We start from the raw sequence: 57,108 nt of genomic DNA, 5'->3' as shown, positions 1-57,108 counted from the left end.
CAGGTCAACCGGCTCAAGGCCAGCGCCCGTTCACGCGGCGCCGACATCATCGACCTCGGCATGGGCAATCCGGACCTGCCGACGCCCAAGGCCATCGTCGACAAACTGTGCGAGGTCGTGCGCGATCCGCGCACGCATCGCTATTCCTCGTCGCGCGGCATACCGGGCCTGCGCCGCGCCCAGGCCGCCTACTATAGCAGGCGCTTTGGCGTGAAGCTCAACCCCGACACGCAAGTGGTCGCCACGCTTGGTTCGAAGGAAGGTTTCGCCAACATGGCGCAGGCGATCACCGCGCCCGGCGACGTGATCCTTTGCCCCAATCCGACCTATCCGATCCATGCCTTCGGCTTCATCATGTCGGGCGGTGTCATCCGTTCGCTGCAGGTGGAACCCGATGATGGCTTCATCCCGGCGGTCGAGCGTGGCATCCGCCACTCGATCCCGAAGCCGCTGGCGCTGATCCTCAACTACCCGTCGAACCCGACGGCGCTGGTCGCCTCGCTCGATTTCTACAAGGACGTGGTGGCGTTCGCCAAGAAGAACGACATCATCATCCTGTCCGATCTTGCCTATTCGGAGATCTATTTCGACGGCAATCCGCCGCCCTCGGTGCTGCAGGTGCCCGGCGCCATCGACGTCTGCGTCGAGTTCACCTCCATGTCGAAGACCTTCTCCATGCCCGGCTGGCGCATGGGCTTTGCCGTCGGCAACGAGCGGCTGATCTCGGCGCTGACCCGGGTGAAATCCTATCTCGACTACGGGGCCTTCACGCCGATCCAGGTGGCCGCGGCACACGCGCTCAATGGCGACGGCGCCGATATCGCCGAGGTGCGCGATATCTATCACAAGCGCCGCGACGTGATGGTCGACGCCTTCGGCCGCGCCGGCTGGGCCATTCCGGCACCCGCGGCCTCGATGTTCGCGTGGGCGCCGATCCCGGAGCCGTTCCGGCATCTCGGCTCGCTCGAATTCTCCAAGCTGCTGATCGAGCACGCCGATGTGGCGGTGGCGCCCGGCGTCGGCTTCGGCGAGCATGGCGACGACTTCGTGCGCGTCGCGCTGGTCGAGAACGAGCACCGGATCCGGCAGGCGGCGCGCAACATCAAGCGCTTCCTGTCGACCAGCGCCAAGCAGCCCAACAATGTGGTGCCGCTTTCCGCTCACCGGTAAGCCTGCCCCTATACAATTTCGATCGATTTTTGAGGGATTTCGCCGGCTATGGCTGAAGCACTGCGTGTTGGAATTGCCGGTCTCGGCACCGTCGGTGCGTCGGTGGCGCGCGTGCTGCGCGACAAGGCGGCCGAACTGACCCGGCAGTGCGGGCGCGACATCGTCGTATCCGCTGTTTCGGCGCGCGACCGGAAGCGCGATCGTGGCGTCGATCTCGCTTCCGCAAAATGGTTCGACGATCCGGTCGAGATGGCGCAGACAGCCGCTATCGACGTGTTCGTCGAACTGATCGGCGGTGACGAGGGAGCGGCGCGGTCATCGGTGAAGGCGGCGCTCGAAGCCGGCCGCCATGTCGTCACCGCCAACAAGGCGCTGCTGGCCAGGCACGGTGTGGCGCTGGCCGAGGTCGCCGAGAAGAAGGGCGTGCTGCTCAACTACGAGGCGGCGGTGGCGGGCGGCATACCCGTCATCAAGACGATGCGCGAAGCGATGGCCGGCAATTCGGTCACCAGGGTGTTCGGCATTCTCAACGGCACCTGCAACTACATCCTGACCCGCATGGAGGCCGAGGGCATCTCGTTCGATGCCTGTCTGAAGGACGCTCAGCGTTTGGGCTACGCCGAGGCCGATCCGACCTTCGACATCGAGGGCCACGACACCGCGCACAAGCTGTCGATCCTGACCAGCCTCGCCTTCGGAACGAAGATCGCGGCCAACGACATCTATATGGAAGGCATTTCCAACATCAGCCAGGCCGATATCCGTGCGGCCGGCGATCTCGGCTACCGGATCAAGCTGCTTGGCGTCGCCCAGCGCACCGACAGCGGCATCGAGCAGCGCGTCCATCCGACCATGGTGCCTACGGCCTCGGTGATCGCGCAGGTGCATGGCGTCACCAATGCGGTGGCGATCGAGACCGACATTCTTGGCGAGCTGCTGCTCTCCGGCCCCGGCGCCGGCGGCAATGCCACCGCATCGGCCGTCATTGGCGACATCGCCGACATCGCCAAGAGCCGCCCCGGCTTTCAGCACGGCCCGGTCTTCGGCCGGCCGGCGAAGGAACTGAAGCCCTACAAGAAGGCGCAGATGCGTAGCCATGCAGGCGGCTACTTCATCCGGCTGACCGTGCATGATCGCATCGGCGTGTTCGCGGCAATCGCCAAGCGGATGGCCGACAACGACATTTCGCTGGAATCGATCGTCCAGCATGCTGTCAGCGGAGAGGCGGCGGCACAGAAGACCGTGATCCTGGTGACCCACGAGACCACCGAGGCCGCCGTGCGCAAGGCGGTGGACGGCATCACCAAGGACGGTCACCTGACCGACAAGCCACAGGTCATCCGCATCGAGCGGGCAGGGTAAGGAACCGCGCCACGCGCTTGGTTGCACGAGCAATTCCGGTCGGTGTGGCAGGGGGGATCGCCGGAACCAATCCTTGCCGGCGCCGTTTTCCTGAGGTCTGAAACCGAAGGGATATCCAATGGCCGAAGCATCGAAATCCGACAACCCGCAGCTCGGCGATATCCAGGCAGCGTTGGAAAAACAGATCGCCGATTTGCGCAAGGAGATCACCAGGATCAACAAGAGCATTTCGGCGCGGAGTGCGGAAATGGCCGACGACGCCTCCGAGCAGGCTTCGGATTTCTACGAAACAGCGGCAGGCCGTGCTTCGCGAACCGCACGGCAGTTGCGCACGCAGGCGCAGTCGGTTTCGGAGGTCGCACGCGAAAATCCTGGCACGACGACCGCTGTGGTCGGCGTTGTCGGCTTGCTTGGCTTTCTGGCCGGGCTCGCCATTGGCCAATCGATGAACGACGCGCCGCGGCGGTGGTACTGATCACGCCGCGACAGAGCCGATCTTGCCGGCTCGTCCCGTCGTTTTCAGCAGATCCTTTGCCAGGGAGGGCACAGTGGCTTCATCGGTGTTGATAGGCGTCCTGATCACATTCCTCGTGGTCGTTCTCGTCCTCTATCTGGTTCAGCGCCTGCCGCTCGACGGCAGGACGCGGCAGATCGTCCAGATCGTCGTCATCATCATCGGCATCGTTTCGCTGCTTAGATATCTCGCGGTTTTCTGACGCGAAGGACGCCCATTCTCATTTTTAAACCACGCGCGGCTCTTTCCGGCCGGGTCTGCGCTGCGCTCACGAATCGGGTTTAATCGATTGATATTGCTAGCCTTTCAATAAAACCATCGGCAGGTCTTGCCGTTATCATGCTCGTTTGACAAAACAAATGCGCCTCCGGCGGGAGGCCGCGTATGAACGAGGATTTGCCGAAATGAATGTGGCCCAGAACATTGTCGCCGGCCTGGACCGGATACTCACCATGGAACTGGTGCGCGTCACCGAACGGGCCGCTGTCGCGGCCGCCAGGCTGCGTGGCCGCGGCGACGAGAAGGCGGCCGACCAGGCCGCCGTCGACGCCATGCGGCAGGAACTCAACCGGCTCGCCATCAAGGGCACGGTGGTGATCGGCGAGGGCGAGCGGGACGAGGCGCCGATGCTTTATATCGGCGAGGAAGTCGGCTCCGGCAAAGGTCCCGCCGTCGACATCGCGCTCGATCCGCTCGAGGGCACGACGATCTGCGCCAAGAACCTGCCCAATGCCCTCGCTGTCGTCGCGATCGCCGAAAAGGGCAGCCTGCTGTTCGCGCCCGACGTCTACATGGACAAGATCGCCATCGGGCCGGGCTATGCCGAAGGCGTCATCGACATCGACGCCGCGCCGGCGGAGAACATCGCCAGTCTCGCCCGGGCCAAGGGCGTTGCGGTCTCGGACATCACGGCGTGCATCCTCGACCGGCCACGCCACGCCAAGCTGATCGACGCCGTGCGCGCCACCGGCGCCGCGATCAGGCTGATCGGCGATGGCGACGTCGCCGGCGTCATCCACACCACCGATCCCGAGGAAACCGGCATCGACATCTATCTCGGCACCGGTGGCGCGCCGGAAGGCGTGCTGGCCGCGGCGGCACTGCGCTGCACCGGCGGCCAAATGCAGGGCCGGCTGATCCTGGACACGCCGGAAAAGGTCGCGCGTGCCGCCAAGATGGGCATCTCCGACCCGAGACGGATCTACCATGCGGAAGACATGGCGCGTGGCGACGTGCTGTTCGCGGCCACCGGCGTCACCGACGGCAACATGCTGGCCGGGGTGAAGTTTGGCCACACCTACATCACCACGCACACGATCGTGCTGCGCTCGTCGTCGCGGACCGTGCGCGAAATCAAGGCGCGACACCAGGATCTGGATAAGTTCTGACGTTCGCTTGCGAAGCCGCCTTACAGTTGTTAGCCATTTGGCGCGCACCCTGAGGCAGGCGCAAGGATTTGACAATGAAAGCGTTCGACTGGCACGCGCACCCGATCTCGCGCGCCACCGTCATCACGACGTCCTATCGAAACACCCAGAATGTGCGCCGATTTCTCGCCAGGGAATGCGGCGCGGCGTTCAGGTTCGACCGGCCGTTCATGGCCTGGCTTAAGGACGGCGCGGACAAGACCATGGGCGATGCGGCCGACGAATGGCTACGGCGCCAGGCCGAAAAGCGTAGTTCTCCTTGAGTTCTCCCGAGACGGCGCACCACGGCAAGCCGCTTGGCTTTGCCCGCCTTTGGCCTATCCTGCGGGAGGGGCAAGGCTTGGATCGGCAAGGCCTGGATCGGCAAGGCTTGGGTGGGCAAGGCGCATGATGGGCGAAAAACGCCTTTTCCTCGATGTCAGGCAGTCGGCCACCGGTCTCTCCTGGGAGCACCGGCTGAGCGAGCGGCAGGACATGATCGCGCTCGCCATCGCGCAGGGCCACGGCGTGCCGGATATCGTCGCGCGCGTTCTTGCCGGGCGCGGCGTCACCGCCGAGCAGACCGAACGGTTTCTTGACCCGACGATCCGCAACCTGTTGCCCGATCCGGCATCGCTGACCGACATGGACAGAGCGGCGGCTCGCATCGCGGCTGCGGTGATGGCCAGGGAGAAGGTGGCAATCTTCGGCGACTACGATGTCGACGGTGCCGCCTCGTCGGCCCTGCTGAAGCGGTTCCTCGCGCATTTCTCCATACCGTCGGAAATCTACATCCCCGACCGAATTTTCGAGGGCTATGGTCCCAATCCGGAGGCCATGCGCGAACTCGTCTCGCGCGGTGCGACGCTGATCGTTACCGTCGATTGCGGCACCAACAGCGCGGCTTCCATCGATGCCGCCAACGCGGCCGGCGCCGATGTCGTGGTGCTCGATCATCATCAGGTCGGCGGTCCCCTGCCGGCGGCAATCGCCGTCGTCAATCCGAACCGCGACGACGATCTTTCCGGACAGGGTCATCTCTGCGCGGCCGGCGTTGTCTTCCTCGCCCTGGTGCAGACGGCGAAGGTGCTGCGCGGCCTGACCGACGCCACGCCGCCCGATCTGCTTTCGCTGCTCGATCTGGTCGCGCTTGCCACCGTCTGCGACGTGGTGCCGCTCACCGGCGTCAACCGCGCATTCGTGGTCAAGGGACTGCAAGTGGCACGCCAGCAGAAGAATGAAGGGCTGGCCGCGCTGGCGCGCGTCTCGCGAATCGGCGAGCCGATAGGGACCTTCCACCTGGCCTATCTGATCGGACCGCGCATCAATGCCGGCGGGCGCATCGGCGATGCGGCACTCGGCAGCCGGCTGCTTGCCACGGACGATCCGGTCGAGGCGCTGACCGTCGCCGAGACGCTCGACCGGCTCAACCAGGAGCGGCAGCTGATGGAGCAGGAGATGCTGGCCGCGGCGCGCGCCGAGGCAGATGCCGAGCTTGCCGGCGGCAACGGTCCGGCCATCGTCGTCACCGCCAGCACCAGCTGGCATCCCGGCATCGTCGGCCTGCTCGCCTCGAGGCTCAAGGATCACGCGCGGCGGCCGGCTTTCGCCATCGCTTTCAACGCCAACGGCACGGGCACCGGTTCGGGCCGCTCGGTGTCGGGTTTCGATCTCGGCCGGCTGGTGCGCGAAGCCGCCACCGCCGGGCTGATCGTCAAGGGTGGTGGCCATGGCATGGCGGCCGGCATCACCGTGGAGCGCGCGAGGCTCGGCGAACTCAGGGCGTTTTTCGAGGAACGGGCGGCGGCCGACGTGTTTCGATTGCAAGGCGAGGAAAGCCTGGCGATCGACGGCGCACTTGCGGCGGAAGGTGCGACGCTGGCTTTGCTGGATGCGCTGGAAAGGGCCGGGCCATTCGGCGCCGGGCACGTCGCGCCGGTCTTCGCGCTGCCGCGTCACCGGCTGGCCGACGCCCGGCCGGTCGGCACCAATCACATACGCGCCGACCTGCAGTCGGAAAGCGGCGGCCGCATCCAGGCGATCGCCTTTCGCGCCGTCGATACCGCGCTTGGCGAGTTTCTGTTCAAGAACCGAGGCAAGACCGTGCATGTCGCCGGTTCGCTATCGGGCAACTACTGGAACGGCAGCCGTACGGTGCAGTTTCGCATCATCGATGCGGCGCGGGCGTAGCGGCGGCGCCTATCCATCGCCGCTGGCAGGTGCATAGCGCAGCAGCGTCACCCCTTGAGTGAGGCTTTCCGCGCCAAGCGGCTGCAATCTCAGTGACAGGCCGGACTGGAAATACGGCTTGCCACCGCCAAGCACGACCGGATGCATGTAGAGCCGGTATTCATCGATGAGACCGGCCCGCGCCAGACAGGCGGCAAGATCGGCGCCGCCGAGGATTATGAGGCCATCCGTCTCCGCCTTGAGAGATCTTGCCGTGGCTATGGCATCGTCATTCACCAGCCGGGCATTGTGCCCGACTTGCCGAAGCGTGGTCGAGAAGACCACCTTCGGCGTCTCTCGCCATGCATGGGCAAAATCCCGCTCGACCTCCGCGGCGCCGGTCTCGCGATCCGGACTGTCCCAGAAGCGCATCACCTCGTACATCCGGCGTCCGGCGAGGACCACCGAGGCCTGCCTCATCATGTCGTTGAAGTGCTGGTGCAACTCTGCCTCGGGCACCGGGAGGGCAATATCCCCGTCCGGCCCGGCGATGTAGCCGTCCAAGGACGTCAGCATGGAATAGACAATTTTGGCCATCGACGCCTCCGTTCCATCCCGTACAGTCGATCACGACCAATTGCATTTTGCAATCAGTTTATCGGAAGGCGACTGGAATTTGAGACGATACCTCGTGGGGCATGGTTGCGTATGTGACGGAACCTGGATTCCTCTCGGGGTACGGAGAAGCCTAGGCCAGGACGGTCTGCAGCCGGGTCAATTCGCCGATCTGAGCCATCGTCGCCTGATAGCCGAGACGGATCGCTTCGTCGGCGCGGTGGAACTCGGTCAGTCCGATATGGCTGAGCTTCGGCTGCAGCGACATGTCGGGTGGATCCCCGGCCAGCCTGGCGCGCGAGATGCGGTCCTGGATGATGTTGAAGGCCTCGACCATGACCCCTGTGATGCCGAGCCGCGTCTGGTACACATGGCGCTCGGCGTCGGCCTGGCCGGGTCTCGGCGCATCCTTTTCGACGAACAGTTCGCCGGCGCTATGCTTGATGACGGCGGCGCGGCCGAACAGGTCGTAATGAAGATTGACCGCCACGACCAGCGGCTGCTCGTAGGCGCGGCAGACTGAAACCGGTACCGGATTGACAAGCGCTCCGTCGACCAGCACGCGGCCGTTGCAATTCACCGGCTCGAACACGCCGGGCAGCGCATAGGAAGCGCGCATGGCCGTGATCAGGGAGCCGCTCGACAGCCAGATTTCATGGCCGGTGCGGATTTCCGAGGTGACGGCGACGAATGGCTTGGGCAGGTCCTCGAAACGGATGCCGGCTATATGCTCACGCAGACGGGCATCCAGCTTCATGCCGCCAAACAGGCCGCTGCCGCGCAGATTGAGATCGAGCAGGCCGAAGATGCGCCGCCTGGTCAGGCTGCGGGCGAACTCTTCAAGTTCATCCAGTTTGCCGGCAAGATAACAGCCGCCGACCAGCGCGCCGATCGAAGTGCCGGCGATCATCGAGACCTCGATGCCGGCTTCATCGAGCGCGCGCAGCACGCCGATATGGGCCCAGCCTCTGGCGCAACCACCGCCCAAGGCAAGCGAAATACCTGTTTTCTTCGGAGCGTTGGTTTCGGACGTGCCGCCGGGCGAGGACAGGCCGTTGGCCTCCCTGACATCTGGTCTGTTACGCAATGACGCCCACTCGAGCATCATGATCTCCCTTGTCCCACGGCAAATCTACAGGCGGGCCGTATCGAAATGGTGAATCTGTGTGGTTGGTGTCGGGCAGAAGGTTCAAGCTGGTGACTTCCGATACGTGTTTTCCGCATCGAACAGCGGCTTGCTGCCGTCGTCGGCAAGCGTCGCCTTGCCATCGACCAGCCCCACCGTCCGGTAAAAACAAGAACGCCGGCCGGTGTGACAAGTTGCGTCGTGGCCCAACACTTCGACGCGCAACCATATGGCGTCCTGGTCACAATCCGTGAGCATCTCGACGACGTTCTGAAGGTTGCCGGAGGTTTCGCCCTTCTTCCAAAGCGCGTTGCGCGAGCGCGACCAGTAGTGGGCGATGCCCGTCTCCAGCGTCAGTGCCAGCGCCTGCGCATTCATGTGCGCGACCATCAGAAGCATGCCGTCCCGGGCATCGCTAACGACGACGGTAACCAGGCCCGCGGCGTCGAAGCGCGGCGAAAACACCGCGCCTTCTTCCAGGGCCTTCTTGTCCGACGGAGCTTTGGGAAATTCCACTGCCGACATCGCCGCTCTATTTTTCTTGCTTGACCATATCTTGGCCCGGCGATTTCGGCGAGGGGGGCTTACACCCCGCCGCCGCGCACCATGGTGACGAAACGAACCTGCTCTTCAGGCGTGTCCTTGAAAACGCCGGTGAAGGTGGAGGTGAGCGTGGTGGAACCCTGCTTGCGGATGCCGCGCATGGCCATGCACATGTGCTCGGCCTCGATCATGACTGCGACGCCGCGAGGATTGAGCACATCCTGGATGACGCCGGCGATCTGCGCGGTCAAGGCCTCCTGAGTCTGCAGGCGGTGGGCAAAGATATCGACCACGCGCGCGATCTTGGACAGGCCGACGACCTTGCCGTCCGGCAGATAGCCGACATGCGCCTTGCCGATGATCGGCACCATATGATGCTCGCAATGCGAGTGGAACTGGATATCCTTGACGATGACAAGGTCGTCATAGCCGGCGACCTCCTCGAAGGTGCGGCCGAGTTCTTCGGCCGGGCACATGTCGTAGCCGCCGAACATTTCGCGGAAGGCCTTGGCCACGCGCTTTGGCGTGTCGATCAGCCCCTCACGGTCCGGATTGTCGCCTGTCCAGCGCAACAATGTGCGCACCGCTGTTTCGACTTCGGCTTCGCTGGGCCGGTCGGTGACCGGTTTTTCCATGTAGGCGGACTGGGGCATGAATTTCTTGATGACGGCATCCATAAAGGCGTCTCCCGTAGTTCCTCTCTCAGGAGGAACGAGTTGAACGGACCACGACCTTTCGGTTTCGGAAACTCACTCTGTTTCCAGTCCCGTAAGCGGCGTGAACTTTCCGGCAAGGACGCTGGCTTTCTTCGCCTTGTCGATACCGATCTGCCACCATTATATAAGGTCATGGCGAGCGAAAGGAAGACGCGGCAGCGGCAATCGCTGTTCGCTTGGCGGCGACGGATTGGAAAAATATGATCAACGACGTCTACAATGCGAAAATTCTGGGTTTTGCCGGAAACATCGCGCGCATCGGCCGGCTCGACCATCCCGACGCGACCGCGAAGGCGCATTCCAAACTATGCGGCTCGACCGTTACAGTCGACCTCAAGATGCAGGACGGCGTGGTCACCGATTTCGCCCATGACGTGAAGGCGTGCGCGCTTGGCCAGGCGTCGTCCTCGATCATGGCGCAGCATGTCGTCGGCGCGAGCGCCGAGGAATTGCGCGCGGTGCGCGACACCATGCTGAAGATGCTGAAGGAAAACGGCGCGCCGCCGGAAGGCCGCTTCGGCGACCTGAAATATCTCGAGCCGGTGCGCGACTACAAGGCGCGCCATGCCTCGACTATGTTGACCTTCGACGCCGTCGTCGACGCCGTCGGCCAGATCGAGAAAAAACGCGCCGAAAAGGCCGCCTAGGCCAGTTCTCCCAAACTCCGCGCCCGTCTTGTTTCGGCGAATTCGCTTCTCACCCAGTCGGCGAACGCCGCAGCCGGCTCCGAGAGATCGCGCAAGCTCCTCGCCACCAGCCAGTAGGCGCCGGATGCGACATCGATGTCGAACGGCTTGATCAGCGCGCCCGATGCGAGTTCTTCGCCGATCTGCAGGAGATCGCCAAGCGCCACGCCATGCCCGAGCAGGGCGGCTTGCTTCGAAAGCGATGCGTCCGCCAGCATCGGGCCGCGCGCGGGCACGGCATCGGCGGGAACGCCGGCCGCTTCGAACCAGCGCGCCCAGCCTTGACGGTTTTCCTCGTGCAGAAGCGTGTAGCGGCCGAGATCGATCGGATTCTCAAGGGCGGGGCCGAAATTTAGCAGCGCCGGCGACAGAACCGGTGAATCCACTGTCGAGGCAAGCCGCTCGGCGTCGCTGCGCGGCCATGAGGTGGTATGGGCGCTGAAGCGTAAGGCAAGTTCGGGCTGATCGCCGCGAAACTCGATCAGCCTCGGATCGACGTCGAGGGAGACGTCGATATCGGGCCGCAATTCGCGAAACCGATTGAGGCGAGGCACCAACCACACGGACGCAAGTGATGGCTCGACACTGACGCGAACCACGGATTGCGCTGGCACCGCGGCCAACTCCGAAAGCAGCCTGTCGATATCGTCGAAACTCCTGACCAATGGGGCGAGCAGTCGGCGGCCTGCATCCGTCAGTTCGACGCGGCGATGGTGACGTTCGAACAAGGGTTGGCGCAGCAACGTTTCGAGCTCGCGGATTTGCCGGCTGATCGCCGCCTGCGAGACGAAAAGCTCTTCGGCGGCCCTGCTGAAACTCAGATGCCGGCCGGCTGCTTCGAAGCTTCTCAATGCCGTCAGTGGCAATCGTCCACGCTTCATTCGCATAACCCAGGATTATCCGAAGCGGAAATTATACTCGTTTGAAGGCGAAGGCCAGCGGCGGTCTTATCGCGTCGAAGGAGACACGACCATGATCCAGATCCTGGGCATCTTTGGCGACGTCCTGCGGATAGCAACGTTCCAATGGCGTGACGAAAGACACAATGCAAAGCGGTGCGAAGAGCTGGCTTCTCCTTTCCCCGGGAACGATCCGGTTCGCTGGCTGCCGTTTCGCCGTTCTCGACCATAAGAGCGGGGATTGCGTTCTCCCGTGGAAGCTCACATCTATGCCTGGGATACGCGATACGGAGAAGGATGTGGGCCAGCAGCAGGGGCATGCGCATAGCGCCGGGCCGCCGAAGCGCGGCCGCAACTGGCCGGGCCCGTGGCGCAAGACGCCCGGGCGCCTCTTCGGCACGTCGCTTGTGCGCTTATACCAGCTGACGCTCTCCGGCTTCGTCGGCAATTCTTGCCGGCATTTGCCGACCTGTTCGGAATACGCGCATGAGGCGATCGCCCGGCATGGCCTGTGGGCAGGCGGCTGGATGGGGCTTTTCCGGGTGCTGCGCTGCGGGCCTTTCGGCACGCACGGTATCGACCTTGTGCCGGAAGTGCTGGCGGATCGTTATGTCTGGTTCATGCCCTGGCGGTACTGGCGGATCGGTGAAAAGCGCGGCGAAGCGCAAAGCTGATCGAACCATCCCAGCCGGCGTGGGCGCGCCGGTTTACGATCTGGTAGGGTTAACGCAAGCCTGCACAAAGACTGCGCATTTGAGACAAAATCGAGACAAGAGACCTCGCTAAGCCGTTCGCGACCCCCCGTTCTGGAGCGAGCAGAAAATGCGTAACGTCGACCGTCTTCCCTTCATCCTTGCCGGCATCCTGTTCCTGCTTGCCTGGCTTCTGGGATTTCCAATGCGCGCGCAATCGGCGCCGCTCGGGGATGTGCAGTGCACGCTGATTGCCGATGCGGCGAGCGGCAAGACGCTCTACCAGGAGGGGATCTGCGACCAGAGGTTCAGTCCAGCCTCGACGTTCAAGGTGCCGCTGTCGCTGATCGGCTACGACGCTGGAATCCTGAGCGACGCACATACGCCGACATGGGACTACAAGCCCGAATTCAAAGCGGTGAAACGAGATCGGAAGGCCGTCGATCCGACGATCTGGGAGAAGGATTCGATCCTCTGGTACTCGCGTGAAATCACCCGCAGGCTTGGGGCGGAGAACTTTGCCTCCTATGTCTCGAAATTCGGCTACGGCAACGCCGATGTTTCCGGCAATCCTGGCAAAGATGACGGCCTGACCCGCTCCTGGGTGAATTCTTCGCTCGAGATAACGCCTGTCGAGCAGGTCGACTTCCTGCGCAAGCTGTTGGCGCGCAAGCTGCCGGTCTCGGCCAGGGCCTATGAGATGACCAGCGCCATCATCCCGACCTTCCAGGCCGGCGACTGGACCGTGCAAGGCAAGACAGGCAGCACCAGGCTCGGCAACGAAGCCGATAAGGACAAGCGCTCGCTCGGCTGGTTCGTCGGCTGGGCGAAGAAGGATGGCCGCCAGATCGTTTTTGCGCGCCTGATTGTCGACGCCATTCCCACCGACATGCCCAAGGGTCCGAAGACCAGGGCGGCGTTCCTGAAGGATCTGCCGTTGCTCATCAAATGAATGGTTGATATCGGCGCCAGCCTTTACTGCGGCGGGATCTGCTCATAAAAGACAGCCCGCCGCCGGACGCATCCGGCATTACTCATGCATGTCATAAACCCCAAAACCGCGGGACGGTTTTTGGGTTACGATATGCAGTTAACCACCCGCGCTCGTTTGCGGGACTGGATAGGAGATACCCGTGCTGAATTCCGTTTCCCTGACATTTCCTGATGGCTCCGTCCGCGATTACGACGCGGCGATGACTGGCGCTGGCCTTGCCGAATCGATCTCGAAGTCGTTGGCCAAGAAGGCCGTTGCCTACGCCATCGACGGCACCGTGCGCGACCTCAGCGACCCGCTCGGCAAGTCCGGCAAGATCGAGATCATCACCCGCGACGATGCGCGTGCGCTGGAGCTCATCCGCCATGACGCCGCACATGTGCTGGCGGAAGCCGTCCAGGAATTGTGGCCGGGGACGCAGGTGACCATCGGACCGGTGATCGAGAACGGATTCTATTACGATTTCGCCCGCAACGAGCCGTTCACGCCGGACGATTTTCCGGTGATCGAGAAGAAGATGCGCGAGATCATCGCGCGAAACAAGCCGTTCACCAAGGACGTCTGGTCGCGCGACAAGGCGAAAAAGGTGTTTGCCGACAAGGGCGAGCGCTACAAGCTGGAGCTGATCGACGCCATTCCCGAGGATCAGGACCTCAAGATTTACGCGCAGGGCGACTGGTTCGACCTCTGTCGCGGTCCGCATATGGCCTCTACCGGCCAGATCGGCAATGCCTTCAAGCTGATGAAGGTGGCCGGCGCCTACTGGCGCGGCGACTCGAACAACCCGATGCTGACGCGCATCTATGGCACGGCCTGGGCCGACCAGGCGCAGCTCGACGCCTACCAGACGATGCTGGAAGAAGCCGAGAAGCGCGACCACAGGAAACTCGGCCGCGAGATGGACCTGTTCCATTTCCAGGAAGAAGGACCAGGCGTCGTCTTCTGGCACGCCAAGGGCTGGAAGATGTTCCAGAACCTGGTCAACTACATGCGACGCCGCCTCGACGAGCAGGGCTACCAGGAAGTCAACGCACCGCAGGTGCTCGACAAGAGCCTGTGGGAAACGTCAGGTCATTGGGGCTGGTATCGCGACGCCATGTTCAAGGTGACCGTCGCCGGCGACGAGACCGACGACGATCGCGTGTTCGCGCTGAAGCCGATGAACTGCCCGGGTCACGTGCAGATCTTCAAGCATGGGCTGAAATCCTATCGCGATCTGCCGGTAAAACTTGCGGAATTCGGCAATGTGCATCGCTACGAGCCGTCGGGCGCGCTGCACGGGCTGATGCGCGTGCGCGGCTTCACGCAGGACGACGCCCACATCTTCTGTACCGAGGAGCAACTGGCCTCGGAATGCCTGCGCATCAACGACCTGATCCTGTCGACCTATGCCGATTTCGGTTTCGACGAGATCAGCGTCAAGCTGTCGACGCGGCCCGAAAAACGCGTTGGTACCGACGAGGCGTGGGACCATGCCGAAGCGATCATGGGCAGCGTGCTGGAAACGATCAGGACGCGGTCCGGCAACCGGATCAAGACCTCGATCAACCCGGGCGAGGGCGCCTTCTACGGGCCGAAATTCGAATATGTGCTGAAGGATGCGATCGGCCGCGAATGGCAGTGCGGTACGACGCAGGTCGACTTCAACCTGCCGGAACGCTTTGGCGCCTTCTATATCGGCTCTGATTCCGAGAAGAAGCAGCCGGTCATGGTGCATCGCGCCATTTGCGGCTCGATGGAGCGTTTCCTGGGCATCCTGATCGAAAACTATTCCGGCCATTTCCCGCTGTGGTTCACGCCGCTGCAGGTCGTGGTGGCGACGATCACATCGGATGCCGACGATTATGTGACCGAGGTGGTGGCAAAGCTCAAGGCCGCCGGGCTCCTGGCGGAAGCGGATCTGCGCAACGAGAAGATCAACTACAAGGTCCGCGAACACTCGCTGGCCAAGGTTCCTGTCATTCTCGTCTGCGGCAAGCGCGAGGCTGAGGAGCAGACGGTCAACATGCGTCGCCTGGGCTCGCGCGACCAGGAATCGCTTGGTCTCGCCGAGGCCATCGCGAAATTGACCGAGGAGGCGATCACGCCTGATCGCCGGCGCAAGCGCGCTGCCTGACTGAACGGTATTTTGTACCCCCCAATGGCGGCGGAGCAATCCACCGCCATTTTCATATCCCTGTCACGCCAACCCAGTAGCGAACTGTCATGCTTAAGCTGAAGACGCGAGAAAAGCCGTTTCCCGAGCTTTCCTATGCCAATGCGCGTCAGCCCGCACTGACGCGCTGGGTCATCCATTCCATCGAAGGCCTGTCCGGCCGCGACCGTTTCGCGGAACTTTATGATTTCTGGCGTCGCCAGGTGGTGCCGACCGGCGAGCGTGTGTTCAGCCGCATGCTCGATCTGATCGACGTCCGTGTGCGGACCGCCGATCAGTGGCCGCCCGCGCAATTGCCGGACACACCGTTGGTGATCGTCGCCAACCATCCGTTCGGCATCGGCGACGGCATTGCGGTGCTGTCGCTGGCAGAGCAGCTCGGGCGCCCGTTCCGGGTGATGATCCACAAGGATCTGCTCAAGATCCGAGAGATGGAACCCTATTCGCTGCCGATCGACTTTTCCGAGACCAAGGACGCGCTGAAGAACAACATGGCCGTGCGTCACGAGGCGGTGCGGCTGCTGAAGGAAGGCGTCACCATCGTGGTGTTTCCGGCCGGCGGTGTTGCCACCGCGCCGAAAGGTTTTGGCCGGGCGCGCGACCTGCCGTGGAAGATGTTTCCAGCCCGGCTCGTCCAGGACGCCAAGGCGTCGGTCATTCCGATGCATTTCTCCGGGCAGAATGGCAGGCTGTTCCATCTGGTCAGCGGGCCGATGAACATGGCCGAACGCGACGGCCGCGTTGCCAAATTTGTCGGCAAGGCCTCGCTGACGCTCCGCATCTCGCTGCTCATCCACGAATTCGCGCGCCTGTCCGGCAAGGCGATCGACGTGCGCGTCGGCGATGTGCTGGACTGGAGCGAACTGGAACCGTTGCGCGACCGGAAGGCGCTGCTCGACCGGCTTTATCGCGGTGTTTTCGACCTGGCGCCGCCAATGCGGCGCCGCCGGATTTCGTTTTTGCCGGCACGCACGAAGCTGGCCGCCTGACGCCTGCAAATTCGACGGTCAGTCTGCGCCTTCCTCGGGGTCCATCGCCGCCGCCTCGGTGGCCAAAACCTCGATTTCCTGGTTCTGTCCGCCCACGACCGTAAAATCCTTCTGATAGATGCGGTCACGGTTCTTGGCGATGATGGTGTAATCGCCCTCGGCCAGCACCATAGAGGCGAAGGCGCCGACGGTTTCATTGATCGGATCGCCGGATTCGTTGAGCAGCGACCAGGACGTGTCGGCTATCGCCTCGCCACCGGTTTCGCGCACCAGCTTCATCGTGATTTCGGCGGCGTGATGCTCGACAGTCGCTTCGGTCAGCTTGCCGGCCTCGACCCGGATGTCGGAACGGATGACCGCATTGACCGCGCCATAGGTCGAGACGACGTGGTAGATGCCGGCGTTGAGCCGCACGACGCTGTTGGGCTCGACGTCGGGAATGATCAGTGCGCGGTCGCCGTTCGCTTCGGCATGGCTCTCATAGATCGAGAAGCGGAGTTTCTTCGGCGGAATGCGTACGCCGCCGGACAGAACCGCGTCGAGCTTGAGGCCGCCGGCGTCGAGCACGAGGCTTTCACGCTTGGCGTCCTTGCCGACGGTGATGCGCTTGGTGGCGCCGGCCCGGCCGTAGGAGGCGTGAACCAGGTAGCTGCCAGGTTCGAGTTGGAAGACGGCGCTGCCACCATGCGCGGATGCCACCATCGGCAATTTGCCGTTGACGGCTTCGGGCCTGAACACACGCCAGACAATACCGCGGGTGATGTCGGCGCCCTTGTCGGTCAACTGGGCGGACAGCGTGATGGCACCGCCGCCGCTCAGCGCCAGGGATCTCTCGCCTTTCGGGGTCGCGTAACTCGAAATCCCGGGAAGTTTCAGATCGCCAACGCCGTCCGCGTCCTGCGCCACGGCAAGCGAAACCGGTGCCATGAACAGCAGGGCGGAAAGCCAGACCAGGAAAAGACGGATAGTCCCCTCAAACATGCCTTGCGTTGAAGCCCATGGCGGTGGCAATTTCAAGGCTTAAGAGTCCGACCGATACCGACTTTTCAGTCCGGCGCTTGCGCCATTGCCCGAGCCGCCGAATTCCCGATGGTGCGCTTCAGCTCAAAACAGAGTGTTTTAGGAGACTTGCGCCCATGGCGTCGCCAATCATCGACTTACTGCTGACCCGAAACTCAGCACCGATCCCCGATTTAAAGGAGCCGGCGCCGAGCGATGCCGAGATAGCGACGATAATCGCTGCCGCCGTGCGGGTGCCCGACCACGGCCGGCTCGAACCCTGGCGCTTCATCCTGTATCGCGGCGACGCCCGCATCGCGATCGGCAGACAACTGGCAGCGCTTGCCGAGCAGCGGGAGGGACCATTGCCGGAAGGCCGCCGAAACCAGGAACTGGCGCGATTCTCGCGTGCGCCGCTGGTGATCGGCGTCGTCTCCGTGCCGAAGGACAATCCGAAAATCCCGCAATGGGAGATGTTCCTGTCGGGCGGGATGGCGGCGATGAACCTGATGCTAGCAGCCAACGCGCTGGGCTATGGCACCAACATGATCAGCAACTGGTATTCCGACGTGCCGGAGGGCAGGGCGATACTAGGTCTGGCGCCGCAGGAGCGTGTCGTCGGCTTTGTCCATATCGGCTCCTATCAAGGCCCTGCGCCGGAGCGGCCGCGGCCCGATCCGGCAAAGCTCTATGCCGACTATGCCGGGCCCTGGGCCGGCTAAGTGTTTTACGAGCCGCCAAAGGGGCACGGACTGCCGCACGATCCGTCGAAGGCAATCGTGGCACCGCGCCCGATCGGTTGGATCTCGACCCTGAACGGGGCAGGCGAGATCAACCTCGCGCCCTATTCCTTCTTCAACGCCATTTCGACACGGCCCTTCATCGTCTGGTTCTCCTCCGAGGGCGAGAAGGACAGCGCTTCCTTTGCGCAGGAAACCGGCGAATTCGTCGCCAATCTTGTTAGCCGCGATCTTGCGGAGAAGATGAACCGCACGGCTGTCAACGCACCGCGCGGCGTCAGCGAGTTCCTCTATGCCGACCTTGCGATGGCGCCGTCGCGACTTGTCGCGCCGCCACGAGTAGCGGCAGCACCGGCGGCGCTCGAATGCCGGGTGACGGAAGTCTTCCGGCCAAAAGCCCTGGACGGAGTGCCGACCGACGCCATCGTCGTGGCCGGCGAGGTGATCGGCGTGTATATCGACGATGCCTACCTGAAGGACGGCCTGTTCGACATCAGCAAGGCCGGCAATGTCGCCCGGCTTGGCTACATGGATTATGCAAGCATCAGCGAGGTGTTTTCGATGCGCCGGCCGCGCTGGGAAAGAGACTGAACACCCAGGCCCTGCCAGTCCTTGAGCAGTACCGGCACTCGTCCGCCGGGCTGGCGGTCATGACGGCGCGCAGGTAGCCAGGCTCGCCATACGGATGCTGTGGTCGAGGACCCCGATCATGCCATCGACAGCGATCGGTGGATTGCATAGGCGCGAACACGCGAAAGCGATTCCCCTGTATCCAAACACACGCTAAGAGAGCGCTTCGGCGATGCGTTGGGGTTGGCGCATCGGGCTTGGAGATATTGCGGGGGCACCGTCGGCATGAAGAAACGAGACTCGCTGGGAACCCGGCTCCGCTACGGATTCGACAAGAGCATGGCCGCCGGTCCGATCGCCCTGATCGGCTGGCTCGCTATCCTTTCCCTGTTGATCATCATCGCTGCCGCGGGTTTCCTTGCGGCGACCCGCATCGCTCCGGAAGGCGGCGAGCCGCTGAACTTTTTCGAAGCGTTCTGGGAATCGCTGATGCGCACGCTCGATTCCGGCACGATGGGCGGTGACACTGGCTGGCCCTTCCGTCTCGTCATGCTGTTTGTCACGCTTACCGGCATCTTCGTCGTGTCGGCTCTCATCGGCGTGCTCAGCGCTGGCGTCGACAGCAAGCTCGATGAATTGCGCAAGGGCCGTTCGCGAGTGCTGGAGACTGATCACACCATCATTCTCAATTGGTCACCGTCGATCTTCGACGTCATCTCCGAACTCGTCGTTGCCAATGCTAGCCGCCGCCGTCCGCGGATCGTCGTCATGGCCAATATGGATAAGGTCGAGATGGAGGATGAGATCGCAGTCAAGGTGGGTAAACTGGGCAATACGCGCATCATCTGCCGCAGCGGCGACCCGACCGATCTCTACGACCTGGCCATCGTCAACCCGCAGACCTCGCGGTCGGTCATCGTGCTGTCGCCCGATGGCGACGACCCGGATTCCCAGGTCATCAAGACGGTGCTGGCGCTGGTCAACGACCCGATCCGGCGTACCGCCCCGTACAACATCGCCGCCGAGATCCGCGATGGCAAGAACGCCGAGGTCGCCCGCGTCGTCGGCGGAGCCGAGGTGCAACTCGTGCTGGCCGACCAGCTGATCTCGCGCATTGTCGTGCATTCGAGCCGGCAGTCGGGTCTCAGCAGCGTCTATTCGGAGCTGCTCGATTTCGACGGCTGCGAAATCTACACGACCGAGCAGCCGGAGCTCGCCGGCAAGACCTTCGGCGAGGCGATGATGGCGTATGAGCACTGCGCGCTGATCGGCCTCTGCGACCACGATGGGCAGGTCGATCTGAACCCGCCATCGAACTTGGTGATCGGCAAAGGCATTCGCGCCATTATCATCGCGGAGGACGATGCCGCGATAAAACTTGGAAGCGCCAGGATCGAGATCGACACGGCGGCGATCCTCAGTCCGCGGCCCGTCGAGATGAAGCCGGAACGCATGCTGGTCCTCGGCTGGAACCGGCGCGGTCCGATCATCACCTATGAATTGTCGCGCTACGTCGCGCCTGGTTCGAGCCTGACCATCGCCGCCGATACGCCCGGCCTGGAGCAGGAAGTTGACCAGCTGCCGGTCGCCGGCGACAATCTGTCGGTTTACTGCCGCGTCATCGACACTTCGAGCAGCACCGCGCTGGCAGCCTTGGACGTGCCTTCCTACGACCACGTGCTCGTGCTCGGCTACAGCGAAACCATGGCAGCGCAGCCTGCCGATACCCGCACGCTGGTGACGCTGCTGCATCTGCGCAAGATCGCGGATGATGCTGGCCTGCATATCAACATCGTCAGCGAGATGATCGACGTGCGCAACCGAGAGCTTGCGGCAGTGACCAAGGCCGACGATTTCGTCGTCAGCAACAGGCTGGTGAGTCTGATGCTGGCACAGGCGTCCGAGAACCAGTATCTCGCCGCGATCTTCGACGACCTGCTCGACGAGAAGGGCTCCGAAATCTACATGCGTCCGGTCACCGACTATATCGCCATCGAGCGGCCGGTGACCTTCTGGACGATCGCGGAATCGGCGCGGTTACGCGGCGAGATCGCGATAGGTTACCGGCGCATCCGTGCAGCGGAGGCCGACGACCGGGGGCTGGGCGGCGTCACCGTCAACCCACTGAAATCGGAAGCGCTGGCTTATGTGCCGGAGGACCGGATCATCGTGCTGGCGCGGGACTGAGACTAGGCGGAAATGCCCGCCGCCCTTGCGCGCGCCAGAAGCCGCTCGGCCAGCCGCAAATGAGGGCGGTCTACCATCTTGCCGCCGATGCCGACGACGCCCGGATTTCCCGCCGCCTGGAACGCCGCGACGATCGCCGCCGACTGTTTCACCGCCTCGACCGATGGCGTGAAGGCGGCGTTGATGACCGGTACCTGATCGGGGTGGATCGCCATCTTGCCGGTGAAGCCGTCCCGCTCCGCCTCGGCGCATTCCGCGGCGAAGGCTTCCATGTCGCGAAAATTCGGAAACACGGTGTCGATCGCCGCGACTTCCGCGGCTCCGGCCGCAAGGATGGTCATGGCGCGGGCGAGGCGGAACACGTCGGTGTAGCGGCCGTGCTCGTCGCGGGCGGCGCGCGCACCGATCTCAGCCGACAGATCTTCCGCGCCCCAGGTGAGGCCGGCAAGCCGTGTGCTTGTCCCGGCATAAGTCGCCGCCGCCAGCACGCCCGCCGGCGTTTCGGTGATGATCGGCAGGATTTTCGTCACGCCGTCGGCCAGGCCGTTTTCGGCCTCGCGAACCCTGAGCTTTGCCGCAAGCTGCTGGACATCCTGGCCGCTGTTCGACTTGGGCAGCATGATGCCCTCGGGCCTTGCCGGGACCAAAGCCGTCAGATCGTCATCCGTCAGCCCGGTCGACAGATCATTGACCCTGACGTAGATCGCCGAACTCGTTTGCGTCCTGCGTTCCACGATGAAGCGCGCCGCGATCTCGCGGGCGCGCAATTTGTTTTGCGGCGCCACGGAATCTTCGAGATCGACGATGACCACGTCGGCCCCGGTGGCAAAACCCTTCTCTAGCTTCCTTTCGGAATCGCCAGGGACGAACAACAGCGAGCGCATCCGTCAGGCCGCCTTCTTCAGCATCATGGCTTGCCTCGTGCATTTGGCGACGAGGTCGCCATGCTGGTTGTAGGCACGGTGCTCGAACTCGACGATGCCGCGATCGGGCTTCGACTTGGATTCGCGGACTGAAATGACTGTCGTTTCGACGCGGATAGTGTCGCCATGGAAGACCGGATGCGGGAACACCGTTTCCTTCATGCCGAGATTGGCCACAGTCGTGCCGACCGTGATGTCGTTGACCGAGATGCCGATCATCAGCCCGAGCGTGAACAACGAGTTGACCAGCGGCTTGCCCCATTCGCTCTTGGCGGCGAAATCGAAATCGATATGCAGCGGCTGCGGATTTAGCGTCATCACCGAAAACAGCATGTTGTCGCTCTCGGTGACGGTCTTGCGCAGCATGTGCTGGAAGACACGGCCGGCGACGAACTCCTGGAGATAAAGCCCGGCCATTTTCGTTCTCCTTAGCTGCTTGCGGGTTGATAGGCGCTGCGAACCCGGCTCGCAAGCCAGTTAATAAACATGGTGAACCGTTCGTAAACCATTTCTGCGTACCGTCTTCAACGGGGTCAGAAAGCTTCTGGCAAGGGGCGTTAGCAGGCGGGCATGGTTGTTGTTTCGCATTTCCTGAAATGGATATACACGGCCAGGGTATCGGAGCGAGCCGCCGCGGCAAGCGCGCTGGCCCGAGCCTATGTCGATGCCGACATGCCGTTCGAGGACCGCTGCGCGGCGGAAGCGGCGCTGACGCTGCTGCTCGACGATGCCTCGTCGAAGGTGCGGTTGGCGATGGCCGAAGCGCTCTCCATGAGCCACCACGCACCGCCGCAGATCATCAGCGTGCTGGCCTCCGACCAGCCGGAAGTCGCCGGCATGGTGCTGGCGCGTTCGCCGCTGCTCACCGACGCCGACCTGATCAACCGCGTGGCGGCGAGCCAGAAGGCAACGCAGAAGCTGATCGCCGACCGGCCGCTCGTCTCGATGGCGTTGTCGGCGGCCATTGCCGAAGTCGGCGAGGCGGAAGCCTGCGCGGTGTTGCTGGCCAATAGCGGCGCCGATATCGCCTCGCTGAGCTTCCGCCGCATGGCCGAACGCCACGGGCATCTGCCGCCGGTCCGCGAGGCGCTGATATCGGACGCCCGCCTGCCGGCCGACTGCCGGCACATGCTTCTCGTCAAACTCGGCGAGACGCTCAAGACCTCACCACTGGTCATGGCCTTGATGGGGGCCGCACGCGCCGACCGCCTCATGCGGGACGCCTGCGTCAAAGCTTCGGTGACGCTGATCGAGAGCACGCGCCGGGAAGAGCATGCCGCGCTCATCGAGCATCTCAGGCTGCGCGGCGATCTCACCGCGAGCTTCCTCATCCGCACCATCGCGCATGGCAAGGTCGATTTCTTCGGCTCGGCGCTGGTCGCGCTCAGCCAGCAGTCCGGGCAGCGGGTGAGAACGCTGCTGGCCGGCGGGCACGACGTGGCTTTGCAGGCGCTGTTTCGCAGCGCCGGCTTGGCCGCCGCCACGCACGCCATCATCCTGCGCGCGCTGAAGATCTGGCGTGAGGTCGCCAACGGCAAGCGCGTCGCAGGCGTCCAGGAAGTCAGCTGGCTGATGCTCAAGGATCTGGGCGGGCAGTCCGCGGAAGGCGATCTCGCCGCCCTGGTCAAGTCGATCCATCTCGATGCGCTGCGCGAGAATGCTCGAGATCATGCGCTGGCGATCGCCGCTGCTTAGCCTTTATACCTCGCAAAGAAATCGGGGAAATCTTCCATCGCCGCGGCAATGATGCGCAGCGATGCGGCCGTTTGCAGTAATTCGGCCGTGCCGTTGCGCTCAGCAATGCCTGCCGCATACTGCCGGGCGACGGCGATGGTCGACGTCTGCGGATAACCGGGGGCGTGGAAGAGCAGTTCGCGCGCCAGTCCTCTCAGAAAGTTGGTGATCGAAAGTGCGGTCTGGGATGGAATCGCGTGGTCCTGGCTTGCGCCGCGAAGCCTCAGGATTTCCAGGCCGACCGTGGCGGCGGCGACGGCGCCACCCAGAACCGCATCGCCCTTTCTGCCGGAATTCTGCACCAGCGGCATCAGCTGGTTGATCCGGTCATAGGCGAGGCTCTCGAAGGCGGAACGCCTGGGCACGCGCTCATGCAGGCAAAGCCGCGCCAGATCCTGGCGCATGGCGCGCACGATGCGGCTGGCGGCGCGCAATGGGTCGGCGGGCAGCACGACGATGAAGACGGCGATCGCGAGCAGGATGCCGACCAGGATCGACGCCGAGCCGGCAAGAAACGGGCCGGGGTCGTAGGTCATCGCCTGATGCGGACTGAGGAAGGCGAGAAAGTTGATGGCGAAGGCCGTCGCCACGCCGACAAAGCGCGGATTGGCCATGGCCAATGCCGCCGGCACCAGGATCGGCACCACAAACAGTGTGAACCAGCCGAAACCGGGCAGGGCGGGGAGCGCGATCTGGCCGACCAGGAAGGCAAAGGGGAACGCCAGCAGCGTTCCCTTGAAGAAGCCCCAGGACACCTGCACCGGGTCGGGGCGAGCGGCAAACAGGCTCGACACGACGGCGACGAGGATGACGGTGCCGGCCGCTTCCGACCATTTCGTCGTCAGCCAGAAGGCGGCGACCAGCAACGTGGCCAGGGCGGCGCGCACGGCGTTGCGGAATGCCCCGGGGTAGTCGCGGTGCACCACCAGCGCCGGCTGCCGGCTGTCGCGGGTCGGGCGTGTGACAGGCGCGCGCAAGGCATCGAGGCCGCGCAACACCTGTTTTAGCGCTTCGGCGAAATCGGCGGCGATGATGAGGCGAGTGATGGTGCCGACCCTGTCGTCACCCTGGTCGGCCGAGGCATCGGGCATTTGCCGGGCCTTGCCGGCAATCGCGTCGAGCCGTGCTATCCACGGCGACGTATCGTTCAATGCGCCGGGCTTGGTTGCCAGTTCGCCGACGAGGGCCTGCAACTCCGAACGCACCGGAATGAGTGCCGCGTTTTTCGGCGCGGCGTGCGCATGCAGCGCGCGTGCCGCCGATAGCGCCGAAAGCAGTTGCCCGATGGTGCGGCGTACCGGATGCGCGCGCGGCGCGAAGCTTGGCGCCTCGAGCCTGGCATAGGCGCGCATTTCGCCAAGCGTCTGGGTGTCGGCGACGAGCTTTCGATGCAGGCCGGAGAGCGTTGCCGGGTCACCGCCGGAGAACGCCCCGCCGGCATAGGTGGCGAGATCGAGAATGCAGCGTTTCAGCCGCGAGATGATGGCGTCGCTGGCCAGTTTGGGCAGGATGAGCCGGCTGGTCAGGCCGGCGCAGACGATACCGAGCACGATCTCGGCGCAGCGCGCGACCGCGAGGTCGACAACGACATGCGGTTGTCCGAAGGCGGGCAGACCGATGATCATCGCGGTGTAGCCGGCAAGGGCGGCGCCGTAGGCTTCGGGATTGCGCAGCAGCGAAGAGACGAGGGTGCAGATGCCGATCCAGACGGCAAGCGCCGTCACCAGCACCCAGGGATTGGCGCCGAAGACCGTGGTGATGCCGATCGCCGCGATGCCGCCGGCAAGCGTGCCGAGCAACCGGTAGAACCCCTTCGCCAGCACCATGCCGGCAACCGGCTGGGCAACGATGAACACCGTCATCATCGCCCATTGCGGATGATCGAGCTTCAGCGCATAGGCGGCCAGAAGCGCGATCAGGCCGGCCGAAACGGTGCGCAGGGCAAAAATCCAGTCCGAGCGCGTCGGCTGCGTCAACCCACTGAGCCTCGTCTCGAAATAGGTTTTCAGCCGTGCCCAGGTCACATGCTGGTCTCCGCATCAGAAGCGCAGGCTAGACCGGCTGGCGGCTAGATATCCAGCACTTCCGTCGCGGCGAACTCGGCGCGTTCCTGGATAAAGCGAAAGCGCGCCTCCGGCTTGGTGCCCATCAGCGCGTCGACCGCATCCTTGGTCGCGGCCTCGGCATCGATCACATCGACCCTGAGCAGCGTGCGCTTTCTCGGGTCCATGGTGGTTTCCTTGAGCTGCGAGGCCATCATCTCGCCGAGGCCCTTGAAGCGACCTAGCTCGACCTTGCCGCGGCCGGTGAATTCGGTGCGCAGAAGCTCGTCCTTATGGGCGTCGTCGCGGGCGTAGGCGACCTTGCCGCCTTGGCGGATCGAGTAAAGCGGCGGCACCGCGAGATAGAGATGGCCGCCGCGCACCAGCGCCGGCATCTCCTGATAGAAAAAGGTGATCAGCAGCGAGGCGATGTGGGCGCCGTCAACGTCGGCGTCGGTCATGATGATGACCCGGTCGTAACGCAAATCCTCGTCGCGATATTTTGAGCGCGTGCCGCAGCCCAGCGCCTGGGTCAGGTCCGATATCTGCTGGTTGGCGGCCAGTTTGTCGTTGCCGGCACTGGCAACGTTGAGGATCTTGCCGCGCAAGGGCAACACTGCCTGGCTGGCGCGGTCGCGCGCCTGCTTGGCCGAGCCGCCGGCCGAGTCGCCTTCGACGATGAAGAGCTCGGCGCCGGCGGCGGCATTTTGCGTGCAGTCGGCGAGCTTGCCGGGCAGGCGCAGCTTGCGCACCGCGCTCTTGCGCGACACTTCCTTTTCCTGGCGGCGGCGGACGCGTTCGTCGGCACGCGCGATCACCCATTCCAGCAGTTTCGAGGCCTCTTGCGGATTGTCGGCCAACCAATGATCGAACGGATCGCGGATCGCGGTTTCGACGATGCGGATCGCCTCGATCGTCGCCAGCCTGTCCTTGGTCTGGCCGACGAATTCCGGCTCGCGGATAAACACCGACAGCATGCCGGCAGCCGAGATCATGACGTCTTCGGAGGTAACGATCGAGGCGCGCTTGTTGCCGACGAGGTCGGCATAGGCGCGCAGCCCCCGCGTCAGCACGTTGCGGAAGCCGGCCTCGTGGGTGCCGCCTTCGCCCGTTGGAATGGTGTTGCAGTAGGAGTTGATGAAGCCGTCGCCGCCGAACCAGGTCACTGCCCATTCGAGCGAGCCATGGCCGCCTTGCCTGTCGCTTTTTCCGGCGAAGATTTCCCGCGTCACCTGGAATTCGTCGCCGAGCGAGGCCTTGAGATAGTCCTTCAGGCCGCCGGGAAAATGGAACTCCGCCTTAGCCGGTGTCTGATCCTTTTCCTTGATCAGGGAGGGATCGCAGGTCCAGCGGATCTCGACGCCGCCGAACAGATAGGCCTTCGAACGCGTCATGCGGTAGAGGCGCGCCGGCTCGAAGGCCGCGCCCTTGCCGAAAATCTGCTCGTCGGGGTGGAAGCGGGTCTTGGTGCCGCGGCGATTATGGACCTCGCCGAGGTGCTCCAGACCGCTCACCGGGATACCGCGCGAAAAACGCTGGCGGTATAGCTGACGACCACGCGCGACTTCGACCTCGAGATGGTCGGACAACGCGTTGACGACGGAGACGCCGACGCCGTGCAGGCCGCCCGATGTCTCATAGACCTTCGAGTCGAACTTGCCGCCCGAATGCAGTGTCGTCATGATCACTTCGAGGGCCGGCTTCTTGAATTTCGGATGCGGATCGACCGGAATGCCGCGGCCATTGTCGGTGACGGTCAGAAAGCCGTCGGCCGAAAGCTCGACATCGATGAAGGTGGCATGGCCGGCAACCGCCTCGTCCATCGAATTGTCGATGACCTCGGCGAAGAGATGGTGCATCGCCTTGTCGTCGGTGCCGCCAATATACATGCCTGGCCGGCGACGCACCGGCTCGAGGCCTTCGAGCACCTCGATGTCGGCGGCGCTGTAGCCTTCACTGCCATCCCTGATCGCGGCAGGACGCTTCGTGGCTTGCACGAGCGGATCCGCCGGGCGCGCCGGCGTGCGAGCCGGCTGCTTCTCCAGACTGCCGAAAAGATCGTTGTTGTCGTCCATGCCTGCCATAGGGTCCGGTGCTGCGAATCACTCGCCGATACTGCCACGCTTTTCGGCGCCAGGCGACGGAGGTTCCTGTTACGTTCGGGGATTTACCTCCTCTTATCCTAAAACCATTCGATAACCAAGCGGGCTGAAATAGGTCTGACACCGCCGCGCGGGATTCCTGATTCTTTAACAATGCCGCCCAATGTGAACCCAACATAACAAGAAACGATGGGCATCAGGGGTTTCGGCGTGAGGGGCAAGGCCATTACGATGATCGGCATCGCCGCCGTTTTCGGCGCGATCTCGATCTTTGCCGCGGATTTCTGGGTCAAGAGCCAGGCCAAGGCCGATGCCCAGGAGAAAACCGCGTCGATCGCCGCTCCGGCCGCGCCCACGATCGAGTTCAAGACCATCGTGGTCGCGAATGCGCCATTGCGCTACGGGATGGAACTCGAGCGCGCCAAGCTCAACGAAATCCCCTGGCCGCAGGATTCCCTGCCGCAGGGCGCCTTTGCCACCATCGACGGATTGCTCGGGGAGGGCGGCCGCGTGGTGCTGTCGCCGATCGAGGTCAACGAACCGGTGCTGCTCACCAAATTGTCGGGGCTGAACGGCCGCGCGACGCTCTCCAACATGCTGACGCCCGGCATGCGGGCGGTGACCATCCGCACCGACGAGATCGCCGGTGTCGGCGGCTTCGTCACGCCGGGCGACCGTGTCGATGTCGTGCTGACGCGCGATGCCGGCGAAATCCAGGAAGTGGCCAAGAACGCGCAAGGGGCGGCCGGTTCGACGATAACCTCCGAGATCGTGGTCGCCGACGCCAAGGTGCTCAGCGTCGGGCAGGGCGCCGACGAGCGCCAGACGACGCCCCAGGTCGCCAACTCCGTGACGCTCGAGGTGACGACCGAAGGTGCGCAGAAAGTTGCGCTTGCCCGCACCGTCGGCACGCTGTCGCTGTCGCTTCGTTCCGCCAGCGAAGGCGGCGAGGGCAGGGACGGCGTCACCACCATCTCTTCCTTCGGCGGATCGGTGGCCGCCAAGGCCCAGGCAGCGGCCGGCTCGCTGTTCGAGGCGATGACCAAGGAGCCGGAGAAACCGAAATTCAAGACGGTCATCGTGACGCGTGGCACGAAGGCCGAGGAATATCAGGTTCCTGCGCGGGACCAGAAATAGGAATATCAGGTTCCTGAGTGGACCAGAGCAGGACCGGTGGGGACCGGACGGGACGGGAACAATGTTCAGGCAACATCAATATCGAATGGCAAGCCGGCCGCGTTTCGTGCGTGCCCTGGCGATGGCGGTGACGATGGCGGCGGCCGGCATCTTCGCCGGCCCGGCCAAGGCGGACAATGACGTCGTCCATGTCTCGTCGACCAGGAATGCGTCGATCAAGGTCGCCAAGGGCAAGCCCAAGACCATCATGACCAGTGCGGCCTTCTACCAGATCGTCATCGGCGATCCGGAGATCGCCAACGTCAATCCGCTGACAGACAAATCCTTTTATGTGCTCGGCAACAATCTCGGCACCACCGGCATCGCGCTATTCGACGAGAACAAGCAGCTCGTCGGCACCGTCGACATCGAGGTGACGCTCGACACCGACCAACTGGCGAACACCATCCGCGCCAGCGTGCCGGACGCCAGGATCAAGGTCGGCTCGGCCAATGGCCGCATCGTGTTGTCGGGCGAGGCGGATGACGCGGTCGCCGCCGAAAAGGCAAACAAGATCGCGACGCGCTTTTCCGGCACCGAGGAAGTGATCAACTCGGTCAACATCTCGTCGTCGCAGCAAGTCCAGCTCAACGTCCGCTTCGTCGAGATCAACCGCCAGGCGAGCCAGGACCTTGGCGCCAAATACGCCGCCAATTTCGCCTATGGCATCGGTGGGCGCAATGTTGCGTTGCCCGCGGGGTCAATAACGGCGGCAGGGACAGGCGAGATCATCGGCAAACTTTTGTCGAATGGCGTCTCGATCGACATCGCCATCAAGGCGCTGGAAGAGCGCGGCCTTGCCCGTCGGCTCGCTGAGCCGAACCTGATCGCTCGTTCCGGCGAGACGGCAAGCTTTCTGGCCGGCGGCGAATTCCCGATCCCCGTTTCCGAGGAGAACGGCAAGATCTCGGTCAGCTACAAGAAATACGGCGTCAGCCTGGATTTCACGCCGACCGTGCTCAAGGACGGGCTGGTCAGCCTCGACATCGCGCCGGAAGTTTCCTCGATCGACGCGTCGGCCTCCTACAACATCGGTACCATCTCGGTGCCCGGCTTCATCGTGCGCCGCGCCAGGACCTCGGTCGACCTGAAGAACGGCCAAAGCTTCATGATCGCCGGTTTGCTGCAATCGCAAAATGACATCACCACGTCCCGCATTCCCGGCCTCGGCAAGATGCCGGTGCTTGGATCGCTGTTCTCGTCGAAATCCTATCAGCGGCGCGAGACCGATCTGGTGATCATCGTCACACCCTATCTGGTCAAGCCGGTCGATCCGTCGAAGAAGCTCGCGGAGCCGACAGACGGCACCCAGCCGGCCAGCAATGTCGACTACTTCCTCAACAACACCGAGGAAGTGAAGGGCTCCGATGCCGGCCGCACAGTCGCGCTGGCCGATGGCCGTGTCACGCAACCCGCGGCGGCCACCACGGCCGGTCATTTCCTCGACCTGCCGAAGGACTGAAGTCATGCGTATGGTCTTGAGATCGAGCATCGCCCTGCTCTTTGCCGGCTTCGCCGCCGGCTGCACCAGCGATGACTATGTGCGCAGCGAAGGGATGACGTCCGGCGCTGGTGACGCGCAGGCCGCCAACACCGTCATGCAGATGGTCGACCCCTGGAAATACGGCGTCCAGAACACGCGGCTGCTTGTGCCCGCGCAGCGGGGCAACGCCGCTGCCGTCACGCCCGACCAGGCGGCTGCCGCGAAGGCATCGCAGTCCTCCACAAGCGACTGATTTAACGGACAATCCAACAGGCGACGATCGACAGGCAGGCAGAATGGCAAACGGCATCAAGACCAAGAAGATCCTGCTCGTATCGACCGACGGGGCTTTCGTGCAGGACACGCGGACCGCATTCGCCGCCTCCGAGGTTATCCAGCTGTCGACGGTGGACAAGAATCTCACCGAATTGCGCGGTGAGATCCAGGAGACCGACTTCGGTGCCATTATCGTCGACATGGATGCGGCAAGGCTGGACGAGATCGACGCCCTGCAGCGCGTCATGCGCCGGCTAGAGGGCAAGGCCCCGGTCGTGGTCGTCACCCAAGAGTTCAACGCCGCCGCGGCGCGCATCCTGGTGCAGCTCAAGGTCGCGGATTTCCTGGTCAAGCCCATCACCACCGCCGACCTCGTGCGCTCGGTGGTACGGGCACTGCAGGGGCCCGGGCGGGAGGAAAACACCGAATCGCAGATCTACACCTTCATGCCGGCCGCGGGCGGCGTAGGCACCACGACGCTGGCCTTGCAGACGGCGTTCCAACTGCATCATTCGGTAACGCGCGGCGCCTCAACTTGCGTCGTCGACCTCAACTTCCAGCAGGGGGCCTGCGCCGAATATCTCGATCTGGAACCACGCTTCGACATCACCGAGATCGAAAACCAGCCCGAACGCCTGGACCGGCAACTGCTCGACGTCATGTTGTCGAAGCACGCCAGCGGACTTTGTGTTCTGGCGGCGCCGACGCAACCGGCGGAAATGCGTTCGTTCAAGACCGATGTCGTGGTGCGCATGCTGGATCTCGTCTCGGCCTATTTCGACAATGTCGTCATCGACATGCCGCGCACCTGGTTTCCCTGGACGGAGACGGTGCTGCTCGGCTCCAACAAGCTCTATATCGTCGCCGAAATGACGGTGCCGTGCCTGCGCCACACGCAACGGCTGATCCAGGCGGTCTACGAGACCGCGGGCAAGGAAGTGAAGCCGAACGTCATCGTCAACCGTTTCGAACAGAAGATGTTCGACAACGGCATCAAGCAGGCGGACGTCCAGGAGATACTCGGCGAGCATTTCGTCGGCGGCATTGCCAACAATTACCGGCTGGTGCGCGAGGCGGTCGATCGCGGCGTGCCCCTGCACGAGATCGATCCGAACGCCAATGTCGTCAATGACCTGAAGAAGATCATCCTTCCGGAAGAGGCGGTCTCGATCGGCGGCAAGTCGAGGTCGCTGTTCAGCATCGGCAAAGGCCTGCTGAAGAGGAAGGCCGGATGACCAGCCGTTTCTCCACGCTTCAGAACCGCGACGCCCGTCCGCAGCGCCCGGCGGAATCGACGCCGGTCGCGCATCATGCGGTCGTCATCCCGAGCAACAGAAAAACGTCGCCGGCTAGGCCTGAGGCAGCACCGGCGAAGAACGCCAACAAGGTGCTCGACGCGCGGGTGCGCATTCACCGGTTGCTGCTCGAGGAGATCAACCTTGTTGCGCTGGAGCGCTTGCCCAAGGACGAGATGCGCCGGCAGGTGCATGATTTCGTGTCGGAAAAAACCCGCCAGGAACGAATGGCAATCAACACCGCCGAACTCGATGCGCTGGTCGACGACATCGTGGACGAGATGGTCGGCCTCGGTCCGCTCGAGCCGCTGCTCAAGGATCCCGAGATCAACGACATCCTGATCAACGGCCATCAGAACTGCTTCATCGAAAAGAAAGGCAAGCTCCAGCAGGTCCATATTCCGTTCAAGGATGAGGCGCATCTGCTTAGAATCATAAACAAAATCGTCGCGGCGGTCGGCCGCCGCGTCGACGAATCGCAGCCCATGGTCGATGCCCGCATGCTGGACGGCTCGCGTTTCAACGCCGCCATCCGTCCGGTCGGCGTCGACGGGCCGCTGGTGTCGATCCGCAAATTCTCAAAGAACAAGCTCGGCCTGCACAAGCTAGTCGAATTCGGCGCCATCACCCAGAATATGGCCGAAGTGCTGGCCGCGGCGGTTCATGCCCGCAAGACGACGATTATTTCCGGCGGTACCGGCACCGGCAAGACGACGATGCTCAACGCGCTGTCGGCGTTCATTCCGGAAGACGAGCGGCTGATCACAATCGAGGATGCGGCGGAACTCCAATTGCAGCAGCCGCATGTCGCGCGCATGGAAACGCGCCCCGCCAACATCGAAGGCCATGGCGAGCTGAAGCAGCGCGACCTCGTCAAGAACGCGCTGCGCATGCGCCCCGACCGCGTCATTCTCGGCGAGTGCCGCGGCGAGGAAGCATTCGACATGCTGCAGGCGATGAACACCGGCCATGAAGGCTCGATGGCGACGATCCACGCCAACACGCCGCGCGATGCCATTTCGCGCCTCGAACAGATGCTGGGCATGACCGGCATGCCGATGACGGTGCAGTCGATCCGCAGCCAGATCGCCAGCGCCATCGATATCATCGTTCAATTGACCCGGCTTTCCGACGGCAAGCGCAAGGTGACGAGCGTCGCCGAGGTGACCGGCATGGAAGGCGACGTCATCCAGATGCAGGAGATATTTCGCTTCGTGCGCACCGGCATGGATGCCGATGGCGGAATTCTTGGGTATTTCGAGGCGACCGGCATTCGGCCACGCTTCCTGGAGGACCTGCGCGCCATTGGCATCGAGTTTCCCGGACGCTATTTCGAACCCGGCCGGCCGCAGGAGTAGCCAAGGTGTTGGACGGGTTCAGCGCGATCTATGTGGTTTATGCCGGGGCCGCGCTGACCGGCATCATGGTCGCCGAGGCCTGCTATCTTCTCTATGCCGGCCGCAGCGACAAGCGTACCGCCATCAACCGGCGCATGAAACTGCAGGAAAACAAGATCAGCCAGGAGCAGGTGCTGATCCAGCTGCGCAAGGAACGCGGCCTCGACGCGGGTACCTCGCTGTTCTCGCCGGACCGGTTTCGCGCCCTGCGCACGCAATCGGGCATGATCATGCCGTTGTCGAAGTTCCTGATGATCACCTCGGGTGTGGCGATGGGCGTGGCCTTGCTCGCCATCTCGTATGGTTCGTCCCTGCTCATGGGACTTGTGCTTTTTGTCGTGCTGGTGCCGGTGCTGCCTGTCGTGGCGATGCGCTTCAAGCGCAAGCGCCGGCTGAAGCGGTTCGGCATGCAATTGCCGGAAGCGCTCGAACTGATTACGCGCGGCCTGAAGGCCGGCCATCCGGTGCCGGTGGCCATCGCCATGGTGTCGCGCGAGATGCCCGATCCGATCGGCACCGAATTCGGCGTCATCGCCGATGAGGTGACGTATGGTTCCGATCTGGTCACGGCATTGAATTCGCTGTCCGACAGGGTCGGCCATGAGGATCTGCCCCTGTTCATAACCGCCGTCTCGATCCAGTCCAGTTCAGGCGGCAATCTGCGCGAAATCCTGGACGGCCTGGCGTTGACGATCCGCGAGCGCGGCAAGCTGCGCCGCAAGGTGCGCGCCATTTCGACCGAAGGCCGCATGTCGGCCTACATCCTGACGGCGATACCGGCGCTGCTGTTTGCCGCCATCATGGCGCTGATGCCGGCCTTCTACCGCGATGTCTGGGATGAACCGAAGACCTGGTACCTGATTGGCGGATCGATCGCCTGGCTGATGCTTGGCAATCTGATGATGTTCAAGATGTCGAATTTCCGGTTCTGACATGCGGGCCCTGGTCGAATTTCTCGCCTCGCTCGCACCCACCTCATTGGTGCCTGTGGCCGTGCTGATGCTTGTCGCGGGCGCCTTCGCGGTTGTCTGGCCGATGGTGGTTGCGAAGGGCGACCGCAACGACGTCAAGCGCCGGCTCAAGGTCGACGCGCCCGTGGCCGCGAAGCCCGAGCCGGTGCAGAAGAAGAATTCAAACGTCGTGCGCGAGAAGGCCGTGAAGCGGGCGCAGGAGTTCTACGCCAAGAGCGACCCGGAAAATGTCGCCCGGTTGCGCATGAAGCTGATCCAGGCGGGTTACATGGAGCCGCGCGCGGTCGGCATGTTCTTCCTGATACGTTTCGCGGCGCTCGTCGGCGCCGCGACCGGCGCCTTTGTCGTCAATCATTGGATGGCCAGCGCCGACGCGACGATGACCAGCCGCTGGGCATTCGTCACCCTTTCAGGCGTGGCCGGCTACTTCCTGCCCGGTCTGGTCCTGACGCAGAAGGTGCGCGAGAAGATGCGCGAATACCGCAACGGCTTTCCCGATTTCATGGACCTGATGATCGTCTGCTCGGATGCCGGCATGAGCATGGAGGCCGGCATCGAACGGGTCTCGAAGGAACTCGCCAAGACCTATCCGGCGCTCAGCCAAAACCTGCAACTGGTGTCGCTGGAACTGAGGGCGGGGCGCAGCCTCGACGATGCGCTGAAGGCGCTGGCCGAGCGCCTGAGCCTGGACGAGGTTCGCTCGTTCGCAACGCTGTTGCAGCAGTCGAAGGAGCTTGGCACCAGCCTGTCGGGTGCGCTGCGGGTCTTTTCCGATGAAATGCGTCACAAGCGCATGTCGCTGGCCGAGGAGAAGGCACACGCCTTGCCGGCCAAGATGTCGGTGCCGGTCACCGTCTGCATCCTGCCGGTGGTGCTGATGATCGCGATCATTCCGATCATCGTCAAACTGACGGGCGCCCATTAAGCTGCGCTGGTATTCAGGTGATGCCGGCCTGCAATGGGCAGGCTGCCTGCGTTACGACGGGAGAATCCCATGCGAATTCTGTTGCCTACCTTCCTCAGCCTCGCGTTCATCAGCCTGTCGCCCGCCCAGGCCGCTGGAAGCGATTGCGGCGATGCCGCCGCTTTGGTGCAGCAAGCCTATCCCAAGGCCCGCAAGAACGCCGACGGCGCCTCGTTCACGCTCGAACCCCACACCAGCATCGCCCTGACGTCTGCATATGGCGACCCGCCGGGGCTGGTCTGCAAGATCTGGCCCGCCCATGACGATCTGCTGTTGGTTGCGGTGCCGCTGATGGATAGTTCCCAACCCAGCGATTACGCGCATGCCGGCGATATCGAGCTTCTGGTCGTCGACCGGAAAAGCCGCAAGGTGCGCCAGCGCCTGCTGCAGCCCGGGCTGATGAATGATGATGCCATCGCCATCCGCAAGGTGGAACTCGATACCGGCCGGTATGCGCTGGCGCCCGATGTCTCCGCCTTCGGCCTGCGCATCGAAATGGCGAACAATTCGCTGCCTAATCCCTTCAGTGAGACCGACCTGCGGCTCTATGCCGTCGACGGCGATGCCCTGCGGATGGTGCTCGATGGCCTCGTCGTGGCCGGCAATGGCGGCGAGGGCGATACCAATTGCGCCGGCTCCTTCCATACCAGTCAGGTGAGCCTGGCGATGAGCCCGGCCAAACATGATGGCTACCACGACATCACGGTGGTCGAACGGATGGATACCGACAATCCGTTGCCCGATAACAATGGCGAGTGCCAGTCCCATCCCGGCAAGTCCATGAGCCAAACCTATCGGCTGCGCTATGACGGCAGCCGGTATACGGTTCCGGCGGGGCTCAAGGGCCTGGAACCGGAGTGACGCGGCCAGCGTATTTGCCGCAGGGGTCTTCGGGAAATAAGCTTCGCTCGAATGCCGTACGCGCGACGACACACCATGTTCCCGCGGCCATGCCGCCACTACGGTTGTCATAGCTGCGGCCCGCCCACTGGTTAATGGCTGGTGTGCTCGAAGCCCCAATTTAAGCGCGTTTCGGCACCGAAGCTTAATCGCTCGGATGTAGTGTCCTTCCTGAAGAACGACCCGGCAAATCGGGCGACGGGGCAGGGCATGCGTCACACGAGGTTCACGGCGGCGGCCGTCGCGATGGCGGTCGTCTTTATGGTCACCGGCTGCTCGACCAGCGCTGTCGATACGACCAAGACCACGGCCATTCAGCCAGCGGCCGGGGATGTCAGCGCATCCGATCTGACCGAAGGCAAGGCGCAGTTTCGCGACGCCAATTATGGCCTCGCCGAACAGCATTTCCGCAAGGCCGTCGAGTTGAAGGCCGACAACGCCGAAGCCTGGATGGGGCTCGCCGCCGCCTATGACGAACTCGGCCGCTTCGACTTTGCCGACCGCGCCTACGACCAACTGCTGAGGGTCGCCGGCCGCAAGCCGCAGATCGTCAACAATATGGGCTATTCGCAATTGTTGCGCGGCAACAAGAAGAAAGCCAGGGTGCTGCTGCTCGAAGCGAAAGCCGGCATGGCCGACGCCACCGTCGTCAACGCCAACCTGGCCCTGTTGAACAGGGGTTGAGGTCGTCCGCTGCCGGCGCCCGCCATGGTTGTTTTCGGGACAGCTGCCATCGACGCTTTGTAAACCCTATCCGCAGGTTGAGCCGAAAGATCCGCTGAAAAATGACATTCGAGGGCTGTCGCTGACCTAGAATGCAGCGCAACCGCCGACGCTGGAGCGGACGCAAATGAATTGAACCCGGCATCCCGCTCTGTCTATTTGTTCTAGCCGCATTTCTGCTACGCCACGCGCCGCCGCTTGGTTGCAAGATGCTCTAAGGGGCCCTCGCCTGATATGTTGGACTTCAGTTCGCTTCTGCTCGCGGCTGCGCTGTCGGGCACCTGCCTCAGCATCACCATGTTCGCGATCTGGCTCACCGCGCCGCGGGCAGGCTTCGTCTTGACGGTGGCATGCGGCATTCTCGTGCTCGTCGCGCATGTGATCCTGTTCTGGCGCTACACCAGGGAGCCTGATCCGCTGCTTTGCCAGATCGCGCTTGCACTGCTCAGCCTGGGGTTCCTGATCATCTGCCTGTCGACCATGCAGTATCTCGGCGTGCCGGATTACAGGCGTGTCGTCTTGCCGACGCTTGTTGCCATGCTCGTCTGCGCGACCGTGACCTTGCTGGGCTTCGATGGAGTTGGCTTCATCGTCACCTACACCACTGTGACTGCACTGTTGTCGGCGATCGGCGCCATGTTCTGGGTCAATGGCAGTCACGATCGCCGGATCCTGCTGGTGGTTTCGTTTCTGAGCGGCACCTGCGCGCTATCGTTCGCGCTTTGCGCGCTGGTCCTGCTGACCAAGGGGCAGTGGACACTCGCGACCGCGCCCGACAACTGGGCCGAACGGCTGAATTCGGTCGTGGCGGTGGCTTGCATGACCGGCCTCGGTGCATTGACGCTCTCCCTCCATCATCTGCAGGCGCAGATCGAACTGAAGGCAGAGACCATGACGGATCCATTGACCGGGCTGATGAACCGGCGCGGGTTGACGTCGCTCTATGGCGAGCGGACGTTTGGTCCGTTCATGTCTGTTGTCATGTTCGACCTCGACCATTTCAAGAGGACCAACGACATTTACGGCCATCCGGTTGGGGACCAGGTTCTGTGCCGCTTCGCCGCGGTCATCAAGAAATATGCCAGGACCGGTGTCGATGCCTTTCGCCTCGGCGGCGAGGAATTCGCAATCGTCATGTCGCGGATGACGGAAGAGCGGGCCTACGATCTCGCCAGCAAGATCGGCGTTGCGTTCGGCACTGAAATCGTTGCCACCCAGCACGGTCCGTTGCGCAGCACGGTGAGCGGCGGCATCGGCTTTGGCGCGGCCGACGGCAGCACCCTCCACGAGGTGCTGGCCGAGGCCGACGCGGCGCTCTACGCTGCCAAGCGCGCCGGGCGAAACTGCGTCGTCAGCCGCACGGGAGCGGGCAAGGCCGAGCCGGCCTTGCGTTCGGCGTAGTCCAAAAAGACTATTCTGCGGCTCCCAGATAATCCGACAGAGGCGGGCAGGAGCAGACCAGGTTGCGGTCGCCGGCGACGTTGTCGATGCGCGATACCGGCGGCCAGTACTTTGCTGATGTGTCGGCATCGCCGGCGGGATAGGCCGCTTCCAGGCGCGAATAGGGATGGATCCACTGGCCGGCCAGCGCCTCGGCGGCGGTGTGCGGTGCGTTGACCAGCGGATTGTCGGTCAAGGGCCATTCGCCCTTGGCCACTTTCGCTGCTTCGCCTGCTATGGCGATCATCGCCTCGCAGAAGCGGTCGAGTTCCCGCTTCGGTTCGGACTCGGTCGGCTCGACCATCAGCGTGCCGGCGACCGGGAACGACATGGTCGGCGCATGGAAGCCGTAGTCGATCAGCCGCTTGGCGATGTCGTCGACGCTGATGCCGGCGCTGTCCTTGAGCACGCGGGTGTCGAGAATGCACTCATGCGCGACGCGATCGTGCCTGCCCTTGTAGAGGAGCGGGAAGTGCGGTGCGAGCCGCGTCGCCACGTAGTTTGCCGAAACGATCGCCGTCTCGGTCGCCTGCTTGAGGCCGGACGCCCCCATCATGCGGATATACATCCAGGTGATCGGCAGGATCGAGGCGCTGCCGAACGGGGCGGCGGAGACAGCATGCGTCGAGCCTTCGGTGACATGGCCGGGCAGATAGGGCTTCAGATGCGCCTTGACGCCGATCGGGCCGACGCCGGGGCCGCCGCCGCCATGCGGGATGCAGAAGGTCTTGTGCAGGTTCATATGGCAGACGTCGGCGCCGATGTCGCCGGGGCGGGCCAGCCCGACCAGCGCGTTGAGGTTCGCGCCGTCGAAATAGACCTGCCCGCCATGCTCGTGGATCAGGGCGCAGAGATCGCGCGCACCTTCCTCGAACACGCCATGCGTCGACGGATAGGTGAACATCAGCGCCGCGAGGTTTGGCGCGTGTTCGGCCGCCTTGGCCTTCATGTCGTCCATGTCGATGTTGCCGTCCTCGGTGCAGCGCACGACGACGACGCTCATGCCGGCCATCGCGGCGCTCGCCGGATTGGTGCCGTGCGCCGAAGAGGGGATAAGGCAGACGGTGCGGTGGTTGTCGCCGCGCGAGCGGTGATAGCCGCGAATGGCGAGCAACCCGGCATATTCGCCCTGGCTGCCGGCATTGGGCTGCAAGGTGACGGCATCGAAGCCGGTGATCTCCGACAGCCAGCCTTCCAGTTCGCCGATCATGACGCGATAGCCGGCCGAATGGGCTGATGGCGCGAAGGGATGCAAATTGGCGATCTCAGGCCAACTCACCGGCATCATCTCGGCCGCGGCGTTGAGCTTCATCGTGCAGGATCCCAGGGGGATCATGGCGCGGTCGAGCGCCAGGTCCTTGTCGGCCAGCCGGCGCAGGAAGCGCATCATGTCGGTTTCCGACTTGTTTTCGTGGAAGACCGGCTGGGTCAGAAACTCCTTGCCGCGCGGCGTGCCGGGTACCGTGCTGTCGGCCGAGGGGCCGGCCTTGGCCCCGAACAGGGCCGCGATGGCGTCGAGGTCGGCATCGGTCGAGGTCTCGTCGAAGCTGATGCCGACATGGTCGGCGTCGATAACGCGCAGCAGCCGGCCGGTCTTTTCGGCCGCGGTGGCGATCTGCGCGGCCTTGCCCTTCGCCTCCACCGTCACCGTGTCGAAGCGGCTGGCGCCGACGACTGATACGCCTGCCGCATCGAGGCCGCTTGCCAGACGGTTGGCCAGCGCGTGGATGCGCCCGGCGATCGCCTGCAATCCGGCGGGGCCGTGCCAAATTGCGTAAGCGGTCGCCATATTGGCGAGCAGCGCCTGTGCGGTGCAGATGTTGGAGGTCGCCTTGTCGCGGCGGATATGCTGCTCGCGCGTCTGCAAGGCGAGACGGTAGCCGGGCCGGCCCTTGCTGTCGGTGGACTGGCCGACGAGGCGCCCAGGCATCAGCCGCGTCAGCCTGTCGGAGACGGCGCAATAAGCGGCGTGCGGGCCGCCAAAGCCCATCGGCACGCCGAAGCGCTGCATCGGACCGACAGCGATGTCGGCGCCGAGCTCTGCCGGCGCATCGGTGAGCGTCAGGCCGAGCGGGTCGGCGATGAAGACGACCAGCGCGCCGGTCGCGCGAGCCTTGTCGATCGCCGCCTTATGGTCGCCATAGACGCCAAACGTGTCGGGCCAGGAGACGAGCAAGGCGGCTGTGTTGTCGTCGATCGTCTCGCCGTCGATCTCGATGCCGAGCGGTTCGGCACGGGTGCGCACCACATCCAGCGTCTGCGGATGCGGCGTGCCGGCAAGCGCTACCTTGGTGCGCTTGTCGCGATGGTGGCGCAGCGCGATACCGACCGCCTCGGCCACGGCGGTCGCTTCATCGAGCAGCGAGGCCGAGGCCACCGGCAGGCCGGTCAACTCGGTGACCAGCGTCTGGAAATTGAACAGCATTTCGAGGCGGCCCTGGCTGATCTCGGCCTGATAGGGCGTGTAGGCCGTGTACCAGGCCGGGTTCTCGAACAGGTTGCGCTGGATGACCGGCGGCACATGGACGCCGTGATAGCCGGCGCCGATGAAGCTCTTCAGCACCGTATTCCCGGCCATCGTCGCCGAAAGCTCGCTCAGCGCTTCCGCTTCGCTCGCCGGTGCGGGCAGGGCAAGCGGCCGGTCGAGCCGGATCGACTTCGGCACGGACTGGCTGATCAGCGTTTCGACGGAGGGCACGCCGATGGCGGCGAGCATGGCTCTGGTGTCGTTGAGGCTCGGGCCGATATGGCGGGCCGAGAAGGGGTAGGGTGCTGCGGTCATGTCAATAAGTCCTGATATCAGCCGATATGGGCTTTGTAGGCAGCTTCATCCATGAGGCCGGCGAGCTGGGTTTCGTCGGCGAGCCTCATCTTCCACAGCCAGCCGGCGCCGGTCGCGGCCGAATTGACCAGCGACGGGTCCGATGACAGCGTGCCGTTGGCCTCGGTGATTTCGCCGTCGACCGGCGCGTAGACGTCTGAAGCCGCCTTGACGGATTCGACCACGACGGCGGTGTCGCCCTTGGCGAGCTTGCGGCCGGTTTCCGGCAGTTCGACGAAGACGAGATCGCCGAGCTGCTCCTGCGCGTAGTCGGTGATGCCCACGGTGGCGACACCGCCCTCGACGCGGAGCCACTCGTGATCTGCGGTGAAATAGGTTGTTGCCATGAAAATTATCCTTTGCGGTAGTGATGCGGTGTGAAGGGCAGGGAACTGATGTCGACAGGAATTTTCGTGCCGCGCACGTCGGCGAAAAGCCGTGTTCCGGGCTTTGTCAGCGGCGTCGCGACGTAGCCCATGGCGACGGGATGGCCGGCCGAAGGGCCGAAGCCGCCTGACGTGACATGGCCGGCGGGATTGCCGCCGGCGTCGAACAGCGCTGCACCGGCGCGCACAGGCTGGCGGCCCTCGGGCTTCAATCCGACGCGCTTTTGAGAAGGACCGCGCTCCAGTATGGCGCGCAGCGCGTCGGCGCCGACAAAAGAACCAGTGGCGCGGATGTCCTTGGGAATCGCCCACATCAGCGCAGCACTCGCCGGATCGATCTCCGCGGTGAGATCCTGGCCGTGCAGGCAGAGCCCGGCTTCCAGACGCAGGCTGTCGCGTGCGGCAAGGCCGATCCACACCACGCGTTCATCTTCAAGCAGCTTCGCGACGAGATCGCGCGCCTCGGCCTCCGGCAAGCCGATCTCGAAGCCGTCCTCGCCGGTATAGCCCGACCGGCTCATGAACCAGTTTTCGCGCGGCTCGACACCGTGCATGAACAGCAGCGAGCCGGTCTCGATGCCGGCGCGCGAAAGCGCCGCCCAGGCTTCGGGACCCTGGATGGCCAGGAAGACGCGGTCGAGCGACTCGATCCCGGCATCGAAATCGACTGCCAGGGCACGCAAATGCTTCTCGTCGGCGGTGGCGTTGCCGGCGTTGGCGACCACCATGAACCTGATATCGCCGAGGCGGGTGACGATGAGATCGTCCAGAATGCCGGCTGCTTCATTGAGGAAGAAGGACAGTTTGGATTGCGAGGTTTCGAGTGCGCTGGCATCCAGCGGGCAAGCGCGGTTGAGCAGCGCGACTGCACCCGGTCCGCTGACCTCGAACAGCTTCATGTGCGAGATGTCGAACAGGCCGGCATGCTCGCGGGTGTGAAGGTGTTCCTTCATGACGCCGGCCGGATAGGTCAGCGGCATCGACCATCCGGCGAACGCGCCAAAGCGCGCACCGGCGGCCATGTGGATGTCTTCGAGGGGAAGGTGTCTGGTGTCGTCGCCCGTCATGTCATCTCCAGAGTCGCACGCAATCGGTCGCGAATGGCGACCAGTCCGTGCCCCTCTGTCTGAAGCCTGAGAGACTCGCGCAGCCGGAACTCTGTCAGCGGCGCTTACACCTTCGGCGCGGGGGCAAGCCCCGACTTTCCAGAGTGTCTTTCCCGTCTACGGTTCTTTTGCCTGAGAGATTTCGGGCGATTTCCCCTTCGGCGACAGCTTTCGCTGCTCTCTCCCGCAAACAGGTAGGACTCAAAACATGAGCCCTCGACGCGCCATCCATAGCCCGTCGACGACACATTGTCACCTGTCAACGACAGCTTTGATGCATGTGGTTCTCCTAAAAACCGCTGCCCACTTTTTGGGCGACATGCATTGGCTGACAAGTCTTCGCTAACCACGCCGTTTGCCGGTTTTTCAAGACACTATCGATATATCGGCAGGTGTGACGCTTTGGGGCCGGTGTTTGCCGGCAGCGGACGGGGACGGCAAATGGGCGAATTGATCATGAGTGCGCCGGTGGCGGGGCTGACCTCGAAAACCCGCATCACCGCGGAAGACGTGGCGATGCTGCGGCATGAGGTGTTCGGCGACGGCGTGGTGACGCGCGGCGAGGCCGAGGCGCTGTTCGCGCTCGACGCGACGGCGCGGGACAAATGCGCGGAATGGCCTAAATTCTTCGTCGAGGCGGTCACCGACTACATCATCCACCAGGAAAAGCCGGAAGGCTACATTTCGCAGGACAATGCCGACTGGCTGGTTCGCACGATCTCGCGCGACGGCATGGTCGACAGCCGGACCGAACTCGAATTGCTGGTCCATGTGCTGGAGGAGGCGAAATCGTCGCCGAGCCGGCTTTGCGTCTACGCTCTGGAGCAGGTGGCTCACGCAGTCGTCGACGGCAAGGGGCCGCTGATGCTGGGTGGTGCGCTGGTGCCCGGGCTGATCGCCAAGGCAGAGGTCGAGCTGCTGCGCCGGATCCTGCATGCCCATGGCGGCGACGGCAACATCGCAATCACTCGCGCCGAGGCCGAGGTGCTGTTCAGGATCAATGAGCGCACCGCCCAGGCCAGCAACGATCCGTCCTGGAACGATCTGTTCGTCAAGGCGATCGCCAATTTCGTCATGTGCTCGGCCGGATACGAGGCGCCGACCCGCGAGGTGGCGCTTCGCCGTGATTCCTTCCTCGATCGTGCCGATCCCGAAATCGGCGGCTTCTTCAGCCGCATGATCTCGGGCGGTCTTGCCGGCGTCATCGAAGCCTATCGGTCCCCGGATGACATCGAGGCCGAGTGGGAAGCCAAGAACAGGGCGACCGCGGCGCTGGCCCGCCGCGCGGAGACGATCGACGCCGGCGAGGCGAGGTGGTTGATCGAGCATATCGGGGCGGACCGGCCGCTGCACGAAAATGAACGCACGCTGCTGACACTGATCAAGCACGCCTCGCCGGAAATCCACCCGGCGCTGAAACCGCTGCTCGACAAGGTAGCTTGAAGGACCTTGGGTCGCTTGAAAGACTTTGGGGTCGCTTGAAAGACTTTGGTCAAACCACTGATTTGGCGTGTTATGCCTGAGTCTCAAATCCCGCCGTACCAGTCGTATCCATTGTCTTCCCAGTAGCCGCCGCGGCCGCCGCCGACAGTGGCGAAGCCGTCGACCAGTTCGATCTTGTAGAGGTATTTCGGCATCTTGTAGCCGAGCTGGCGCTCGACTCGGACGCGCAGCGGCGCACCGTTCTCGACCGGCAGCGGCTTGCCGTTCAGGCCATAGGCGAGGATCGTCTGCGGATGGCGGGCATCGATCAGGTCGATCGAGCCGTAATATTTGATGTCGCCGGAAAGACTGCGGTCGATCGTGTCGAGGCAATGGAACATGACGTAGCGCGCCTGCGGCTTGACCACAGCCTGATCCAGCACCAGCGACAGCGGCGTGCCGGTCCATTTGGCGATGCAGCTCCAGCCTTCGACGCAGTCATGGCGGGTGATCTGGGTGCGGCTCGGCATGTTCTGGAGCTGCTCGCGGCTAAGCGACAGCGGCTTCTCGACGAGGCCCGAGACCTCCAGCCGCCAGTCGGCGAAGTTGTTGCCGAGCAGGCCCTTGTAGACGTCGTCGTCGGGTGCGGTGACGCCGTTCGGCCGCTGCGGCTGGCGGATGTCGGCCTCGGTGAATTCCTGCGCCAGTGCGTCACGGCCGGCGAGCAGGCGCTGCGCGCGGTATGTCAGGCCATTGGCACCTTCGAGGAAGCTGCGCAGCCCGCTGCCAACGCTCAACTGGCTGTCAAATGCGTCGCAACCCGACAGCATCATGCCGGAGGCGCCGAGGCTGGCGGCGGTCAGGAATTTTCTGCGGCTGATCTCGAACTTCGCCATGTCAGGCACTCCTCCTGGACGTCTCGTCATCCTGTGCGGGAGGATCCGTGCGGTACCACCCGGTGATGATCGAACGCAGTTCGTTGATGGGGCCGGCGGCCAGGATCATCAGGATATGGATGACGAAGAAGGCGACGAGCAGCACCATGACGGTGAAATGGATGGTGCGCGCCGTCTGCCTGCCGCCGAGCAGGTCGTTGAGGAACGGCAGCACCGAGTTCATGCTCGGCGACATCGCCAGGCCGGTGATGATCATCAAAGGCAACAGCACGAACAGCACGCCGCCATAGGCCATCTTCTGCAGCGTGTTGTATTCCCGCCTGTGATGGAATCTGAGCCTGGCATGGTCGACAATGTCCCGCGGCAGCCGCTTCAGATCATTTGGACGGGGTGCCAGGTCGCGGCGCAGATGGCCATTGACCAGGCTGGCGACCAGCCACACGACCAAAGTCGTTGTCAGTATCCAGGCGAAGAAGAAATGCACCACCCGGGCGGTGCCGAGATCATAGTAGGAGGGGATCGTGGCCCAGGATGGAAAGGCGCGGGACGTCTCCTGGCCTGCCGGCCCCGACCAGCCGAGAACGCCGGTGGTGTCGAAGCGGTGCCCGAAGACTTCGGTGTAGCCACGCGGCCCGGCGTCGGTGTTCTCGGCGCCGATGGCGAAGATGGTGTTGTTGTATTCGAAGCCCGACTGCTTGCCGATATAGAGCTGCGGGCGGGCATTGAAGATCTGCAGGCCGGAAAGCAGCATGAAGAACAGCGAAATGGCCCAGATCCAGTGCGTCAGCCGCGTCCAGCGCGACTGCCGGTAGATCAGCGTGTCGCCGTTCGGGGCGATTGCGTCCACGCCGGCGGCTGATTGGCTCCTGGCAACCGATTCCATCGTGCTCCTGCCTCCCGGTCGGCCGACTTCGAGCCGGCCTCATGCGCTCAACGTTCTCCTCCCAATACGTCGCCAGCCAAAGCGATGTTTCATCCGATCACGAATTTATTACGGCTAACGGAGATTAATGGCGAGGTTGACCGCCGCGGCCACGATGACCGTGTTGAAAAAGAAGGAAAGGATCGAGTGAACCATCACGACCTGGCGCATATGCGAGGTCGTGATGCTCGTGTCTGCGGTCTGTGCGGTCATGCCGATGACGGTGGCGAAATAGAGGAAGTCCCAGCCCTCCGGCCGTTTCCCGCCCGGGAAATCGAGGCCACCGACAGGAATCTTCTTCTTTGTTTTGTCATCGAAAACATCGCCGTCCATCCAGTAGACATGGGCATAGTGCATTGCCGCCATCGCATGGATGGTAAACCAGCCAAGCGGCACCGAAACGAGTGTGACCAGGAGCCAAAGCAGAGAGGTGCCCTTGGCGTTGAACAGCAGGAAGATGGCGGTAGCGACGATGGCGACAGTGATGGCAAAGATGCCCAGCAGGGGAAGGTCCGCGTCGCGGGCGTTATGGCTGAGATAGCCTGCCTTCAATCGTGGCATCTGCGCCAGGACCAGCGCCAGATATGCAACGAAGAACGCGTTGGCGCCGATCGAAGTCGAATGCGGAGCCGGCACGCCCGAGAAGAGGGCGATCGCCAGGGTCGCCGCGCCCACGCACAAGGCCGTCATGAACTGCATGTGCCGGTGCATCGGTGGTTTCATCGACGTGTCGGTGGCCATGGCCCAGCCTTGGAAGGCGTTCGGATCAGTTCGGTGTGGCGGATTTGAGCGCCCGCCGCAAGATGCGGTCGAGTTCGCCGAGGAACCGCGAGCGGTCCTGCGGCGCGAAGCTGGCATTGTAGCCGTTGCTTTCGCCGGTCTCGCGCAGATGCTGCTTGAGGTCGCGCATCGCGACCGCCATGCCGATCGTTTCGGGCGTGAATGGACGCCCCGTGGGCCCAAGCACGTGCGCGCCGAGCGCCACCGTGCGGGCGGCAAGCGGAATGTCTGATGTGATCACGACGTCATTGGGTTTTGCGTTGTCGACGATCCAGTCGTCGGCGGCGTCGGCGCCCTTGGAAACGACGACATTGCGGATCATCGGATCGCGCGACGGCCGCAGGCCGCCATTGGAGACGTAGGTGACGACGACGCCGTGGCGTTCGGCGACTTTTTCGACCTCTCCCTTGACCGGGCAGGCATCGGCGTCGACGTAGATGGCGGGTGCGGGCATCATCTCTCCAGAACGAGCAGGGGCCGGAACGTGTCCGGCCCCGTGCCTCAAATTCTTACAATCGTCAGGCCGGCAAGGCGCCTGACTTTTTCGCCGTCCAGGTGGCGATATAGTCCATCAGGGCTCAGTAAACGACGACGCTTCGGATCGACTTTTCCTCATGCATGAGGTCGAAGCCCTTGTTGATGTCCTCGAGCTTGAGCGTGTGGGTGATCATCGGGTCGATCTGGATCTTGCCGTCCATGTACCAGTCGACGATTTTGGGCACGTCGGTGCGGCCGCGCGCGCCGCCGAAGGCGGTGCCCATCCAGGTGCGCCCGGTGACCAGTTGGAACGGCCGCGTCGAAATCTCCTGGCCGGCACCGGCGACGCCGATGACGACCGACTTGCCCCAGCCGCGATGCGACGCCTCCAGCGCCTGGCGCATCACCTTGGTGTTGCCGGTGCAGTCGAATGTGTAGTCGGCACCGCCGATCTGGTCGGCGCCGCGCTTGGTCAGGTTGACGAGGTGAGGCACGATGTCGCCGTCGATCTCCTTCGGATTGACGAAATGCGTCATGCCGAATTTTTCGCCCCAGGCCTGTCTGTCGTTGTTCAGGTCGACGCCGATGATCATGTCGGCGCCGGCAAGCTTCAGGCCCTGGATGACGTTGAGGCCGATGCCGCCGAGGCCGAAGACGACAGCGGTGGCGCCTTGCTCGACCTTGGCGGTGTTGATCACCGCGCCGATGCCGGTGGTCACCCCGCAGCCGATGTAGCAGATCTTGTCGAAGGGCGCGTCGGGATTGACCTTGGCCACCGCGATCTCCGGCAGCACGGTGAAGTTCGAAAAGGTCGAGCAGCCCATATAGTGAAAGATCTTGTCCTTGCCGATCGAGAAGCGCGAGGTGCCGTCCGGCATCAGGCCCTGGCCCTGCGTGGCGCGGATGGCCGTGCACAGGTTGGTCTTCCTCGACAGGCAGGACGGGCATTGCCGGCATTCGGGCGTATAGAGCGGGATGACGTGGTCGCCCTTCTTGACGCTAGCGACGCCCTTGCCGACATCGACGACGACACCGGCGCCCTCATGGCCGAGGATGGCCGGAAACAGGCCTTCGGGATCGGCGCCCGACAGCGTGAACTCGTCGGTGTGGCAGATGCCGGTCGCCTTGATCTCGACCAGCACCTCGCCCTCGCGCGGGCCGTCGAGGTCGACCTCCACGATCTCCAGCGGCTTTCCGGCGGCAAAGGCGACTGCGGCGCGGGTTTTCATCAGGATGTTCCTCCAAAGGCGATTTTTGCGCACGGTTTCAGGTTTTGCGCTGCCGATCAACAGCGACCTGGTTCCAAACTTGGATCAATGCCGGGAATTCCAATCCCAATCGATTGAAAGGTGGTGATCCACCCGCTCGGCTTGACCGCGCCGGCACAGGTCATAAAAGGAACTGCCGACCCGAGGGATGACTTCTGCATGTTCACGAAAATCCTGATCGCCAATCGCGGCGAGATCGCCTGCCGCGTCATCCGGACGGCGCGCAGGATGGGCATTGCCTCGGTCGCCGTCTATTCCGATGCCGATCGCGATGCCGTGCATGTCGAAATGGCCGACGAGGCGGTGCATATCGGCCCTTCGCCCGCCGCGCAGAGCTATCTCGTGCCTGAAAAGATCATCGCCGCCTGCAAGGCAACAGGCGCCCAGGCCGTGCATCCAGGTTATGGGTTCTTGTCCGAGCGGGCCGCTTTCTGCGAAGCGCTGGAGGCCGAGGGCATCGTCTTCATCGGTCCGAAACCCATGGCGATCAAGGCGATGGGCGACAAGATCGAATCGAAGAAGTTCGCCAATGCGGCCAAGGTCTCGACCGTGCCCGGCTGGCTGGGAGTCATCGAGAACGCCGACCATGCCGAAAAGATCGCCGGCGAGATCGGCTATCCCGTGATGATCAAGGCCTCGGCCGGCGGCGGCGGCAAGGGCATGCGCATCGCCTGGAGCCAGTCGGAGGTGCGCGACGGTTTCGACCGGGCGCGCTCGGAAGCGAAGAGCTCGTTCGGCGACGACCGTTTGTTCATCGAGAAGTTCGTCGTCGATCCCCGCCACATCGAGATCCAGGTGCTGGCAGATGGGCATGGCAACGCGCTTTATCTCGGCGAGCGCGAGTGCTCGATCCAGCGCCGCAACCAGAAGGTTGCCGAAGAGGCGCCGTCGCCGTTCCTTGACGCCAGGACGCGCAAGGCGATGGGCGAGCAGTCCGTGGCGCTGGCCAAGGCCGTCGATTACCAAAGCGCCGGCACGGTGGAATTCATCGTCGACAGCGACAAAAACTTCTATTTCCTTGAAATGAATACACGATTGCAGGTCGAGCATCCGGTGACGGAGCTCGTCACCGGCATCGATCTGGTCGAACAGATGATCCGCGTAGCCGCCGGCGAAAAACTTGCCATCAAACAGAGCGACATCAAGCTGAATGGCTGGGCGGTGGAAAGCCGGCTCTATGCCGAGGACCCCTACCGCAATTTCCTGCCGTCGATCGGCCGGCTGACACGCTACCGGCCGCCGGAGGAGGGACAGTTCGGCGACATCGTCATCCGCAACGATACGGGCGTCACCGAGGGGTCGGAGATTTCGATGTTCTACGACCCGATGCTCGCCAAGCTGTGCACCTGGGCGCCGACGCGGCTCGAGGCAATAGACGCCATGTCGGAAGCGCTCGACAGTTTTGTCGTCGACGGCATCGAGCATAACATTCCGTTTCTGGCAGCACTGATGCAGCATCCGCGATGGCGCGAAGGGCTGATATCGACGGGATTCATCGCCGAGGAATATCCCGATGGTTTTGCGCCCATCGTGCCGGACGGCGAGGAAAAGGCCGTGCTGGCGTCGATCGCGACCGCGGTGGAATTGCTGCGCCGCGACCGGCTCGACCGGCTGGGCGGCCGGCTGGCGCCGCATTCGGGAGCGCTCAAGCGCGACTGGGTGGTGAAGATCGGCGAGGACTATCTGTCGGCGTCCATTATCGAAGGCATGATTTCGATCCCGATGGAAATCGATCTGTCGATCGACGGAGGCAAGGCGCTCACCGTTTCGTCCGGTTGGCGGCCGGGCGACCTGATCTGGCGCGGCACGGTCGGCACGCGCAAGATCGCCGCGCAGATCCGGCCGGTCGCCAATGGCCTTCGCATCGCCTGGAAAGGCATGTCGGTGACCGCGCGCGCCATGCTGCCGCGCACCGCCGAGCTTGAACGGCTGATGCCGGAGAAAGTGGCCCCGGATACGTCGAAGCTGCTGCTCTGCCCGATGCCCGGCCTCGTCGTGTCGATCGCGGTTGCGGAAGGCCAGGAGGTCAAGGCCGGCGAGACGCTGGCGGTGGTCGAGGCGATGAAGATGGAAAACGTGCTGCGGGCCGAACGCGACCTTGTCGTGTCGAGACTCAACGCCCAGCCGGGCGACAGCCTGGCCGTGGACGCCGTGATCATGGAATTCGCCTGAAGCGAACCGGGCAAGGTGCCGCAAGCCTGTGGTTGGCGATCGTTTGTGCTGGACTGGTATCGCCCGGTCCGGGACAATACATCTCCATCGACACTGAGTCCTTCGGACGGCGCGAAAAACCATGGCGGATGAGAGACTTCCACGCGATCCCTTGATGCGCGAAGCAGCGATTGCGGCCGCGCGGCCGGAGGCGCCGTCGCGGCCTTTCGTCCATCTGCGCGTGCATTCCGCCTATTCGCTGCTGGAGGGCGCCTTGCAGATCGGCAAGGTGGTGGCTCACGCGGTCAAGGACGAAGCCCCAGCCATCGCGGTCACCGACACCAACAATCTGTTCGGCGCGCTGGAGTTCGCGCAGAAGGCGGTGAAGGACGGCATTCAGCCGATCATAGGTTGCCAGGCCGCGCTTGCCTTTTCCGGCGAGAACAGCGACGGCCAGCGCGACCGCCGGCGGCAAGGCCCGGATATGCGGCCGGTCGTCCTGCTCGCCGCGACGGAAGCCGGCTATTCCAATCTGGTCAGGCTGGTCAGCCGCGTCTACCTCGAGACGCCGCCCGGCGAGGCGGTGCACCTGACCACCGACATGATGGCGGGCTATTGCGACGGGCTGATCTGCCTCAGCGGCGGGCCGCGCGGCCCGGTCGGCATTGCGCTCAAGGAGGATCGCCGTGACCTGGCCGAGGCGCGGCTTTTGACCCTCAAGACGATGTTCGGCGACCGGCTCTATGTCGAGCTGGAGCGGGTTGCGGGCTACGACCGGATGATCGAGCACGCGTCTGTCGATCTTGCCTATGCCCATGAACTGCCGCTGGTCGCCACCAACGAGGCGTTTTTCTCGTCGCGCGACGACTACGAAGCCCATGACGCGCTGATCGCCATCGCCGAAGGCTCCGTGGTCGCCGTCGACAACCGCCGCCGGCTGTCGCCGGACAATTTTCTGCGCAGCCAGGCCGACATGGCCAGGCTGTTCGCCGACCTGCCGGAAGCGATCGACAACACGGTCGAGATCGCGCTGCGCTGTTCCTACTATCCAAAGAACCGCAGCCCGATCCTGCCGCGCTTCACCGGTGGCGACACCGCCGACAAGAACGCCGCCGAAAAGGCCGAGGCCGCGGAACTGGCCCGCCAGGCGCGCGAGGGGCTCGATGCGCGGCTTGCGCTGCATGGGCCGACCCCGGGCTACACGGTCGAGCAATATCGCGAGCGGCTCGAATTCGAGCTCGGCATCATCGAGAAGATGAAATTTCCCGGCTACTTCCTGATCGTTGCCGATTTCATCAAATGGGCCAAGGCGCAAGGCATACCGGTGGGGCCTGGCCGTGGGTCGGGCGCGGGCTCGCTGGTCGCCTATTCGACGACCATCACCGACATCGATCCGCTGCGCTTCTCCCTGCTGTTCGAACGATTTCTCAATCCCGATCGCGTCTCGATGCCCGACTTCGACATCGATTTCTGCCAGGACCGCCGCGAAGAGGTGATCCGCTACGTCCAGCAGAAATACGGCCGCGACCAGGTCGGCCAGATCATCACCTTCGGTACGCTGCAGGCTCGCGCCGTGCTGCGCGACGTCGGCCGCGTGCTGCAGATGCCTTATGGCCAGGTCGACAAGCTCTCCAAGATGGTGCCGCAGAACCCGGCCAATCCGGTCAAGCTCGCCGACGCCATCGCCAATGAGCCGCGCTTTGCCGAAGAAGCCGAGAGAGAGCCGATCGTCCAGACGCTGCTCGACATGGCGCAGAAGCTCGAAGGCCTCTACCGCCACGCTTCGACGCATGCCGCCGGCATCGTCATCGGCGACCGGCCGCTGTCGGAGCTGGTGCCGATGTACCGCGACCCGCGCTCGGACATGCCGGTCACCCAGTACAACATGAAATATGTCGAGCAGGCCGGGTTGGTGAAGTTCGACTTCCTCGGCCTGAAGACGCTGACGGTGCTGGATACGGCGGTCAAGCTGATCCGCCGCCGCGGCATCGACATCGACCTGGCGACGATCCCGCTCGACGATCCCGAGACCTACGCCATGCTGTCGCGCGGTGAGGTGGTCGGCGTGTTCCAGGTGGAAAGCGCGGGCATGCGCAAGGCGCTGATCGGCATGCGGCCCGACTGCATCGAGGACATTATCGCGCTGGTGGCGCTGTACCGGCCGGGCCCGATGGAGAATATCCCGACCTACAACGCCAGAAAGCATGGCGAGGAGGAGATGGCGTCGATCCATCCCAAGATCGACCATCTGGTGAAGGAGACGCAAGGCGTCATCGTCTACCAGGAACAGGTGATGCAGATCGCGCAGGAGCTGTCCGGCTATTCGCTTGGCGAAGCCGATCTTCTGCGCCGCGCCATGGGTAAGAAGATCCGCGCCGAAATGGACAAGCAGCGCGAGCGCTTCGTGTCGGGCGCGGTCGAACGCGGCGTCGCCAAGCCGCAAGCCGACTTTATTTTCGATCTGCTGGCCAAGTTCGCCGACTACGGTTTCAACAAGTCGCACGCCGCCGCCTACGCCGTCGTCTCGTACCAGACAGCCTATCTCAAGGCGCATTATCCGGTGGAGTTCCTGGCCGCGTCGATGACGCTCGACATGGGCAACACCGACAAGCTCGCCGACTTCCGCCAGGACGCGCTGCGCCTCGGCATCGAGGTGGTGGCGCCATCGGTGATGTCGAGTTTTCGCGCCTTCGAGGTGGGTGAGAACCGCATCTATTATTCGATGGCCGCGCTCAAGGGCGTCGGCGACGCGGCGGTCGAGCATATCGTTGCTGTCCGGGGCGAAAAGCCGTTCAAGAATCTCGCCGATTTCTGCGAAAGGGTCGATCCCAAGATCGTCGGCAAGCGCGTCTTCGAAAGCCTGATCATGGCCGGCGCGCTCGATTGCTTCGGTCACGACCGTGCATCGATGATGGCTGGCGTCGAACGGATGATGGGGCTGGCGTCACTGGCGCAGCAGAATGCCGTTTCCGGCCAGGCCGATATTTTCGGAGCCTCGCTCGGGGCGCAGTCGCAGGCGCTCAATCTGCCGGTGACGGACCCTTGGCTGGTCGCCGACCGCTTGCACCGCGAATTCCAGGTCGTCGGCTTCTACCTCTCCGCCCATCCGCTCGACGAGTACAAGGCGGCACTGCAGAAGATGCGGGTGCAGACCTGGGGCGAGTTTTCGGCGGCCGTCAAACGGGGCGCCTCCGCCGGGCGTCTGGCCGGCACCGTGACCAGCAAGCAGGAGCGCAAGACGCGCACCGGTAACAAGATGGGCGTTATCGCCTTTTCCGATACGTCCGGCCAGTATGAAGCCGTGCTGTTTTCGGAAGGGCTGGCGCAGTATCGCGACCTGCTCGAGGCCGGCCGCTCCGTCGTTATCACCGTTGCAGCTGAAGACAGGCCGGAAGGCGTCAATTTGCGTATCAACTCGGTACAATCGCTGGAGGACGAGGCAAGCCGCATCCAGAAGGCATTGCGCATTTTCGTGCGCAACGCCTCGCCGATCAACACGCTGGCTGGACAGCTTGCCGTCAGGGGCGAAGGCCAGGTGAGCTTTGTTCTGATCAAGGAAGAAGGCGAGGGGGAAATCGAGATCGAGCTGCCCAACCGCTACCGGATCTCCCCACAGATCGCCTCGGCGATGCGCGCGGTGCCCGGTGTGGTCGAAGTAGAGCTGGTTTAAGGTGCGTTGCTAGGCCTGGCATCTCGTTTGATAGGGCCAGGGTGCCGGCCGCGGTTGAAATTGTTGTGATTTGAACCACATGCATCGAGCAAGCTCGAAATGAACTCGCCGTTTTGAACCCAGCCCAATCAGAGCCTCGGCGATGCGGCCGCGGCCAGACAGGAATGCGCCACCATGCCCAGCCGCGAACGCGTTGAAGCCTTCCTGAGGGAAGTGGTCGAAGGCAGCCATGTCACGGCAATCGCCGACTTCTACCACGACGATGCAACGATGCAGGAGAATCTCGGCGTCCCGCGTAGTGGCAGGGATGCGCTGATGGCGCGCGAGCAATCGGTTCTGGATCGGATCCAGAAGATGCATACGCATCCGGTTCAGATTTTTCTGGTCGACGGTGACAACGTCGCCGTCCGCTGGACTTTCGACAAGATCGACAAGGACGGCACCGTCCGGCGCCTGGAAGAGGTGGCGCTTCAGCAGTGGCGTGGTGACCGCATTGCCAAGGAGCAATTCTTCTATGACACGGCCACTGCCTGGCGCCTTGTCGGAACCGACGGCACGGTGGTGCAAGGCTGAGGCTCCCGCAACTTAAGCCACTGGACGGCCTTGGCCACGCACGGCGCTGGTTTCCGCCTATCTGATCGCGCGGCTTTTGGCTTACAACAACATGCTACGGCTGATGAAGCAGCCGACATCGTAGGTCGATGCTGACGCTGCTGATGTCAACGGCGTTGGCCAATCTCGCCTTCCTGCGCATCCTGCGGCTGTGATCGCTGTCGCGCAGCGGTTCGCCCCGGTGACGACGGGGCGGCTTGCAGCGGCATGAGCCGGACGCCGTGCATTGCAGGCCTGTGGCCATCTTCTCAACATATCCGACGAGGGAAACTGACCAGTGGGGTGTTACGACGCCGCTACATCGGCCGGCCGTATCGTCCTGCGCTGCAAGTTGAGCAGATTACCCATCAGGATCAGCAGCGCGCCGCCGGCGGTGAAGGCATCGATCTGCTCCTGGTAGAGCAGCCAGCCGACCAGCGCCGACAGAGGCACGCGCAGGAAATCCATCGGCGAAATGACGGTCGCGTCGGCATAGACAAGCGCGCGGGCCATGCAGAAATGCGATGACATGCCGGTGAAGGCGATCAGCAGGATCCATGGCCACAGTTCGAGCGGCGGGTCACGCCATTCGTAGAGCGCCGGGACGAGGCCGAGTATCGACTGGACGATCAGCATCCAGAAGATGATGCGCACGACGCTGTCCGTGCGGGTCAACGACTTGACCATGACCACCGAGATGCCGAAGCAGACCGCGGCACCGAGCACGACGAGATGGCCCGGATCGGCCGCGCCGACACCGGGGCGGACGATGATCACCACGCCGATCAGCCCGAGCGCGATTGCCGCAAGCTTCGGCCGGCTGAGCTTTTCGCCAAGAAAAATCATCGCCAGGATGGCCGTCCAGATCGGCGTGGTGAATTCGATCGAGATCAGCACCGCCAGCGGGATCAGCGTCAGCGCGTAAAGCCAGGCCGCCTGGCCGGTATAGTGGATGACGTTGCGGGCGACATGGGCAAGGGGGCGCCGCGTGCGCATCGCTGCAAAGCCGCCGCTCATCATCACCAGCGGCAGAAGGATGAAAAAGCCGATCACCGAACGCAGTTCCAGCACCTGGAAAACGTTGAGCTCGGCGGTCGTGGCGCGCCCGGCGACCGACATCGCCAGGAACGAGGCAATCGACAGCGCCATCCAGAACGCTGCCTTGGGGATGGAGGGGGCAGGTGACATGCCCGCTATGTCGCAGGCCGTGGCTTCTGCCGCAACCGCTAGCCGCCGTATTCTTCTGGGCCAGCCGGGCTTGCAGAACAGTCATGTTGAAGGCGGAACCTGACACGGCAGGGGACGTTGAGTTCCGTCGATCGTGCTTCGCGGGACCTCTGCCGTCCAACATCAATGGGAGAGCTTCAATGAGATTATTCGAGCAATTTACGCTTGCTGGCTGTCTGTTGGTCGCGGCAGGCACGGCACATGCCGACGAGACCAGATTTCTCCAGTCGTTCAAGGGCAATTTCACCGGCAAGGGCATCGTCAAGGTGACCACCGACGCGCCGACGGTGAATGTGTCCTGTACGTTCAGGTCGAACGCGACGTCGACCTCATTGTCGCTCGACGGCAATTGCCGCGGGCTCATCGTTGTGACGCGCGCCATCAGCGCGGACCTGAGGGCTGCCGGAGCGAAGTATAGCGGCACTTATGTCGGGTCTCGCACCGGCCCCGCACAATTGAACGGCACTCGCTCGGGCAATGCGATCAATCTCGGCATCCGCTGGGCCAAGGAGGTCAATGGCGACCGAAAGGCGCAGATGAAGGTCGAGAAACGAGGCGAGAACGGCATGCGGCTGACCGTCATCGACACCGATCCGGAAACCGGCAAGAGTGTGGTGACGAGCCGGATCGACCTGCAGCGCACCTGAGATATCCAGCGTCAGTCTTCCAGCGGCTCCGGCGGGTGGGCGTCGCGGCCCTTGCCGAAGGTGTAGCCGGTTTCCACCGCCTTGCGGCCGAACTTGTCGCGCAAGGCATCGATGGCACCCTCGGCCATGGCGCGCTTGCGCGACTGGATGTCGACAAGGTCCGGCGGGTCGGCCTTGTCGTCGTCGGAGAGATCGCTGACGCCGATGCCGAGCAGCCGGTATTTCGTTCCGTCGGTTTCCTTGCGCAGAAGTTCCACCCCGGTCTGGAATATCCGATCGGCGAGGCGGGTCGGGTCGCCAAGCTGACGATTGCGGGTGCGCAGCTTGAAATCCTGGGTCTTCAGCTTCAGCACCACGGTGCGCCCGGCGATGCCGGATTTCTTCAGCCGCGTCGACACCTTTTCGGAAAGGCCCCTCAGCACCGCGACCAGCTCTTCCAACGAAGCGATGTCGGTGTCGAAAGTGGTCTCGGCCGATACGCTCTTGGCGTCCTGCTCGGGATCGACGCGGCGCACATCCTCGCCGCGCGAAAGCCGGTAGAGCCGCTCGCCCATCGTACCGTAGCGGCGCATCAGGTCGCCACGATCCATCTGCTGCAACTGGCCGATGGTGCGGATGCCATCGCGCTCCAGCGTGGCGTTGAAAGCCTTGCCGACACCCCAGATCATGGTCACCGGCTGCTCCGCCAGGAAGCCGACCGCCTCGGCCTCGCCGATGACCGAGAAGCCGCGCGGCTTGCGAAAATCGGACGCGATCTTGGCGAGGAATTTGCAATAGGACAGGCCA

52 protein-coding genes and 1 riboswitch (2 of these 53 only partly in view) are annotated in these 57,108 nt (G+C 63.5%); of the genes, 32 read left to right on the top strand and 20 right to left on the bottom strand.

Going from position 1 to position 57,108, the window contains the following annotated elements:
• From NKI49_RS08315 to recJ, 7 genes are all read left to right on the top strand, one after another.
• Positions 1-1,170 carry the 3' portion of an LL-diaminopimelate aminotransferase gene (locus tag NKI49_RS08315; protein ID WP_352598979.1) on the top strand. Its footprint begins 48 nt before the window's first position, so the window shows 1,170 of its 1,218 coding nt (coding positions 49-1,218); its start codon lies off the left edge, out of view; the stop codon is at positions 1,168-1,170.
• A 48-nt stretch (positions 1,171-1,218) separates the two neighbouring features.
• The gene (locus tag NKI49_RS08310) at positions 1,219-2,532 is read left to right on the top strand and encodes a homoserine dehydrogenase (protein ID WP_352598981.1); all 1,314 of its coding nucleotides are present in this window, start codon (positions 1,219-1,221) and stop codon (positions 2,530-2,532) included.
• A 118-nt stretch (positions 2,533-2,650) separates the two neighbouring features.
• Positions 2,651-3,007 carry a hypothetical protein gene (locus NKI49_RS08305; protein WP_352598983.1) on the top strand — a complete coding sequence of 119 codons (357 nt, stop codon included), beginning with the start codon at positions 2,651-2,653 and terminating at the stop codon, positions 3,005-3,007.
• A gap of 73 nt (positions 3,008-3,080) precedes the next feature.
• The gene (locus tag NKI49_RS08300) at positions 3,081-3,248 is read left to right on the top strand and encodes a Thivi_2564 family membrane protein (RefSeq protein ID WP_352598985.1); all 168 of its coding nucleotides are present in this window, start codon (positions 3,081-3,083) and stop codon (positions 3,246-3,248) included.
• Positions 3,249-3,450: 202 nt separating this feature from the next.
• The gene (glpX, locus tag NKI49_RS08295) at positions 3,451-4,434 is read left to right on the top strand and encodes a class II fructose-bisphosphatase (protein WP_352598987.1); all 984 of its coding nucleotides are present in this window, start codon (positions 3,451-3,453) and stop codon (positions 4,432-4,434) included.
• A gap of 74 nt (positions 4,435-4,508) precedes the next feature.
• Positions 4,509-4,736 carry a DUF6434 domain-containing protein gene (locus NKI49_RS08290; protein WP_352598989.1) on the top strand — a complete coding sequence of 76 codons (228 nt, stop codon included), beginning with the start codon at positions 4,509-4,511 and terminating at the stop codon, positions 4,734-4,736.
• A gap of 124 nt (positions 4,737-4,860) precedes the next feature.
• Entirely contained in the window at positions 4,861-6,642 is a 1,782-nt protein-coding gene (gene recJ, locus NKI49_RS08285) for a single-stranded-DNA-specific exonuclease RecJ (RefSeq protein WP_352598991.1), read from the top strand.
• A gap of 9 nt (positions 6,643-6,651) precedes the next feature.
• On the opposite strand, the gene NKI49_RS08280 is transcribed toward recJ, so the two are convergent.
• The 4 genes from NKI49_RS08280 to folE all read right to left on the bottom strand — a co-directional run bounded on the left by NKI49_RS08280 (position 6,652) and on the right by folE (position 9,582).
• A complete protein-coding gene (locus tag NKI49_RS08280) occupies positions 6,652-7,218 on the bottom strand; it encodes a dihydrofolate reductase family protein (protein WP_352598993.1) in 567 nt (188 codons plus the stop codon).
• Positions 7,219-7,369: 151 nt separating this feature from the next.
• The gene (locus tag NKI49_RS08275; RefSeq protein WP_352598995.1) at positions 7,370-8,344 is read right to left on the bottom strand and encodes a patatin family protein; all 975 of its coding nucleotides are present in this window, start codon (positions 8,342-8,344) and stop codon (positions 7,370-7,372) included.
• A gap of 81 nt (positions 8,345-8,425) precedes the next feature.
• Positions 8,426-8,887 carry a phosphoribosyl-AMP cyclohydrolase gene (hisI, locus tag NKI49_RS08270; RefSeq protein ID WP_352598997.1) on the bottom strand — a complete coding sequence of 154 codons (462 nt, stop codon included), beginning with the start codon at positions 8,885-8,887 and terminating at the stop codon, positions 8,426-8,428.
• A 59-nt stretch (positions 8,888-8,946) separates the two neighbouring features.
• Positions 8,947-9,582 carry a GTP cyclohydrolase I FolE gene (gene folE, locus NKI49_RS08265; protein ID WP_352598999.1) on the bottom strand — a complete coding sequence of 212 codons (636 nt, stop codon included), beginning with the start codon at positions 9,580-9,582 and terminating at the stop codon, positions 8,947-8,949.
• Between the two features lie 239 nt (positions 9,583-9,821).
• Here folE and NKI49_RS08260 point away from each other — a divergent pair, with 239 nt between their 5' ends.
• On the top strand, positions 9,822-10,268 hold the full coding sequence (locus NKI49_RS08260) for an iron-sulfur cluster assembly scaffold protein (protein WP_352599001.1): 447 nt from the start codon (positions 9,822-9,824) through the stop codon (positions 10,266-10,268).
• Here the strand turns inward: NKI49_RS08260 and NKI49_RS08255 are convergent.
• Positions 10,265-11,188, bottom strand: a complete 924-nt coding sequence (locus NKI49_RS08255; RefSeq protein ID WP_352599004.1) for a LysR substrate-binding domain-containing protein — start codon at positions 11,186-11,188, stop codon at positions 10,265-10,267. The genes NKI49_RS08260 and NKI49_RS08255 overlap by 4 nt on opposite strands.
• A 91-nt stretch (positions 11,189-11,279) precedes the next feature.
• On the opposite strand from NKI49_RS08255, the gene NKI49_RS08250 reads away from it, so the two are divergent.
• The 5 genes from NKI49_RS08250 to NKI49_RS08230 all read left to right on the top strand — a co-directional run bounded on the left by NKI49_RS08250 (position 11,280) and on the right by NKI49_RS08230 (position 16,036).
• Entirely contained in the window at positions 11,280-11,438 is a 159-nt protein-coding gene (locus NKI49_RS08250) for a hypothetical protein (protein ID WP_352599006.1), read from the top strand.
• A gap of 67 nt (positions 11,439-11,505) precedes the next feature.
• On the top strand, positions 11,506-11,880 hold the full coding sequence (yidD, locus tag NKI49_RS08245) for a membrane protein insertion efficiency factor YidD (protein WP_352599008.1): 375 nt from the start codon (positions 11,506-11,508) through the stop codon (positions 11,878-11,880).
• A gap of 148 nt (positions 11,881-12,028) precedes the next feature.
• The gene (gene blaOXA / locus NKI49_RS08240) at positions 12,029-12,850 is read left to right on the top strand and encodes a class D beta-lactamase (RefSeq protein WP_352599010.1); all 822 of its coding nucleotides are present in this window, start codon (positions 12,029-12,031) and stop codon (positions 12,848-12,850) included.
• 181 nt (positions 12,851-13,031) lie between these two features.
• Positions 13,032-15,008, top strand: a complete 1,977-nt coding sequence (gene thrS, locus NKI49_RS08235; RefSeq protein ID WP_352599012.1) for a threonine--tRNA ligase — start codon at positions 13,032-13,034, stop codon at positions 15,006-15,008.
• Positions 15,009-15,097: 89 nt separating this feature from the next.
• The gene (locus NKI49_RS08230; RefSeq protein WP_352599014.1) at positions 15,098-16,036 is read left to right on the top strand and encodes a lysophospholipid acyltransferase family protein; all 939 of its coding nucleotides are present in this window, start codon (positions 15,098-15,100) and stop codon (positions 16,034-16,036) included.
• Between the two features lie 18 nt (positions 16,037-16,054).
• Here the strand turns inward: NKI49_RS08230 and NKI49_RS08225 are convergent, their stop codons facing one another.
• Positions 16,055-17,017, bottom strand: a complete 963-nt coding sequence (locus tag NKI49_RS08225; RefSeq protein WP_352599016.1) for an RgsD C-terminal domain-containing protein — start codon at positions 17,015-17,017, stop codon at positions 16,055-16,057.
• 155 nt (positions 17,018-17,172) lie between these two features.
• Between NKI49_RS08225 and NKI49_RS08220 the strand changes: the two genes are divergently transcribed.
• The 3 genes from NKI49_RS08220 to NKI49_RS08210 all read left to right on the top strand — a co-directional run bounded on the left by NKI49_RS08220 (position 17,173) and on the right by NKI49_RS08210 (position 20,532).
• Positions 17,173-17,757 carry a nitroreductase family protein gene (locus NKI49_RS08220; protein ID WP_352599018.1) on the top strand — a complete coding sequence of 195 codons (585 nt, stop codon included), beginning with the start codon at positions 17,173-17,175 and terminating at the stop codon, positions 17,755-17,757.
• Positions 17,758-18,366: a flavin reductase family protein gene (locus NKI49_RS08215; protein WP_352599020.1), complete on the top strand. Its 609-nt coding sequence runs from the start codon at positions 17,758-17,760 to the stop codon at positions 18,364-18,366.
• Positions 18,367-18,630: 264 nt separating this feature from the next.
• The gene (locus NKI49_RS08210; protein ID WP_352599022.1) at positions 18,631-20,532 is read left to right on the top strand and encodes a CASTOR/POLLUX-related putative ion channel; all 1,902 of its coding nucleotides are present in this window, start codon (positions 18,631-18,633) and stop codon (positions 20,530-20,532) included.
• Between the two features lie 2 nt (positions 20,533-20,534).
• Here the strand turns inward: NKI49_RS08210 and NKI49_RS08205 are convergent, their stop codons facing one another.
• A complete protein-coding gene (locus NKI49_RS08205) occupies positions 20,535-21,416 on the bottom strand; it encodes an HpcH/HpaI aldolase/citrate lyase family protein (protein WP_352599024.1) in 882 nt (293 codons plus the stop codon).
• Positions 21,417-21,419: 3 nt separating this feature from the next.
• A complete protein-coding gene (locus NKI49_RS08200; RefSeq protein WP_352599026.1) occupies positions 21,420-21,872 on the bottom strand; it encodes a MaoC family dehydratase in 453 nt (150 codons plus the stop codon).
• A 153-nt stretch (positions 21,873-22,025) separates the two neighbouring features.
• Here NKI49_RS08200 and NKI49_RS08195 point away from each other — a divergent pair, with 153 nt between their 5' ends.
• Entirely contained in the window at positions 22,026-23,150 is a 1,125-nt protein-coding gene (locus NKI49_RS08195; protein ID WP_352599028.1) for a DUF2336 domain-containing protein, read from the top strand.
• Here NKI49_RS08195 and NKI49_RS08190 read toward each other — a convergent pair.
• Positions 23,147-25,213 (bottom strand): FUSC family protein, encoded by a 2,067-nt coding sequence (locus tag NKI49_RS08190; RefSeq protein WP_352599030.1) that lies wholly within the window; start codon positions 25,211-25,213, stop codon positions 23,147-23,149. The two genes, NKI49_RS08195 and NKI49_RS08190, sit on opposite strands and share 4 nt — an antisense overlap.
• A gap of 44 nt (positions 25,214-25,257) precedes the next feature.
• Positions 25,258-27,306: a DNA topoisomerase IV subunit B gene (gene parE / locus NKI49_RS08185; RefSeq protein WP_352599032.1), complete on the bottom strand. Its 2,049-nt coding sequence runs from the start codon at positions 27,304-27,306 to the stop codon at positions 25,258-25,260.
• A 237-nt stretch (positions 27,307-27,543) separates the two neighbouring features.
• On the opposite strand from parE, the gene cpaB reads away from it, so the two are divergent.
• The 10 genes from cpaB (at position 27,544) to NKI49_RS08135 (ending at position 37,919) form a co-directional block, all read left to right on the top strand.
• Positions 27,544-28,470 carry a Flp pilus assembly protein CpaB gene (cpaB, locus tag NKI49_RS08180; protein WP_352599034.1) on the top strand — a complete coding sequence of 309 codons (927 nt, stop codon included), beginning with the start codon at positions 27,544-27,546 and terminating at the stop codon, positions 28,468-28,470.
• Between the two features lie 61 nt (positions 28,471-28,531).
• Entirely contained in the window at positions 28,532-29,971 is a 1,440-nt protein-coding gene (locus tag NKI49_RS08175; protein WP_502899481.1) for a type II and III secretion system protein family protein, read from the top strand.
• Between the two features lie 4 nt (positions 29,972-29,975).
• A complete protein-coding gene (locus tag NKI49_RS08170) occupies positions 29,976-30,245 on the top strand; it encodes a hypothetical protein (RefSeq protein ID WP_352599036.1) in 270 nt (89 codons plus the stop codon).
• A 43-nt stretch (positions 30,246-30,288) separates the two neighbouring features.
• On the top strand, positions 30,289-31,503 hold the full coding sequence (locus NKI49_RS08165) for a CpaE/TadZ family protein (RefSeq protein WP_352599038.1): 1,215 nt from the start codon (positions 30,289-30,291) through the stop codon (positions 31,501-31,503).
• Positions 31,500-32,921: a TadA family conjugal transfer-associated ATPase gene (locus NKI49_RS08160; RefSeq protein ID WP_352599040.1), complete on the top strand. Its 1,422-nt coding sequence runs from the start codon at positions 31,500-31,502 to the stop codon at positions 32,919-32,921. The genes NKI49_RS08165 and NKI49_RS08160 overlap by 4 nt, the downstream gene beginning before the upstream one ends.
• Positions 32,922-32,926: 5 nt before the next feature.
• The gene (locus tag NKI49_RS08155; protein ID WP_352599042.1) at positions 32,927-33,892 is read left to right on the top strand and encodes a type II secretion system F family protein; all 966 of its coding nucleotides are present in this window, start codon (positions 32,927-32,929) and stop codon (positions 33,890-33,892) included.
• 1 nt (position 33,893) lies between these two features.
• Positions 33,894-34,856: a type II secretion system F family protein gene (locus tag NKI49_RS08150; RefSeq protein WP_352599044.1), complete on the top strand. Its 963-nt coding sequence runs from the start codon at positions 33,894-33,896 to the stop codon at positions 34,854-34,856.
• Positions 34,857-34,925: 69 nt separating this feature from the next.
• Positions 34,926-35,756, top strand: coding sequence for a PA3715 family protein (locus NKI49_RS08145; RefSeq protein WP_352599046.1), 831 nt, complete (start codon positions 34,926-34,928; stop codon positions 35,754-35,756).
• Between the two features lie 249 nt (positions 35,757-36,005).
• Positions 36,006-36,479: a tetratricopeptide repeat protein gene (locus tag NKI49_RS08140; protein ID WP_352599048.1), complete on the top strand. Its 474-nt coding sequence runs from the start codon at positions 36,006-36,008 to the stop codon at positions 36,477-36,479.
• A gap of 273 nt (positions 36,480-36,752) precedes the next feature.
• A complete protein-coding gene (locus NKI49_RS08135; protein ID WP_352599050.1) occupies positions 36,753-37,919 on the top strand; it encodes a GGDEF domain-containing protein in 1,167 nt (388 codons plus the stop codon).
• Positions 37,920-37,929: 10 nt separating this feature from the next.
• Here the strand turns inward: NKI49_RS08135 and gcvP are convergent, their stop codons facing one another.
• From gcvP to gcvT, 3 genes are read right to left on the bottom strand one after another with little or no spacing between them, the layout of a single operon-like run.
• Positions 37,930-40,740 carry an aminomethyl-transferring glycine dehydrogenase gene (gene gcvP, locus NKI49_RS08130; protein WP_352599052.1) on the bottom strand — a complete coding sequence of 937 codons (2,811 nt, stop codon included), beginning with the start codon at positions 40,738-40,740 and terminating at the stop codon, positions 37,930-37,932.
• Between the two features lie 17 nt (positions 40,741-40,757).
• Positions 40,758-41,126 carry a glycine cleavage system protein GcvH gene (gcvH, locus tag NKI49_RS08125; protein ID WP_352599054.1) on the bottom strand — a complete coding sequence of 123 codons (369 nt, stop codon included), beginning with the start codon at positions 41,124-41,126 and terminating at the stop codon, positions 40,758-40,760.
• Between the two features lie 5 nt (positions 41,127-41,131).
• Positions 41,132-42,232, bottom strand: coding sequence for a glycine cleavage system aminomethyltransferase GcvT (gene gcvT / locus NKI49_RS08120; RefSeq protein ID WP_352599056.1), 1,101 nt, complete (start codon positions 42,230-42,232; stop codon positions 41,132-41,134).
• A gap of 149 nt (positions 42,233-42,381) precedes the next feature.
• Positions 42,382-42,468, bottom strand: a riboswitch (glycine riboswitch).
• Positions 42,469-42,712: 244 nt separating this feature from the next.
• Between gcvT and NKI49_RS08115 the strand changes: the two genes are divergently transcribed.
• A complete protein-coding gene (locus NKI49_RS08115) occupies positions 42,713-43,714 on the top strand; it encodes a hypothetical protein (RefSeq protein ID WP_352599058.1) in 1,002 nt (333 codons plus the stop codon).
• Between the two features lie 83 nt (positions 43,715-43,797).
• Here the strand turns inward: NKI49_RS08115 and NKI49_RS08110 are convergent, their stop codons facing one another.
• The 5 genes from NKI49_RS08110 to NKI49_RS08090 all read right to left on the bottom strand — a co-directional run bounded on the left by NKI49_RS08110 (position 43,798) and on the right by NKI49_RS08090 (position 47,997).
• On the bottom strand, positions 43,798-44,589 hold the full coding sequence (locus NKI49_RS08110) for a molybdopterin-binding protein (protein WP_027025024.1): 792 nt from the start codon (positions 44,587-44,589) through the stop codon (positions 43,798-43,800).
• Position 44,590: 1 nt separating this feature from the next.
• A complete protein-coding gene (locus NKI49_RS08105; RefSeq protein ID WP_352599060.1) occupies positions 44,591-45,472 on the bottom strand; it encodes a cytochrome b/b6 domain-containing protein in 882 nt (293 codons plus the stop codon).
• 114 nt (positions 45,473-45,586) lie between these two features.
• Positions 45,587-46,252: a DUF1345 domain-containing protein gene (locus tag NKI49_RS08100; protein WP_352599062.1), complete on the bottom strand. Its 666-nt coding sequence runs from the start codon at positions 46,250-46,252 to the stop codon at positions 45,587-45,589.
• A gap of 25 nt (positions 46,253-46,277) precedes the next feature.
• Positions 46,278-46,745 (bottom strand): YaiI/YqxD family protein, encoded by a 468-nt coding sequence (locus NKI49_RS08095; protein WP_352599064.1) that lies wholly within the window; start codon positions 46,743-46,745, stop codon positions 46,278-46,280.
• A 124-nt stretch (positions 46,746-46,869) separates the two neighbouring features.
• Entirely contained in the window at positions 46,870-47,997 is a 1,128-nt protein-coding gene (locus NKI49_RS08090) for an S-(hydroxymethyl)glutathione dehydrogenase/class III alcohol dehydrogenase (protein ID WP_352599066.1), read from the bottom strand.
• 198 nt (positions 47,998-48,195) lie between these two features.
• Here NKI49_RS08090 and NKI49_RS08085 point away from each other — a divergent pair, with 198 nt between their 5' ends.
• From NKI49_RS08085 to NKI49_RS08075, 3 genes are all read left to right on the top strand, one after another.
• Positions 48,196-50,208, top strand: a complete 2,013-nt coding sequence (locus tag NKI49_RS08085) for an acetyl-CoA carboxylase biotin carboxylase subunit (RefSeq protein ID WP_352599068.1) — start codon at positions 48,196-48,198, stop codon at positions 50,206-50,208.
• A gap of 121 nt (positions 50,209-50,329) precedes the next feature.
• The gene (gene dnaE, locus NKI49_RS08080; RefSeq protein ID WP_502899483.1) at positions 50,330-53,857 is read left to right on the top strand and encodes a DNA polymerase III subunit alpha; all 3,528 of its coding nucleotides are present in this window, start codon (positions 50,330-50,332) and stop codon (positions 53,855-53,857) included.
• A gap of 174 nt (positions 53,858-54,031) precedes the next feature.
• Positions 54,032-54,430 (top strand): nuclear transport factor 2 family protein, encoded by a 399-nt coding sequence (locus NKI49_RS08075; RefSeq protein ID WP_352599072.1) that lies wholly within the window; start codon positions 54,032-54,034, stop codon positions 54,428-54,430.
• Between the two features lie 324 nt (positions 54,431-54,754).
• Here the strand turns inward: NKI49_RS08075 and NKI49_RS08070 are convergent, their stop codons facing one another.
• The gene (locus tag NKI49_RS08070; RefSeq protein ID WP_352599074.1) at positions 54,755-55,636 is read right to left on the bottom strand and encodes a DMT family transporter; all 882 of its coding nucleotides are present in this window, start codon (positions 55,634-55,636) and stop codon (positions 54,755-54,757) included.
• A 179-nt stretch (positions 55,637-55,815) separates the two neighbouring features.
• Here NKI49_RS08070 and NKI49_RS08065 point away from each other — a divergent pair, with 179 nt between their 5' ends.
• Positions 55,816-56,322, top strand: a complete 507-nt coding sequence (locus tag NKI49_RS08065) for a hypothetical protein (protein WP_352599076.1) — start codon at positions 55,816-55,818, stop codon at positions 56,320-56,322.
• Between the two features lie 11 nt (positions 56,323-56,333).
• On the opposite strand, the gene NKI49_RS08060 is transcribed toward NKI49_RS08065, so the two are convergent.
• Positions 56,334-57,108 carry the 3' portion of a DNA polymerase IV gene (locus tag NKI49_RS08060; RefSeq protein ID WP_352599078.1) on the bottom strand. 554 nt of this gene lie beyond the right edge of the window, so the window shows 775 of its 1,329 coding nt (coding positions 555-1,329); its start codon lies off the right edge, out of view; its stop codon occupies positions 56,334-56,336.

The organism is Mesorhizobium sp. M0587 (assembly GCF_040320945.1).
Lineage (GTDB): Bacteria > Pseudomonadota > Alphaproteobacteria > Rhizobiales > Rhizobiaceae > Mesorhizobium.
This window is presented reverse-complemented; position numbering and strand designations above follow the sequence as displayed.

Bases quoted from the DNA above. Each gene is read 5' to 3' on its own strand.
- NKI49_RS08310 (WP_352598981.1), top strand. From the start codon at position 1,219: ATGGCTGAAGCACTGCGTGTTGGAATTGCCGGTCTCGGCACCGTCGGT.
- NKI49_RS08305 (WP_352598983.1), top strand. From the start codon at position 2,651: ATGGCCGAAGCATCGAAATCCGACAACCCGCAGCTCGGCGATATCCAG.
- glpX (WP_352598987.1), top strand. From the start codon at position 3,451: ATGAATGTGGCCCAGAACATTGTCGCCGGCCTGGACCGGATACTCACC.
- NKI49_RS08290 (WP_352598989.1), top strand. From the start codon at position 4,509: ATGAAAGCGTTCGACTGGCACGCGCACCCGATCTCGCGCGCCACCGTC.
- recJ (WP_352598991.1), top strand. From the start codon at position 4,861: ATGATGGGCGAAAAACGCCTTTTCCTCGATGTCAGGCAGTCGGCCACC.
- NKI49_RS08280 (WP_352598993.1), bottom strand. From the start codon at position 7,218: ATGGCCAAAATTGTCTATTCCATGCTGACGTCCTTGGACGGCTACATC.
- NKI49_RS08275 (WP_352598995.1), bottom strand. From the start codon at position 8,344: ATGATGCTCGAGTGGGCGTCATTGCGTAACAGACCAGATGTCAGGGAG.
- hisI (WP_352598997.1), bottom strand. From the start codon at position 8,887: ATGTCGGCAGTGGAATTTCCCAAAGCTCCGTCGGACAAGAAGGCCCTG.
- folE (WP_352598999.1), bottom strand. From the start codon at position 9,582: ATGGATGCCGTCATCAAGAAATTCATGCCCCAGTCCGCCTACATGGAA.
- NKI49_RS08260 (WP_352599001.1), top strand. From the start codon at position 9,822: ATGATCAACGACGTCTACAATGCGAAAATTCTGGGTTTTGCCGGAAAC.
- NKI49_RS08255 (WP_352599004.1), bottom strand. From the start codon at position 11,188: ATGAAGCGTGGACGATTGCCACTGACGGCATTGAGAAGCTTCGAAGCA.
- NKI49_RS08250 (WP_352599006.1), top strand. From the start codon at position 11,280: ATGATCCAGATCCTGGGCATCTTTGGCGACGTCCTGCGGATAGCAACG.
- blaOXA (WP_352599010.1), top strand. From the start codon at position 12,029: ATGCGTAACGTCGACCGTCTTCCCTTCATCCTTGCCGGCATCCTGTTC.
- NKI49_RS08230 (WP_352599014.1), top strand. From the start codon at position 15,098: ATGCTTAAGCTGAAGACGCGAGAAAAGCCGTTTCCCGAGCTTTCCTAT.
- NKI49_RS08225 (WP_352599016.1), bottom strand. From the start codon at position 17,017: ATGTTTGAGGGGACTATCCGTCTTTTCCTGGTCTGGCTTTCCGCCCTG.
- NKI49_RS08220 (WP_352599018.1), top strand. From the start codon at position 17,173: ATGGCGTCGCCAATCATCGACTTACTGCTGACCCGAAACTCAGCACCG.
- NKI49_RS08210 (WP_352599022.1), top strand. From the start codon at position 18,631: ATGAAGAAACGAGACTCGCTGGGAACCCGGCTCCGCTACGGATTCGAC.
- NKI49_RS08205 (WP_352599024.1), bottom strand. From the start codon at position 21,416: ATGCGCTCGCTGTTGTTCGTCCCTGGCGATTCCGAAAGGAAGCTAGAG.
- NKI49_RS08200 (WP_352599026.1), bottom strand. From the start codon at position 21,872: ATGGCCGGGCTTTATCTCCAGGAGTTCGTCGCCGGCCGTGTCTTCCAG.
- NKI49_RS08195 (WP_352599028.1), top strand. From the start codon at position 22,026: ATGGTTGTTGTTTCGCATTTCCTGAAATGGATATACACGGCCAGGGTA.
- parE (WP_352599032.1), bottom strand. From the start codon at position 27,306: ATGGACGACAACAACGATCTTTTCGGCAGTCTGGAGAAGCAGCCGGCT.
- NKI49_RS08175 (WP_502899481.1), top strand. From the start codon at position 28,532: ATGTTCAGGCAACATCAATATCGAATGGCAAGCCGGCCGCGTTTCGTG.
- NKI49_RS08170 (WP_352599036.1), top strand. From the start codon at position 29,976: ATGCGTATGGTCTTGAGATCGAGCATCGCCCTGCTCTTTGCCGGCTTC.
- NKI49_RS08165 (WP_352599038.1), top strand. From the start codon at position 30,289: ATGGCAAACGGCATCAAGACCAAGAAGATCCTGCTCGTATCGACCGAC.
- NKI49_RS08160 (WP_352599040.1), top strand. From the start codon at position 31,500: ATGACCAGCCGTTTCTCCACGCTTCAGAACCGCGACGCCCGTCCGCAG.
- NKI49_RS08150 (WP_352599044.1), top strand. From the start codon at position 33,894: ATGCGGGCCCTGGTCGAATTTCTCGCCTCGCTCGCACCCACCTCATTG.
- NKI49_RS08145 (WP_352599046.1), top strand. From the start codon at position 34,926: ATGCGAATTCTGTTGCCTACCTTCCTCAGCCTCGCGTTCATCAGCCTG.
- NKI49_RS08140 (WP_352599048.1), top strand. From the start codon at position 36,006: ATGCGTCACACGAGGTTCACGGCGGCGGCCGTCGCGATGGCGGTCGTC.
- NKI49_RS08135 (WP_352599050.1), top strand. From the start codon at position 36,753: ATGTTGGACTTCAGTTCGCTTCTGCTCGCGGCTGCGCTGTCGGGCACC.
- gcvP (WP_352599052.1), bottom strand. From the start codon at position 40,740: ATGACCGCAGCACCCTACCCCTTCTCGGCCCGCCATATCGGCCCGAGC.
- gcvH (WP_352599054.1), bottom strand. From the start codon at position 41,126: ATGGCAACAACCTATTTCACCGCAGATCACGAGTGGCTCCGCGTCGAG.
- gcvT (WP_352599056.1), bottom strand. From the start codon at position 42,232: ATGACGGGCGACGACACCAGACACCTTCCCCTCGAAGACATCCACATG.
- NKI49_RS08115 (WP_352599058.1), top strand. From the start codon at position 42,713: ATGGGCGAATTGATCATGAGTGCGCCGGTGGCGGGGCTGACCTCGAAA.
- NKI49_RS08110 (WP_027025024.1), bottom strand. From the start codon at position 44,589: ATGGCGAAGTTCGAGATCAGCCGCAGAAAATTCCTGACCGCCGCCAGC.
- NKI49_RS08105 (WP_352599060.1), bottom strand. From the start codon at position 45,472: ATGGAATCGGTTGCCAGGAGCCAATCAGCCGCCGGCGTGGACGCAATC.
- NKI49_RS08100 (WP_352599062.1), bottom strand. From the start codon at position 46,252: ATGGCCACCGACACGTCGATGAAACCACCGATGCACCGGCACATGCAG.
- NKI49_RS08095 (WP_352599064.1), bottom strand. From the start codon at position 46,745: ATGCCCGCACCCGCCATCTACGTCGACGCCGATGCCTGCCCGGTCAAG.
- NKI49_RS08090 (WP_352599066.1), bottom strand. From the start codon at position 47,997: ATGAAAACCCGCGCCGCAGTCGCCTTTGCCGCCGGAAAGCCGCTGGAG.
- NKI49_RS08085 (WP_352599068.1), top strand. From the start codon at position 48,196: ATGTTCACGAAAATCCTGATCGCCAATCGCGGCGAGATCGCCTGCCGC.
- dnaE (WP_502899483.1), top strand. From the start codon at position 50,330: ATGGCGGATGAGAGACTTCCACGCGATCCCTTGATGCGCGAAGCAGCG.
- NKI49_RS08075 (WP_352599072.1), top strand. From the start codon at position 54,032: ATGCCCAGCCGCGAACGCGTTGAAGCCTTCCTGAGGGAAGTGGTCGAA.
- NKI49_RS08070 (WP_352599074.1), bottom strand. From the start codon at position 55,636: ATGTCACCTGCCCCCTCCATCCCCAAGGCAGCGTTCTGGATGGCGCTG.
- NKI49_RS08065 (WP_352599076.1), top strand. From the start codon at position 55,816: ATGAGATTATTCGAGCAATTTACGCTTGCTGGCTGTCTGTTGGTCGCG.